48 protein-coding genes (2 of these 48 running past the window's edge) are annotated in these 57,671 nt (G+C 62.2%); 30 read left to right on the top strand and 18 right to left on the bottom strand.

Annotation, left to right across the window (positions count from 1 at the left end):
• A protein-coding gene (locus tag CQ020_RS09240) for an MBL fold metallo-hydrolase (RefSeq protein WP_105691576.1) crosses the window boundary here: on the bottom strand, window positions 1-911 show its 5' portion. 118 nt of this gene lie to the left of the window's left edge; 911 of the gene's 1,029 nt are visible here — the first part of the coding sequence; the start codon lies at window positions 909-911; its stop codon lies off the left edge, out of view.
• 94 nt (window positions 912-1,005) lie between these two features.
• Here CQ020_RS09240 and CQ020_RS09245 point away from each other — a divergent pair, with 94 nt between their 5' ends.
• From CQ020_RS09245 to CQ020_RS09315, 15 genes are all read left to right on the top strand, one after another.
• Complete coding sequence (locus CQ020_RS09245) at window positions 1,006-1,905, top strand: LysR family transcriptional regulator (protein WP_105691577.1); 900 nt, start codon at window positions 1,006-1,008, stop codon at window positions 1,903-1,905.
• Between the two features lie 173 nt (window positions 1,906-2,078).
• Window positions 2,079-2,561, top strand: coding sequence for a MarR family winged helix-turn-helix transcriptional regulator (locus tag CQ020_RS09250; protein WP_105691578.1), 483 nt, complete (start codon window positions 2,079-2,081; stop codon window positions 2,559-2,561).
• Window positions 2,562-2,569: 8 nt separating this feature from the next.
• Complete coding sequence (locus tag CQ020_RS09255) at window positions 2,570-4,672, top strand: MFS transporter (protein ID WP_105691579.1); 2,103 nt, start codon at window positions 2,570-2,572, stop codon at window positions 4,670-4,672.
• Window positions 4,673-4,938: 266 nt separating this feature from the next.
• A complete protein-coding gene (locus CQ020_RS09260) occupies window positions 4,939-6,672 on the top strand; it encodes an ABC transporter ATP-binding protein (protein WP_105691580.1) in 1,734 nt (577 codons plus the stop codon).
• Window positions 6,669-8,747 (top strand): ABC transporter ATP-binding protein, encoded by a 2,079-nt coding sequence (locus tag CQ020_RS09265; RefSeq protein WP_105691581.1) that lies wholly within the window; start codon window positions 6,669-6,671, stop codon window positions 8,745-8,747. Before CQ020_RS09260 ends, CQ020_RS09265 begins: the two co-directional genes overlap by 4 nt.
• A gap of 74 nt (window positions 8,748-8,821) precedes the next feature.
• Window positions 8,822-9,238, top strand: coding sequence for a thioesterase family protein (locus CQ020_RS09270; protein WP_105691582.1), 417 nt, complete (start codon window positions 8,822-8,824; stop codon window positions 9,236-9,238).
• An 80-nt stretch (window positions 9,239-9,318) separates the two neighbouring features.
• The gene (locus CQ020_RS09275; RefSeq protein ID WP_105691583.1) at window positions 9,319-10,083 is read left to right on the top strand and encodes a copper homeostasis protein CutC; all 765 of its coding nucleotides are present in this window, start codon (window positions 9,319-9,321) and stop codon (window positions 10,081-10,083) included.
• A 145-nt stretch (window positions 10,084-10,228) separates the two neighbouring features.
• On the top strand, window positions 10,229-13,303 hold the full coding sequence (locus tag CQ020_RS09280) for a glycoside hydrolase domain-containing protein (RefSeq protein ID WP_105691584.1): 3,075 nt from the start codon (window positions 10,229-10,231) through the stop codon (window positions 13,301-13,303).
• Between the two features lies 1 nt (window position 13,304).
• The gene (locus CQ020_RS09285; RefSeq protein WP_258141795.1) at window positions 13,305-15,242 is read left to right on the top strand and encodes a DUF5107 domain-containing protein; all 1,938 of its coding nucleotides are present in this window, start codon (window positions 13,305-13,307) and stop codon (window positions 15,240-15,242) included.
• Window positions 15,243-15,427: 185 nt separating this feature from the next.
• On the top strand, window positions 15,428-19,720 hold the full coding sequence (locus CQ020_RS09290) for a family 43 glycosylhydrolase (protein ID WP_105691585.1): 4,293 nt from the start codon (window positions 15,428-15,430) through the stop codon (window positions 19,718-19,720).
• Window positions 19,721-19,818: 98 nt separating this feature from the next.
• Entirely contained in the window at window positions 19,819-20,442 is a 624-nt protein-coding gene (locus tag CQ020_RS09295) for a hypothetical protein (protein ID WP_105691586.1), read from the top strand.
• 93 nt (window positions 20,443-20,535) lie between these two features.
• Window positions 20,536-21,540 (top strand): DUF916 domain-containing protein, encoded by a 1,005-nt coding sequence (locus tag CQ020_RS09300; RefSeq protein ID WP_181151826.1) that lies wholly within the window; start codon window positions 20,536-20,538, stop codon window positions 21,538-21,540.
• A 234-nt stretch (window positions 21,541-21,774) separates the two neighbouring features.
• A complete protein-coding gene (locus tag CQ020_RS09305) occupies window positions 21,775-23,091 on the top strand; it encodes an ABC transporter substrate-binding protein (protein ID WP_105691588.1) in 1,317 nt (438 codons plus the stop codon).
• Between the two features lie 116 nt (window positions 23,092-23,207).
• Window positions 23,208-24,218 (top strand): carbohydrate ABC transporter permease, encoded by a 1,011-nt coding sequence (locus CQ020_RS09310; RefSeq protein ID WP_105691589.1) that lies wholly within the window; start codon window positions 23,208-23,210, stop codon window positions 24,216-24,218.
• Window positions 24,215-25,117 carry a carbohydrate ABC transporter permease gene (locus tag CQ020_RS09315; RefSeq protein ID WP_026543159.1) on the top strand — a complete coding sequence of 301 codons (903 nt, stop codon included), beginning with the start codon at window positions 24,215-24,217 and terminating at the stop codon, window positions 25,115-25,117. The genes CQ020_RS09310 and CQ020_RS09315 overlap by 4 nt, the downstream gene beginning before the upstream one ends.
• Before the next feature lie 32 nt (window positions 25,118-25,149).
• Here CQ020_RS09315 and CQ020_RS09320 read toward each other — a convergent pair whose 3' ends face one another.
• Both CQ020_RS09320 and CQ020_RS09325 read right to left on the bottom strand, forming a co-directional pair.
• On the bottom strand, window positions 25,150-26,280 hold the full coding sequence (locus CQ020_RS09320) for a LacI family DNA-binding transcriptional regulator (RefSeq protein WP_105691590.1): 1,131 nt from the start codon (window positions 26,278-26,280) through the stop codon (window positions 25,150-25,152).
• Between the two features lie 90 nt (window positions 26,281-26,370).
• Window positions 26,371-27,462: a LacI family DNA-binding transcriptional regulator gene (locus tag CQ020_RS09325; protein WP_258141796.1), complete on the bottom strand. Its 1,092-nt coding sequence runs from the start codon at window positions 27,460-27,462 to the stop codon at window positions 26,371-26,373.
• A 64-nt stretch (window positions 27,463-27,526) separates the two neighbouring features.
• Here CQ020_RS09325 and CQ020_RS09330 point away from each other — a divergent pair, with 64 nt between their 5' ends.
• From CQ020_RS09330 to CQ020_RS09390, 12 genes are all read left to right on the top strand, one after another.
• Window positions 27,527-28,444: a carbohydrate ABC transporter permease gene (locus CQ020_RS09330; RefSeq protein ID WP_105691591.1), complete on the top strand. Its 918-nt coding sequence runs from the start codon at window positions 27,527-27,529 to the stop codon at window positions 28,442-28,444.
• 153 nt (window positions 28,445-28,597) lie between these two features.
• Window positions 28,598-29,404 (top strand): carbohydrate ABC transporter permease, encoded by an 807-nt coding sequence (locus CQ020_RS09335; protein ID WP_223945426.1) that lies wholly within the window; start codon window positions 28,598-28,600, stop codon window positions 29,402-29,404.
• Between the two features lie 70 nt (window positions 29,405-29,474).
• Window positions 29,475-30,830, top strand: coding sequence for an ABC transporter substrate-binding protein (locus CQ020_RS09340; protein WP_105691593.1), 1,356 nt, complete (start codon window positions 29,475-29,477; stop codon window positions 30,828-30,830).
• A 72-nt stretch (window positions 30,831-30,902) separates the two neighbouring features.
• A complete protein-coding gene (locus CQ020_RS09345) occupies window positions 30,903-32,672 on the top strand; it encodes a beta-galactosidase (protein WP_105691594.1) in 1,770 nt (589 codons plus the stop codon).
• 2 nt (window positions 32,673-32,674) lie between these two features.
• Window positions 32,675-33,670 (top strand): aldose 1-epimerase family protein, encoded by a 996-nt coding sequence (locus CQ020_RS09350; protein WP_105691595.1) that lies wholly within the window; start codon window positions 32,675-32,677, stop codon window positions 33,668-33,670.
• Between the two features lie 2 nt (window positions 33,671-33,672).
• A complete protein-coding gene (galE, locus tag CQ020_RS09355) occupies window positions 33,673-34,647 on the top strand; it encodes a UDP-glucose 4-epimerase GalE (protein WP_105691596.1) in 975 nt (324 codons plus the stop codon).
• 30 nt (window positions 34,648-34,677) lie between these two features.
• The gene (locus CQ020_RS09360) at window positions 34,678-34,893 is read left to right on the top strand and encodes a hypothetical protein (RefSeq protein WP_105691597.1); all 216 of its coding nucleotides are present in this window, start codon (window positions 34,678-34,680) and stop codon (window positions 34,891-34,893) included.
• A gap of 453 nt (window positions 34,894-35,346) precedes the next feature.
• The gene (locus CQ020_RS09370) at window positions 35,347-35,970 is read left to right on the top strand and encodes a hypothetical protein (RefSeq protein ID WP_105691599.1); all 624 of its coding nucleotides are present in this window, start codon (window positions 35,347-35,349) and stop codon (window positions 35,968-35,970) included.
• A 102-nt stretch (window positions 35,971-36,072) separates the two neighbouring features.
• Entirely contained in the window at window positions 36,073-36,675 is a 603-nt protein-coding gene (locus CQ020_RS09375) for a DUF1349 domain-containing protein (RefSeq protein WP_105691600.1), read from the top strand.
• Window positions 36,676-36,771: 96 nt separating this feature from the next.
• The gene (locus CQ020_RS09380; RefSeq protein WP_105691601.1) at window positions 36,772-39,006 is read left to right on the top strand and encodes an McrB family protein; all 2,235 of its coding nucleotides are present in this window, start codon (window positions 36,772-36,774) and stop codon (window positions 39,004-39,006) included.
• A 97-nt stretch (window positions 39,007-39,103) separates the two neighbouring features.
• On the top strand, window positions 39,104-40,312 hold the full coding sequence (locus tag CQ020_RS09385; RefSeq protein WP_105691654.1) for a restriction endonuclease: 1,209 nt from the start codon (window positions 39,104-39,106) through the stop codon (window positions 40,310-40,312).
• Between the two features lie 33 nt (window positions 40,313-40,345).
• Entirely contained in the window at window positions 40,346-40,609 is a 264-nt protein-coding gene (locus tag CQ020_RS09390; protein WP_105691602.1) for a PLDc N-terminal domain-containing protein, read from the top strand.
• Between the two features lie 3 nt (window positions 40,610-40,612).
• On the opposite strand, the gene CQ020_RS09395 is transcribed toward CQ020_RS09390, so the two are convergent.
• Window positions 40,613-42,283: a cell wall metabolism sensor histidine kinase WalK gene (locus tag CQ020_RS09395; RefSeq protein ID WP_105691603.1), complete on the bottom strand. Its 1,671-nt coding sequence runs from the start codon at window positions 42,281-42,283 to the stop codon at window positions 40,613-40,615.
• Between the two features lie 99 nt (window positions 42,284-42,382).
• Here CQ020_RS09395 and CQ020_RS09400 point away from each other — a divergent pair, with 99 nt between their 5' ends.
• Complete coding sequence (locus tag CQ020_RS09400; protein WP_024819882.1) at window positions 42,383-43,123, top strand: response regulator transcription factor; 741 nt, start codon at window positions 42,383-42,385, stop codon at window positions 43,121-43,123.
• A gap of 71 nt (window positions 43,124-43,194) precedes the next feature.
• Here CQ020_RS09400 and fdxA read toward each other — a convergent pair whose 3' ends face one another.
• From fdxA to CQ020_RS09460, 11 genes are all read right to left on the bottom strand, one after another.
• On the bottom strand, window positions 43,195-43,515 hold the full coding sequence (gene fdxA / locus CQ020_RS09405; protein WP_105691604.1) for a ferredoxin: 321 nt from the start codon (window positions 43,513-43,515) through the stop codon (window positions 43,195-43,197).
• 4 nt (window positions 43,516-43,519) lie between these two features.
• Window positions 43,520-45,028: an aldehyde dehydrogenase family protein gene (locus tag CQ020_RS09410; RefSeq protein WP_181151827.1), complete on the bottom strand. Its 1,509-nt coding sequence runs from the start codon at window positions 45,026-45,028 to the stop codon at window positions 43,520-43,522.
• A gap of 26 nt (window positions 45,029-45,054) precedes the next feature.
• A complete protein-coding gene (locus CQ020_RS09415; RefSeq protein WP_105691605.1) occupies window positions 45,055-45,867 on the bottom strand; it encodes an SDR family oxidoreductase in 813 nt (270 codons plus the stop codon).
• Window positions 45,867-46,811, bottom strand: coding sequence for a dihydrodipicolinate synthase family protein (locus CQ020_RS09420; protein WP_105691606.1), 945 nt, complete (start codon window positions 46,809-46,811; stop codon window positions 45,867-45,869). The genes CQ020_RS09415 and CQ020_RS09420 overlap by 1 nt, the downstream gene beginning before the upstream one ends.
• 94 nt (window positions 46,812-46,905) lie before the next feature.
• Entirely contained in the window at window positions 46,906-47,712 is an 807-nt protein-coding gene (locus CQ020_RS09425; RefSeq protein WP_105691607.1) for an enoyl-CoA hydratase-related protein, read from the bottom strand.
• Window positions 47,709-48,974 (bottom strand): CaiB/BaiF CoA-transferase family protein, encoded by a 1,266-nt coding sequence (locus CQ020_RS09430; RefSeq protein ID WP_105691608.1) that lies wholly within the window; start codon window positions 48,972-48,974, stop codon window positions 47,709-47,711. The genes CQ020_RS09425 and CQ020_RS09430 overlap by 4 nt, the downstream gene beginning before the upstream one ends.
• Window positions 48,971-50,353, bottom strand: coding sequence for an FAD-dependent oxidoreductase (locus CQ020_RS09435; protein WP_105691609.1), 1,383 nt, complete (start codon window positions 50,351-50,353; stop codon window positions 48,971-48,973). The genes CQ020_RS09430 and CQ020_RS09435 overlap by 4 nt, the downstream gene beginning before the upstream one ends.
• A 9-nt stretch (window positions 50,354-50,362) precedes the next feature.
• Window positions 50,363-51,703, bottom strand: coding sequence for an MFS transporter (locus CQ020_RS09440; protein WP_105691610.1), 1,341 nt, complete (start codon window positions 51,701-51,703; stop codon window positions 50,363-50,365).
• Between the two features lie 164 nt (window positions 51,704-51,867).
• Window positions 51,868-52,467, bottom strand: coding sequence for a helix-turn-helix domain-containing protein (locus CQ020_RS09445; protein WP_024819891.1), 600 nt, complete (start codon window positions 52,465-52,467; stop codon window positions 51,868-51,870).
• 90 nt (window positions 52,468-52,557) lie between these two features.
• A complete protein-coding gene (locus CQ020_RS09450) occupies window positions 52,558-52,971 on the bottom strand; it encodes an Hpt domain-containing protein (RefSeq protein ID WP_258141799.1) in 414 nt (137 codons plus the stop codon).
• A 366-nt stretch (window positions 52,972-53,337) separates the two neighbouring features.
• Complete coding sequence (locus tag CQ020_RS09460; protein ID WP_105691612.1) at window positions 53,338-53,778, bottom strand: very short patch repair endonuclease; 441 nt, start codon at window positions 53,776-53,778, stop codon at window positions 53,338-53,340.
• Between the two features lie 89 nt (window positions 53,779-53,867).
• Between CQ020_RS09460 and CQ020_RS24135 the strand changes: the two genes are divergently transcribed.
• Window positions 53,868-54,074, top strand: a complete 207-nt coding sequence (locus CQ020_RS24135) for a hypothetical protein (protein WP_181151828.1) — start codon at window positions 53,868-53,870, stop codon at window positions 54,072-54,074.
• Between the two features lie 11 nt (window positions 54,075-54,085).
• On the opposite strand, the gene bioB is transcribed toward CQ020_RS24135, so the two are convergent.
• Window positions 54,086-55,120 (bottom strand): biotin synthase BioB, encoded by a 1,035-nt coding sequence (bioB, locus tag CQ020_RS09470; RefSeq protein WP_105691614.1) that lies wholly within the window; start codon window positions 55,118-55,120, stop codon window positions 54,086-54,088.
• A gap of 195 nt (window positions 55,121-55,315) precedes the next feature.
• Here bioB and CQ020_RS09475 point away from each other — a divergent pair, with 195 nt between their 5' ends.
• Entirely contained in the window at window positions 55,316-57,043 is a 1,728-nt protein-coding gene (locus CQ020_RS09475; RefSeq protein ID WP_105691615.1) for a cytosine permease, read from the top strand.
• Between the two features lie 154 nt (window positions 57,044-57,197).
• On the opposite strand, the gene CQ020_RS09480 is transcribed toward CQ020_RS09475, so the two are convergent.
• Both CQ020_RS09480 and CQ020_RS09485 read right to left on the bottom strand, forming a co-directional pair.
• Window positions 57,198-57,383 (bottom strand): CsbD family protein, encoded by a 186-nt coding sequence (locus tag CQ020_RS09480; RefSeq protein WP_018777112.1) that lies wholly within the window; start codon window positions 57,381-57,383, stop codon window positions 57,198-57,200.
• A gap of 124 nt (window positions 57,384-57,507) precedes the next feature.
• A protein-coding gene (locus CQ020_RS09485; RefSeq protein ID WP_105691616.1) for a zinc-dependent alcohol dehydrogenase crosses the window boundary here: on the bottom strand, window positions 57,508-57,671 show its 3' portion. It continues 1,012 nt past the right edge of the window; the window shows 164 of its 1,176 coding nt (coding positions 1,013-1,176); its start codon lies beyond the right edge, outside the window; it ends in the stop codon at window positions 57,508-57,510.

A 57,671-nucleotide genomic window follows, 5' to 3' on the forward strand; every position in this document is an offset into this window, starting at 1 on the left:
TGCAGGGCAAGGTGTTTGGCGCCGGCGGCATCTGCCAGCTTCGCTGCTTCGCGGACGCTGGTGTGGGACTTGTAATGGTGGTCGCGGGCGGCCCGGCTGCCGTCGTCGGTCTTATCGGCGTACAGCGATTCCACCCAGTCGAAGTCGATGGCCTCGTGCAGCAACAGGTCCGTGCCGTGGGCCAGGGTGATCATGTTTTCCGTGTAGGCAGTATCGCCGGAGATGGTCACGGAACCTTCTGCGGTATCGAAGCGGAAGGCGAAGGCTGGCGCCACTGGAGGATGTTCCACCAGGATGGCGGTCACTGTGACCAGCTCGTCGCGGTAGATCTCGAACGGTTCCATGTCCGGCGTCGGGTTGTTGTTGGGGTGGTAGCCGGTTTGTGCAGGGATCCGGATGTCTTCGGCTTTGAAGATGTCCAGGGGGCTGGGCCGCAGGCTGTCCAGGATGCGGTCGTTGAGGTCCGTGGCGTGAGCGGCCATCAGTTGCTCGAACATCTGGCGGGTGCCCGGCGTCGGATTCTCCGGCGCCAAAGGCAGAGGATCGACGACGGCGCGTGGCGACACCGGGGGCAGCTCACCGCGGTTTCCGGGTCCAATGATTCTTACCGGGTTGTGGGTGCGGTCTGCGAGGGCGTACAGGCCAAAGATGCCCAGGCCGGCCAGATCATAGACGTGGTCCGAGTGGAGGTGGGTGATGAAGAGCGCCCTCAAATCCTTGAGTTCCAGGCCTGACTGGCTGAGCCTGCGTCCGGCGCCTTGGCCGAAATCCACCAGGTAGAAGGCCTCTCCCACCACCACGGCGGTGGCTATTCCGGTGCGCTCACCGGAATCTGCTGCCGCCCACCATCTGGGGCCGCCGGCGGTCCCCAGGGTGACGATGTGCGGTTTCAGGGATGACGTCAGTGTCACGGGTGTCTCCTTCGACGTTGGCTTTTCTCCAGTGTGGCCCGGCTCACTGCGCTTGTATAATCAATCAATTCAAAGAAGTTCATAAGGAGAACTGATGGCTGAGTTCACCCTGCGCCAGCTCGAGTATTTTGTGGCGGTGCTCGATCATGGCTCCCTCACCAAAGCTGCGAGCGAAAGCAACATCTCCCAGGCCGCTGCCTCAATGGCGATCGCCCAGTTGGAAAAAAGCCTCGGCCTGGACCTGCTCATCCGGACCCGCGCGAAGAGGGTGGAGCCCACGCCGGCGGGACTTGAACTCGGCATCCGTGCCCGGCGAATCCTCGGGGAAACGGCGGATCTGCAGGCCGGGGTGCTGATGCGGTCCCATGAAGAGATGCGCGGCCGGGTGTCTATCGGCTGCATGGTGGCCATTTCGCCCCGGGTGATCCCGGAACTCATCGGCTATTTCGCGGAGAAATGGCCCGAGGTGGAGCTCGACTTTGTGGAGGGCGCTGCCGAAGACCTGCAGAAGGCGGTGGGGGAGGGTGAGCTGGACCTCGCGTTTGTCTACTCCCTTCAGGTGGTGCCGGGCGTGGATGTGGTCAAGGTAGTGGAATCGCGTCCGCAGTTCATGCTCGCTGCAAGCCACCCTTTGGCAGGAAGGGCGTCGCTACGCTTCGCCGACCTTGCCAGCGAGGATGTCATTCTCTTCGACGTGCCGCCCAGTGCCGAGCGCGTCACAGCCATGTTCCTCTCGGCGGGTGTAGAGCCGAAGGTTCGTTGGAAAAGCGTGGTGGCACAGACCATCCGCGGCGTGGTGGCCAGTGGAAGGGCTATCTCCGTGACTCACGCGTGGCCGGGGGTCGCGCCTGTTTACGCGGACGCCAAAGTTGCCCTGGTGCCCATTGAGGACGATCTCCCTGAGAGTTGGCTCGTCGCTGCCGTGCCCCCGGGGATCACGCGGCCACGCAGGGTGGATGAGGTCATTGAGGCGGCGATTCACCTGGCCGGATAAGGCTGGATCTGCACCGGGTTCGCGGGAAACCGTCGAATTCGCCGGAGTTCTCCGGCGGTCTGACACTCTTCCCGCGTTTTCGCGGCGGACGCCTGCACACTCATCTTTAGTTTCCCAAAGCAATCAATCTGAGTTATAGTTGCTTTAGGCAAACAAAAAGAGGGGTGTCTTCCATGTCCGTTGGTTCTGCCACGGCAACCGATCTTGTGCATCAAATCTTCGATCTCCAGCGCACGCTGCGCTGTGTGGTGACCGCCCACATGTCCCGCGTTCCCGACGTCGGGATGGCTGTGCAAGGGGTGATGCGCTTCATCGGCGAGGGGGAGACCCGCGCTACGCACCTGGCCACGCGCCTCGGTGTCAGCGCACCGGTCCTCAGCCGGCACATCACCGAACTCGAGGATCTTGGCTTTGTGGTCAGGCGGCCCGATCCCGCGGACGGTCGGGCCCAGCTCCTTGCCCTTACTGAGGAGGGCGCAGCGAAACTGCGCGAATTTGAAGAACAACGCAGCGTGAGACTGCGCGATTACCTGGCGGATTGGAGCGAGGCTGACGCCCTCGAGGCCTCCCAGGTCATCAACAAACTCACCGCGTCCCTCAAGGACTCAATCCGGGCAACGGCGGCCGGCTCCATCACAACACACCAGACAGCTTAGGAGCCACCATGGCCACACCAGCAGTTCAGAACACCAAGGCGGCGGACGCCTCAGTCAGCTCCGCGGCCAACAAAGCCGCAGCACCTATGACGCACCGGCAGATCATGGAAGCCCTCACGGGGCTCCTTGCAGCCTTCTTCACAGCGATCCTGAGCAGCACGATTGTTGCCAACGCGCTGCCCACCATCATGTCCGAGCTCAAGGGTACGCAAACCGACTTCGCGTGGGTCATCACGGCCGCATTGCTGGCGAACGCCGCCACCACCCCCATCTGGGGCAAGCTCGCGGACCTCTTCGACAAGAAGCTCCTCGTCCAGCTGAGCATCATCATCTTCGTGGCCGGCTCGGTCATGGCGGGTCTTTCTGAAACCATTCCGCTGCTGCTGACCGCCCGCGTCATCCAAGGCGTGGCCATGGGCGGCCTCACCGCCCTCGCGCAAGCGATCATCGGCTCCATGATTCCGCCGCGTGACCGCGGCAAGTACTCCGGTTACATGGGCGCCGTCATGGCCGTAGGTACTGCCGGCGGCCCGCTGCTGGGCGGCTTCATCGTTGACAGCCCGCTGGGCTGGCGTTGGACGTTCTTCGTCTGCGTGCCCCTCGCCGTCGTCGCGCTCATCCTGCTCCAGGTGACCCTGAAGATCGAGCACATCAAGCGCCCTGCCAAGATCGACTGGCTCGGTTCCATCCTCCTGACGTCCGGCGTGAGCCTGCTCCTCATCTGGGTTTCCTTCGCTGGCAACCCTGACTACTACGACTGGTTCTCCTGGCAGTCCGCCCTCATGGTGGGTGGCGGCGTGGCGCTGCTTGCAGTGCTGGTCTTCGTGGAAACCAAGGTCGCCCAGCCCATCATTCCGCTCAAGATCATCTCCGAGCGCACCACGGCCCTGGCCATTGTTGCCTCCGTTGCAGTCGGCATCGCCATGTTCGGCTCGTCCACCTTCCTGGGTCAGTACTTCCAGGTTGCCCGCGGTGCCACACCCACCGAGGCCGGCCTGCTGACGCTGCCCATGATCGCCGGCAACCTGATCGGCTCCGTCGCGTCCGGCATCCTGATCAGCCGCTTCGGCAAGTGGAAGAGGTTCCTGATTGCAGGCTCCGTCCTGCTCATTGGCGGCCTCGCGTTCGCCGGAACCATGGATCACACCACTGAACTGTGGATCGTGGCCATCTACACCGGAGTGTTCGGCCTGGGACTGGGCATGCTGATGCAGAACCTGGTGCTGGCTGTGCAGAACACCGTCCAGGCCAAGGACATTGGAACCGCCAGTGCCTCGGTGGCGTTCTTCCGCTCGGTGGGTGGCGCGATTGGTGTCTCCGTGCTCGGTGCCATCATGTCCACCCATGTGAAGGACCTCGCCGTTGAAGGCATGGCCGCCGCCGGAATTCCCGTCCAGGGCGGCGCCTCCGGAGCCAGTATGGACCTTGCCGATATGCCCGCTCCCGTCGCCGAGATCATGCGTGCTGCCTACGGCGACGCAACTGCCCAGATCTTCCTGATCTCCGCGATCATCAGCGTGGTGGCCCTCTTGTCAGTGCTGTTCATCAAGGAACGTCCGCTGCGCCGCACGGTTGATGCTGCTCCCGAAAAGGAACTCATAGCCACCGCCTCGGGAGACGCCGGAATGTCGCTGGACACCTCGTCCCTGGACGCAGTAAAAGCGGACGACGACGGCGCACACCGCCTGGGTGCCCACCCTTCCGTTCCGGTGGGCGGCCGGCAGGGATCGGCTGGGGATCGCCAGATTCCGATGGGAGATCGTCAGGTTCCGAACCCGGAGTCCGGATCCGATCTTGACCTCGAGTTTGCACGGATCCTCACCCAGGAACGGCCGCACGGGACGTCTGATGTGAAGGAAGTCCAGGAGCAGTTGTCCCGTACCCAGTACGTTCTGGCAGAACAGCAGTTGCAGCTCAGCCGCGCCAACGTGGAACTGCAGGCCCGCTTGCGGGAGCAGCAAACCATCGCGGAGCAACAAGCCAAAACCGCCGAGGAACTCGCCGCTGTCCGCAAGGAACTCAAGCGCGAACGCAGGCAGCAGGAACGCATGGCGCTGTTGCTGCTCCAAGGTGTTGAGGCCCGCTCCGAGCACGGGAAGCACGCAGGCTAAGTCCACGCAATGTGAAGCGCCGGTTGGGAAACCAGCCGGCGCTCTGCTGTGTCGCCTTGTCTTCGGGGCGCTGCGTTCCTGCAGGCCAGCGTCCTTGCCCCAGCGGGAGCATCCACGGCACATGAACTACTCCGCTGGGATGATCTTTTGCGTAAGTTGTTTCGCCGGGGCAACGGATTTCGTAGAGTAGGGAGGCTAATACTGTCAGCCCCGGCTGCGACACTTCTCTTATCTCATTCACGCACTCTTTCTAAGGACCCGTGGGCATGCTTGTCACCCTTATACGGCGCTATTCCAAGCCGTATTTGCCGCAGATTGTGGCCGTGCTGATTTTTCAGCTGGCGTCCACCATCGCCACGCTCTACCTCCCCAGCCTCAACGCCAGGATTATTGATGAGGGAGTTTCCCGTGGAGACACTGACTTCATCTGGCAGACCGGTGCGCTCATGCTCGCTGTCGCCCTTGGACAGGTGCTCACTGCCATCATCGCCGTGTACTTCGGCTCCCGCGTGGCCATGGCCATCGGTCGGGACCTTCGCCGCAGCGTTTTCAGGCAGGTCAGCAGCTTTTCCGCTCAGGATGTCAACACTTTCGGTGCTCCCACGCTGATCACCCGCGGCACCAATGACGTCCAGCAGGTACAGATGCTGGTACTCATGGGCCTGAACTTCATGGTTTCAACTCCCATTATGTGTGTTGGCGGCATCATCATGGCGCTCCGTGAGGACCTCAGCCTTTCCTGGCTGGTCTGGGTCTCAGTCCCTGTCCTGGTGGCCGTTGTGGGCTACCTCGTAGTCCGTCTCATGCCTCTGTTCCGGTCCATGCAGACCAAGATCGACGCCATCAACGGTGTGCTGCGCGAGCAGATCATCGGTATCCGCGTGGTCCGTGCTTTTGTGCGTGAACCCCACGAGGCCAGGCGCTTCGGGGATGCCAATGAAGATCTCACCGCTGTGTCGGTAAAGATCGGCAACCTGTTTGTCCTGATGTTCCCTGCAATCGGCATGATCCTGCACCTGTCCACTGCAGCCGTCCTGTGGTTCGGCGGCCAGCGGGTGGACTCCGGCGACATGCAGGTGGGTGCGCTCACTGCCTTCCTCCAGTACCTGCTGCAGATCCTGATGGCCGTCATGATGGGCACGTTCATGGCCATGATGATTCCCCGTGCGTCCGTCTGTGCAGACCGCATCGGCGAGGTTCTGGACGTGGAGCCTTCCATCCACAACCCCACCTCACCGGTGGTGCCGGCCGAGAAGAAGGGACGCGTGGAGTTCCGCGATGTCACCTTCAAGTACCCCGGTGCCGAGGCGCCGGTGCTGAGTAACATCTCCTTCACCGCCGAGCCCGGCAAGACCCTGGCCATCATTGGCTCCACCGGCGCCGGCAAGACCACCTTGGTCTCGCTGCTGCCGCGGCTTTACGACGTCGCCTCCGGTGACGTCCTGCTCGACGGCGTACCCGTCACCAAGATGGACGCCTCGGAGATCACCAGCCGGGTATCAGCGGTGCCGCAGAAGCCGTACTTGTTCTCCGGGACCATCGAGCACAATCTGCGCTTCGGCAAGCCCGACGCCACGGACGAAGAACTGTGGGATGCGTTGGAGACGGCGCAGGCCAAGGGATTCGTGGAAGAAAAGTCATCCGGCTTGAGCCGGCGCATCGCCCAGGGCGGTACCAACGTCTCCGGCGGCCAGCGCCAGAGGCTGTCCATTGCCAGGGCGTTGGTGACCAAACCGAACGTGTACTTGTTTGATGACTCCTTCTCCGCGTTGGATGTCGCTACCGATGCCAGGTTGCGCAAGGCCTTGAAGGCCAAGACCCGGGACGCCACGGTCATCATCGTTGCCCAGCGCGTCTCAACCATCGCGGACGCGGACGAGATCCTTGTGCTGGATAACGGCAGGATCGTTGACCGCGGAACGCACGAGGAACTGCTGGAGACGTCACCCACCTACCAGGAAATCGTTGAATCCCAGCTGAGCGTGGAGGAAGTGGCATGAGCGAGCAGAACCAGCAGAAGAAGCGTGGCTGGGCTGCGAAGGCTCAAGCCGCGAAGGACGCCAAGGCAACAGCCGAGGCTGAGGTGGCAACTGAAATGCTCGACGATGAGGACTTCGTCGAAGAGGAATACGTCCCCTCCGAAGCTGACGGCGGCATGTTCGGTGACGTCCCGGCAAAGAAGGCCAAGGAGTTCTGGCCGTCCGCCAAGCGACTCATGGGCTTGCTGAAGCCCGAGGCTGTGGGCGTGTACATCGTGATCGGCCTCGTCATCGTCTCGGTGGTCCTCAACGTGATCGCCCCCAAGGTCCTGGGTAACGCCATGGACGTCATTTTCGGTGGCGTCATGGGCCGGCAGATCCCTGAAGGGGTCTCCCAGGAGCAGTTCGTGGAACTCATGCGTCAGCAGGGCCAGGGCAACTTCGCGGACATGGTCTCCAAGATGGAACTCACCAACGGGATTGACTTCCCCAAGCTGACGTTCCTGATTTCAATCGTGCTCCTCATGTACTTTGTGGCCAACATCTTCCTGTGGGCCCAGGGTTGGTTGCTCAACAGGATCGTCATGCGGGTTATCAAGAAGCTCCGTAATGACGTCCAAGCCAAGCTCAACAGGCTCCCGTTGAACTACTTCGACACCCGCCAGCGTGGCGACATCCTGTCCCGCGTGACCAACGACGTCGACAACGTCCAGCAAGGCCTCCAGCAGGCGTTTTCCCAACTGGTCAGCTCAGTACTCACTGTCCTGGGCATCACGGTCATGATGTTCATCGTGTCTTGGGAATTGGCGCTGATTGCTTTGATCGCCCTGCCGTTGTCCGGCATTGTGGCGGGCGTCATTGGTGCCCGTAGCCAGAAGCTCTTCGCGGCACAGTGGAAGAACACCGGCGCACTGAACGGCCAGATCGAGGAATCGTTCTCCGGCCACGACCTCGTGAAGGTCTTCGGGCGCGATGCTGACATGCTGGAGCGTTTCGACGAGAAGAACGAGGAACTCTACAAGGCCTCCTTCGGTGCACAGTTCGTGTCCGGCGTGATCTTCCCGGCCATGAACTTCGTGTCCTACCTTGCGTACGTCGGCATTGCCGTGGTGGGTGGCCTGCGTGTTGCCTCGGGCTCCATGAGCCTGGGCGATGCCACAGCCTTCATCCAGTACTCGCGTGAATTCACCCAACCGCTGGGTCAGATTGCCGGCATGGCCAACATGCTGCAGTCCGGTGTTGCTTCCGCAGAGCGCGTCTTCGAGTTCCTGGACGCCGATGAAGAAGTTGAAGAGAACGGTACGCGCCACCTGCCCTCCAAGACCGACGGCCACGTGGAGTTTGAGCACGTTTCGTTCAGTTATGTGGAGGACAAGCCGCTTATTGAGGACCTTTCCTTTGCTGCACAACCTGGTCACACCGTCGCGATTGTTGGCCCCACCGGTGCCGGTAAGACCACGCTGGTGAACCTCGTGATGCGTTTCTACGAGCTCAACGCCGGCCGGATCACCTTGGACGGCGTGGACATCAAGGACCTCAGCCGCGCAGAACTGCGGTCCAAGGTGGGCATGGTGTTGCAGGATGCCTGGCTGTTTGGCGGGACCATCTACGACAACATCAAGTACGGCAACCTGGACGCCACCGAGGATCAGATCATGGAGGCGGCCAAGGCCACCTACGTGGACCGCTTTGTGCGGGCGCTCCCGGACGGTTACCAGACCATCATCGACGAAGAAGGCAACAACGTCAGCGCCGGTGAAAAGCAGCTCATCACCATCGCCCGTGCCTTCGTGTCAGATCCGTCGCTGCTGATCCTGGACGAAGCTACGAGCTCCGTGGACACCCGTACCGAGCTGTTGCTGCAGAAGGCCATGGCCGCGCTCCGCACGGACCGGACGAGCTTCGTGATTGCCCACCGCCTGTCCACCATTCGCGACGCCGACACCATTTTGGTGATGGAGAACGGCAAGATCGTGGAACAGGGCAACCATGCCCACCTGCTCACGCTGCAGGGTGCGTACTACCGGTTGTACATGTCCCAGTTCGCTGGTGAGGAAGACGCCGCAGTGGATGACTCGACGGCGGTGCACAGCTGAGCACGGATTCACTGAGCACTGGAGTGACGACCCCGGAGTCCGTATCGCCCCGGCGCATTGAGGTACTCGTGCCCATGCGCTGGGGTGACATGGACGCCTACGGACACATCAACAATGTGCAGATAGTCCGCATGCTTGAGGAAGCCCGCATCGCAGCCTTCGGGCCACCACGCGGTGCGGGCCTTCCCGGCTTGGAACCACCGGCTGCCCTGTTCAACGATGTTGAAGAGGGCACCATGACCCTCGTAGTGGAGCATAAGGTCCGCTACGTCCGGACGCTGGAATACCGCAACATTCCGGCCGTCGTGCAGATTTGGGTCGGTGCCATCAAGGGCGCCAGCTTTGATCTCCACTACGTCATCAAGGACCCGGTCACCCGGGAGGACTGCGTCAAAGCCAGCACGCACCTGGCCTTCGTCGCCGAGGCCACGGGCCGGGTCCTAAGGCTCACACCGGAGCAAAAGGAAAAGCTGGAGAAGTACCAAGCCTGACGAGTTTTTGTACAGCTGATGCCCTCAAAGGGCCGTCTTAAGGGCCTCAGCTGTACAAAAACTCCGCGTAGAGTTTCACCATGAAACTTGAAATTGCCGTGGTCAGCGCTGCGGGTGCAGGTACGGCCGCTGCCGAGGGAGCCCACCGGATCGAACTCTGCAGCAGCCTTGAACTGGGAGGTATTACACCCAGCCAAGGTCTCATGGAGGCCAGCATGGAGCATGCGGACGGGCGCTTGGAGATTCATCCGCTGATCCGTTCCAGGCCCGGTGATTTCCGGTACTCGGCATCTGATGTGGACACCATGGTGCATGAAATCCGGCACCTGTTGGTCCAGGGAGCCCACGGGGTGGTAGTCGGGGCTCTCACTCCGTCCGGAGACGTAGACGTGCACGCGATCCAGCGCCTGGTGGATTCGGCCAGGGAAGCCAACCCGGAAGCCGAGCTCACCTTCCACAGAGCCATTGACCAGTCACGGGACCCTTTGGAATCCCTGGAGCGGCTGCTGGATCTGGGCTTCACCAGGGTCCTCACCTCGGGCCACGCAGCCACGGCGGGAGCCGGACTGTCCACGTTGACCACCATGGCAGCACGTGCCGGGAACGGCCTGCAGATCATGGCCGGTGGAGGACTGACCCTGGATGACATCCCCGCGATGCACAGGGCCGGTTTGTCAGCCGTTCACCTCTCCGCCAAGAAGACCGTCTCCACCCTTGGGGAGGGCACCATCTCCCTCGGTGCCCAGGACGGCAACGATCCCACGGCGTACACCGTCACCGATCGCGAAGTTGTCCGGGCAGCCAAGGCGATAGTGAACGCACTCAATCTCGCAATGCCCAAGTAGCCCCTGCCGTCCAGCTTCTGGACGGGCAAATTCCAGTGATCGCGCATCGTAATGACCCTTTACGATTCCGCGGAACGCCGGGATGATGTAAGGATTCACCACCTCGGTGGAAAAGCCCCGGAAGCTACCTTCAGGAGTCCCAGCGATGCCGCTGCCCTCGCCGGTTTCACCGGCCGTCATGTCCCGTCCCACGCCTAGCGCAACCAGCACCCCAACCAAGGGCCACCCGGAGGTGGAATGTGGCGTAGGAGCATGGGACAAACTGCTTTACGGAAATCACCGGTTCGTCATTAACGTCCAGGCGGAGCAAGGGCAAGGCCAGCCTGCGGGAGCAGCCCAAGCCCACAAGGTGGTCCTTCCATGGCGCCGGCAGGACGAGGACCCGGCAACCGTGGAGGTCATCGTCGTCTCGGAGAAGACCGGTACCAGGGTCCGCAACGTGATCGTTGAAGAGGCCACGAGGGAGTCCGGATCCCTCGTCTTCGAAGCGATCGACGGCCCGGGCATCTACTTCGTCTACTACCTGCCGTACGCCATGCTGGGCAAACCCCACTATCCCCAAGCGCAGTACCTCCCGAGTCGTCCGTCCGCCGGGCCTGCCTGGGCCGCCGCCGTCGGGCGTTCAGCCTGGGCAAGTGGAGCGGACGCCGGGCTGCCCACCGCAAGAGTCCTCCGCTACGAGGCAGCAAGTGAGCGCGACTCCTTCGCTCCGATGAACTTCACCGCTCGCGCAGACGAGTTGGAGCACTTCCGTTCGCTTCACGTCGGAGAGGCGTTCCTGGTGTTCCCTGAGGACCGGCTGAACCCTGTCTCCATGCACTCGGATCTGCCGGCGCACTGGGTGATGGACGGCCCCTCGGACACCTTCCACGGGACTGCACAGGCTGGCGAGGACTATGTGGTCCAGCTGGGGCTCTACGCGCAGGAGGACATCAAGAGCCTCTCCGTCGATGTGGTCTCACCGACGGGCGGGCACTGCATTAACACTGATGGCGTGGATCGCCTGGGTAAGCCTTGGAACAGGGCACTGAACGTTCCCGCAGGCATGGTGCGGGCTTTGTTTGTGGTCCTTCCCATACCTGCGGACACTGCGGGGACCACGCACTCTGCGGTGGTCACCATCCATGCGGCGGGGGAGCCGCCGCGGAAGATCGAGGTCACCCTGGAGGTGTCTGCGGAAACGGATCAGGCACTCCTTGCGGGCGGTTTCGGCGATCCACGATTCCTTCGGCGCCTGGCATGGTTGGATTCGGACGTGGCCCAGAACGCGGAGCTCGTGGCCCCCTACACCGCCGTCTCACTGGATGAATCGAGCATGACGCTGGGGATATTGGGCAGATCCCTGCGGCTCGCGGAATCGGGACTTCCGGCGCAGGTGACGTCCACATTCACCGCCGCCGTGACCGCAACTGATGGCCCCGCCGTCGAGCTTCTGGACGTTCCTGTGCGCCTGGACATCGATGGCATCCACTGGCAGTACTCACCGGTGGTCTTCACGGTTCACGGTCCGGCACGGGTGCAGTGGCATTGTCACTGGACGGGCACGAGGGACGGAAGGGCGGCGCTGTCCCTGGACCTGAACGGTGTGCTCGACGCCGATGGAACAGTGAGCTACCAGCTGCGGCTGAGTCCGGAGCAAACTCTGGAGGTGCCCGACGTCGGCCTTCACCTTGGGTACCGCAAGGCTGCTGTTCCGTTGGCCATGGGTTTGGGCGTTCCGGGTGGGCGGCGGCCGGAAACCGTGGACTGGACCTGGGACGTTGCCACCAAGAACCAGGATGCGCTGTGGCTCGGTGGGGTGAACGCAGGGATGCAGCTGTCCTTGCGGGATGAACGGTACCAGAGGCCACTGAATACCAACTTCTACCGGGAAAAGCCGCTGGTGGAACCGGGATCGTGGGCTAACCGCCAGGAGGCCGGCGGCGAAAGCACCGTCCGGGGCGGCGTTGCGCTGCGGACAAAGGAGGACACGGTCACGCTGCATGCCTTCAGCGGTGCCCGCACCCTCACCGCGGGCGAGCCGCTCGACTTCACTGTGCGATTCCTGCTGACGCCTTTCAAGCCGATTGAACCCGGGAAGCACCTGTCCAAGCGCTACTTCCATGAGCCGGCTGACCCGGAAAGCATCGCCGCCATGGGAGCCACCGTGGTCAACGTTCACCACGCAACAGCGCCCGCGCCATACATCAACGATCCCCTTCTCACGGAAGGCTCCTTGAGGGAGTACGTAGCAGGGTGCCATCGAAGCGGACTCAAAGCCAAGATCTACAACACCGTCCGGGAGCTCACCTTCCATAGTCCGGAGTTGCTGCCGCTGCTGCAACTGGACCACGAGATTTTCAGTGACGGTCCTGGGGCGGGGCACATCTGGCTGCAGGAGCATGCCGGGAGAGGCTACGTGTCCGCGTGGTTCGCGCCGAACGTTGAGGACATCGCGGTGGTGACAACAGGCGAGTCGAGGTGGGAGAACTTCTACGTGCGCAGCCTGCAGGAGCTGGCCAGGGGCGAGGACGGTGTCGATGGCATCTATCTGGACGACATCGCTTATGACCGGCATGCCATGGTGCGGGTCCGCAAGGTTCTTGAGCGGGCTTGTGCGGCGCGCGGAGTGGACGGCCCTGAGATCGACCTTCACTCGGCAAACCAGTTCACTGCCCACGACGGGTACGCGTCATCGGCCAATTTGTACATGGAGCAGCTGCCCTATGTGGACAGGCTGTGGCTGGGGGAGTACTTCGATTACGACACCACCGATCCCGACTATTGGCTGGTGGAGTTGTCCGGCATCCCGTTCGGACTGATGGGCGAAATGCTGGAAGGCGGAGGCAACCCTTGGCGCGGCATGGTGTTCGGCATGACCGGCAGGGCACCCGCCGTGGACAACCGCCCACTCTGGGAATTCTGGGCAGCCAATGGCCTGGAGCATGCACGGATGCAAGGGTTTTGGGACCCGCAGGCACCCGTGCGGACCAGCCACCCGGATGTCCTGGCAACCACATGGCTCACAGAGCACGGAATGGTTGTAGCGCTGGCATCATGGGCCGAGCACACTGAGGAAGTGACGTTGATCTTCGATCCTGCTGCCGCCACCGGCGCCCCCAAGGACGCCTCAATAACAGCCCCTGCTATCCGAGGCTTCCAATCAGCTGAGAGCCATGCGCCGGGCGCCCCACTAACCATCGAGCCGCAGCGCGGCCTCCTTCTTGTGATCGGAAACTGACGTGGCAGACACAGCAACCTCCAACCTCACCGTCACCACCATCTCCCTGACCATGGCGGAGCTCGGCCCCTTGAACCCCCTGCCGGTAGTCGCGGCCGAGCTCGACCAGCCCTACACGGTGGGCGAAGGCGTCCCGGACGAACTCCAGGCATCGGCCCGGTACGGGGTGGTTCCCAATGTCTACCCGTATCTGATGCAGGACGGCTACAGCCGCGAGGCGGCACCCAGGGAACTTCCCGCCGTCGTGCTTGAAAACAGCAAACTCAGGGTGACGGTCATCCCGTCGCTGGGCGGCCGCATCTGGGAACTGTTCGATAAAGCGACGGGCAAGCAGCTCCTCCACACCCACGATTCCCCCCAACTGGCCAACATCGCGCTGCGCAAGGCGTGGTTCGCGGGCGGGCTGGAGTGGAACATCGGAACCCGCGGGCACTCGCCCACCAGTTGCGATCCACTGCACACGGCCATCGTGCATACGCCGGACGGCAAGCACATCCTGCGTATGTGGGAATTTGAAAGGCTGCGCGAGGTGGTGTTCCAGGTGGACATGTGGCTGCCTGAGGACTCGCCTGTGGTGTTCGCGGCGGTGCGGATCCGCAACCCCAACCATCACGACGTCCCCATGTATTGGTGGAGCAACGCGGCCATCCCGGAGACCGAGCGGACCCGGGTGATCGCCCCGGCAGAGGAGGCCTTTGGCAGCGACTACGCCACGGACATCACCCGCGTCACACCCACCCGGCATGAAGGCTACGACGGCACCTGGCCGGTCAACAGCCCGCACGCGGCCGACTTCTTCTTCGACATCGACCCCTCCGAACGCCGGTGGGTTGTAGCAGCGGACGACGACGGCGACGGGCTGGCGATGCTGTCCACGGGACTCCTGCGGGGAAAGAAGCTCTTCGTGTGGGGCCAAGGCCAGGGCGGTAAACGCTGGCAGGAATGGCTGAGTCCCGGAGCTGGACCGTACGCGGAGATTCAGGCCGGCCTTGCGCAAACGCAGTTTGAACACCTGGTGATGCCCGCGGGTGCAGAGTGGGCGTGGGTTGAGGCCTACGGCAATGGGCACCTGGACCGGGACAACTCGCACGGGACCGACTGGGACGCCGCTGTAGCCCACGCCGGTGAGCGCCTGGAGCAACTCTTGCCGCACGAGGAACTGGAGGCCATGCTGCCTGGAGCCATCCGCGATGCTGACATCCCGCCGTCGAAAATCCTCGTCCAAGGCAGCGGCTGGGGTGCTCTTGAGCGGGCCCGGCGGCACAAAAACGGGAAGGCCTGGGTGGATGAGAGCGGAACCCCGTTCGGGGACGGGAGCGTCACCGCGGAACAGGCGCCATGGCTCGCGCTGCTGCAGGGAACAGCGTTCGACGGCGCGTCCAGTTTCGTAGCAGGGGCGGACTGGGAGGACGTGCTGGCAGGACAGGAAAGCCCGGAGGGTCAATTCCATCTGGCCACGATGAAGCATGCCCGGCAGGACCTGGAGGGCGCGACGTCCGGATACCGGCACGTGCTGGCCGCGGCGGATGCCAGGCCGGGAACAAAGGCCTTGGCACATCGCGGCTTGGGCCTTGCCTTGCTCGCGGCCGGGCAGGACGCCAAAGGACTCGCTCAGCTCCGGGCAGGCGTGGAAGCTGACCCCTGCAACGCAGCCTTGCTCATGGAGGCCATCACACTGAGCATCCGGCACGGGGACCCGGGCATGGCGCTGGAACTGAACCACGCGGCACCCAGGGAGGGCGCCGGCGTCGGACGTCTGACGTTCCTCAGGGCGCTGGCGCTCGCAAGGACCGGGAACTCCGCCGCAGCGGCCGCGATCCTGCGCGGGGGCGTGGAAATTCCGGACCTCCGCGAGGGGGAGGACGCGATATCCGCGCTGTGGCAGGAAGTGTGCCCGGGAGAGCCGGTGCCGGCGGCGTACCAATTCGGGATGCATTAGTCCGTTCGAGGGATAAAAAACCCCGGGATAGTGCGTTTCGGAGGGGAATGCGCTATCCCCGGGTGTCATCTGTTGGACATCTGAAGGTCAATAAAAATCAACCCTTGACGGGTGATGTGTGTCACTGTATGTTTACGTAAACCTCTTCTATGTTCACGTAAACATGAACGGATTGGATTTAGACAATGTTGTCGAGCTCGCACGCATCGTCGCGTCATCGTTTAGTCGCGGCCCTAGCTGCTTCAACCCTCGCCCTGGGCACCCTGCCACTACTAGCCTCGCCAGCCTCCGCTGCTGAGGATCTTGTCCTGACCCCCAACCCCGCACAGGCCGGGCCGTCGTTCAAAGGCTGGGGCACCAGCCTGGTCTGGATGGCCAACGCCACAGGCCAGTACCCGGAAGCCATCCGGAACGATCTGATTGACAAGGTCTTCGGTGACGACGGCCTGAACCTGAACATCGCCCGCTACAACGTGGGTGGCGGCAACGCCACTGACATCCCCGACTACCTCCGTCCGGGTGGCGCCGTTCCCGGCTGGTGGAACCCGAATACGGGCCTCTCTGACCAGGCCGGGCCGATCACCACCAACTATGCTGACCGGGACCGTTTCCTGGCCGCCTGGACCGGCGAGAACGACTCCGACTACAACCTCGACGCCGATGCCTCCCAGCGAGCCTGGATCGCGGCCATCAAGGACAAAGTCACCACGTGGGAGGCCTTCAGCAACTCCCCGCCCTACTTCATGACCGAAAGCGGCTACGTCAGTGGCGGTACGGACCCCAACGCCGACCAGATCAAGCCCGCCGCCATCGATAAGTTCGTCAATTACGTCAAGAAGGTAGCTGAGCACGTCGAAGAAACTGAGGGCATCAGTTTCGACACGATCAACCCCCTCAACGAACCCAACACGAACTACTGGAAGACCACCTTCGGTGGCAACGGACTGCCCAACGGGGGAGGCCAAGAGGGTGCTCACGCAGGCCCCGCCCTGCAGTCCCAAGTGCTGACCGCCATGGCTGCCGAGCTCGCCGAGCCCGGCACCACCACTGAGGCCAAGGTCTCCGGTCCGGATGAGACGTCGCCGAGCCGCTTCCTGGAAGATTGGAACGGCTGGACTCCGGAAACCAAAGAGGCTGTCAGCCAGCTGAACGTCCACACCTACTCCACTGGCGACCGCCTCGCGGTTCGCGACATCGCCAAGGCAACAGACAAGCCGCTGTCCATGAGCGAAGTGGAAGGCAACTGGGGCGGTGACTCCTGGAATCCGGAAAGCATCGAAAACGGTCTGGGCATGGCCACCCGCATTACCGATGACCTCCGTGAGCTCGATCCTGAGTCCTGGGTGCTGTGGCAGCCGGTCGAAGACCTCTACAACATGGAACTGGGCGAGAAGAAGAACTGGGGATCCGTCTTCATCGACTTCGACTGCAACGCCGACGGCGACTCCGTGCGGCGTTTGGCTGCAGGCGCCGCAGATCCTTCGTGCCGCACCGCGGTGAACTCGAAGTACAACACCATCCGCAACTTCACCCACTACATCGCACCGGGTGACCGGATCATTCCCACCAGCGACGGCAAGACCACATCTGCGCTGAAGGCTGATGGTTCCGGCCTGTCGATGGTGCACACCAACGATTCCGATCAGGCCAAGACCATCAAGGTGGACTTGTCCAAGTTCGCAACGATCGCCGCCGGTGCAACGGTTACCCCGGTGGTGACCACCCAGTCTCCGTCCGGCGACCCAACGGCCAACGCACTTGTCAGTGGCACCGCCGTGGCAGTCGACGCCGGAACGCGCTCGGCGACGCTGACTGTTCCTGCCAAGTCCGTCACCACCTTCGTGGTGAACGGAGCATCCGGCATCGCAGCCGATGCGCCGGCGGTACAGGATGGACAGTCCTACAGCTTCGTTGGAGTTCAGAGTGGCCGCGCAGTTTCGGCTTCGGACGGATCTCCCAAGACGGTGCTCTCTGATTCGGTGGCTGGCGGCAACCAGGTGTGGAAGGCAACCCTCATCGCTGATGAAGACGGCACCACCCGTGACCGTTTTGTCCTGAGGCTCGCCGATGGCCGTGCTTTGGCCGCAGATTCCAATGGCACCACGCTGCGCACCATCACCGATGAGGAAGCCCGCACGGATAGCTCGGCGCAGTGGTTGTTCAGCACCACGGACGGTACCTCGTTCAGCCTCCTGAATGCTGGCGTTCACCAGGTCCTGGACGTCTCGAACCAGTCCACGCATGAAGGTGCTTGGATTGGGTTGTGGACCTCCAACGGTGGGGCCAACCAGGCCTTCACCCTCCGGAACGCCAGTGAGGGCACCGGCTACAACAGCTTCCGGCCCGGCCAGGACTGGCGGGATAACAACGGAAACCTCATCCAAGCCCACGGTGGTCAGGTGGTCACGTCCAAGGATTCCGCCGGCAAGACCATCTACTACCTGTACGGCGAAGACCGTACCAACGGCTACCACTCGGCACCGGGCGTGCATGGTTACAGCTCCTACGATCTCTACAACTGGAAGGACGAGGGAGTTGCGCTGAAGACGTTGTCCTCACGCGGGCAAATCGACTCGGATCCGTACTTCCAGAACCTGTACTCGGGCTACACCACGGAGCAGAAGGACGCCGTCTACCGTGACCTCGGTACGGTTCCTGTAAATGGCCAGACCCCGCCGATCCTTGAGCGGCCCAAGGTCATCTACAACGCTGCCACCAACAAGTGGGTCATGTGGGTGCACGCTGACGGACCGTCGTCGTGGTCTACCGCTCAGTACGCCAAAGCCAACGCAGGCGTAGCAATCTCCGATTCGCCCTTCGGGCCGTTCCGGTACATCGACAGCTACCGCCTTCACAAGGCAGCGGCCGGCGATCCCACCAACAAGGCTCCGAATAACCCGGGCATGGCCAGGGACATGAACCTCTTCGTGGATGACGACGGCACGGGCTACATCATCTACTCCAGCGAAGAAAACGCCACCATGTTCATCTCCAAGCTCAACGCTGACTACACCTACTTGTCCGCCTCGCCGGACACCGCGGTGGAGGGTGTGGACTTCCGGCGGGCCTTCGTCAACCAGTCCCGCGAATCACCGGCCATCATGAAATACAACGGCCGCTACTTCATCATCTCTTCGGGAACCACTGGTTGGTCGCCCAACCCGTCACGGTACGGCACGGCCACCAGCATTCTGGGGGAGTGGACCGACAAGGGAGATCCGTTCAGCAGTGACGTGTCCTGGAACTCCAACAACTCCCAGCCGTCCTCGGTGATCCCCGTAGACCCGGCTAACGGCAAGTTCATCTACATGGGTGACCGCTGGAACGGCGGATCGGACCAGGCCCTGGCCACCGCACCCATGGTGTGGATGCCTATCCAGATGGGCGAAGGCGGCAAGACCCTGGCAGTGAAGGCACCGTCCGAGTGGAAACTTGAGGACCTTGACGCGAACGCTGCATGGGACGTCGCCGGTGTTCCTGCCAGCCTGGCTGTGGGCTCAACCTTCAGTGTGAACTCCGTGACGGTCACCCAGAACGGGCAGAGCTCCACCCAGCCGGTGACCTGGCAGGTCAGTGGCAACACGAACACCGTGGGCGTCATTACTGCCACGGGCACGCTTCCCGGCTTCGGGAACCGGACGTTCACCCGGACCATCCCGGTGGTTCCGGAGGGTGTTCAGTACGCAGTGAACGCCGGTGGGCAGCAGACCGCTGACTGGACCGCCTTGATGGCAGCGGCAGCCCAGGACGGTCCTGTCCTGAACAGCGCAGCGGACCAGCCGTTCGGTGCTGACCCGGTCACGGGCAAGAGCTGGGGTTATGAAAGTGAAGGCAGCGGCGTGACAGGCACCGCTGATGACAACATATTCACCACCCTCCGTTATGCAGCAGCTGGCCGGGACCTGAGCTACAAGTTCAATAATCTGGCTCCGGGTACCTACACGGTTTACGCCGGATACTACGATCCGTGGGCCCAGTGGGATGACCGCGGAGCGAAGGTCACCGTCAACGGTGCCGTGGTTGAGGCTGATCACGACTACAGCGGCGACTACCAGTCCGCGGCCTACCAGAACGTCACGGTAGGAACGGACGGGAAGCTGACCTTCTCACTGAGCCCCACCCGGGGCCCGGATGTGCAGTTGAGCTGGCTGATGATCGCCAACCCGGTGCTCACCGAGACCGCACCGCAGTTGAAGGTCACCGCAGTGGCAAGCACCAAGTGTGTTGCCGGCAAGGTCACCGTGACTGCGCAGCTGACGAACAACGACACGAAGTCGGTTCAGGCCACCTTCACCTCGGCATACGGAACCAAGACCTTCGCTGAGGTCAAGCCGGGCAAGAACGCGCTCCACGCCTTCAGCACCCGTGCTGCTTCGGTACCAGCAGGCACCGTGGCCGTTGAAGCCAAGGCCACAGTGAACGGACAAGCCGTGACAGTGACAGCGAACGCCGCCTACAACGCAGCATCCTGCAACTAATCTGACGCTGGTGGCCCGCCTGATTGGCGGGCCACCAGCCTCTCTTACCCCCAACCTTCCGGCTGAATCGCCGGACCTTCGTGAAAGAAGCATGAAAAGTGAACCGACATAAATTCCTGGCCCGAGGCGCAGCCATTTCGACTGCAACGGCGTTGTTGCTGGGTGTCGCCGGAATGGCGATGGCAGACCAGAACCACGGCGATCAGGATGTCGATGTCAACGTCGGCATTACCGAAATCGTCGACGGCGGTGTGTTGGCCATGAGCGTGGCGGGCACCGCCACAGCCCTGACTGAGGATGGCTCCACACCCACGGTGCGGCAGTTCAAGGGCACCCTGCCTACCGTGACGGTGACAGATACCCGGTCCCCGGATGAGATCCCTGCCGGTGCCGGCTGGTACGTGCTGGGCACCTCAACCGATTTCGCCGGCGGCGCGGGACAGCCGGCCATCGGCGCCTCCCACCTGGGGTGGGCACCGAAAGTCATCGACGGCGGCGCGTCCGGTCAGGTAGCCGAAGGCGACCAGGTGAACACCTCGATGGATTCCGGCGCCAACGCAGTAGGCCTGGTGGATCAGGAACTGCTCGCGCTGGCTTTGGATTCGGGAGCAATTGCCTCTGAAGGGCAGTGGACAGCCAACGCTGACCTGTTCATGAAGACGCCTGCCACCGTGGCGCCGGGCAACTACACCGCGAAGCTCACTCTGTCCCTGTTTGAATAGATGCGCCGGAGGTATCTTCATCCTATGAGGCTCCCAATGCTGGGGCAGGCCGGTTGTGCTGCCCCAAGGCGGCTTGTCGTAGCCATGTACCTAGTGGCATCAGTAATCTTTGCCAGCATCGCTTTTGCGCCGGCCGGCTTTGCCACCACCGGTGATCCCACGGCAAGTCCGGTCACGTGGGCCGTGACTCCCGCGGACGCCACGGGCCCTGACGGCCGCTCGTGGGTGGAACTGGAAGTCGATTCCGGGGTGAGCGTGGATGAATATTTGGCGGTCAGAAACCTCAGCGACAGGGACGTCACTTTCTCTCTCACTGCGGCTGATGGGTACTTCACTCCGACCGGCCGCTTCAACATGCTCCCTGGCGACAAACAGTCGGTAGCTGCAGGTACCTGGATCTCCATGGACAAGACGGTCACCGTAGCCGCGGGAGGTACCGCCGTCGTGCCGTTCACGGTGACGGTCCCGGACAACGCGACACCAGGCGATCATGCAGCGGGTATAGCTGCCTCGATCTATTCACAAGGCGGCGCGGACGGGACTCAACTGGGCGTGGAGAGCCGCGTCGGGTTCCGGGTCATGACCCGGGTAAAAGGAGAGGTCAAACCCGCGCTGAGTATGAAGGCAACCGCTAGTTACGATACGTCGTGGAATCCCTTGGAACCCGGATCCGCGGACCTCACGGTTGACCTCGAGAACACGGGCAACGTCCGTTTATCCGTGGACCCCTCCGCTATGATGAACGACGCCCGGTGGCCGGCCGCTGGGACTGACGAAGCGCGAACTCTCGAATTGCTGCCCGGAGATCGTCGAACCGTCAGCATCCACGTCCCTCAGGTGTGGCCGCTGGGCATGATGACCTTGCCAGTGACGGTCTCGCAAGGGGTGATTGCCCCTGACGGTGCCACCCAGGTGCTGGACCCGGTGCGGGAAAGTGTGACGCTCTGGGCGATTCCGTGGCCGCAGCTCGCCGTTCTTATTGCTTTGTTGCTTCTGTTTGCGGGTCTCTTCCGGGGGCGCAAGCGGCGGAAGAAGGAGCTGGTCCGGCTGGTGGAAGAGGCCCGCGAGGCCGGGCGTCGGGAAGCGGGAACCCCCTGATTTTGGGGTGCTTGCCGCGCTCCCGTAAAAGAACCGGAATGTAGCAAAAATCCCTTGTAAAACCAATGATGTTTACGTAAACTTCTTGCAACTCAATGTTTACGTGAACATCCACAAGAATGTTGATTAGATCCGGCGACTTTCTGCTTCCACAGGCCCACACTTGAGCTATCTCACGGTGCGCATGCGGATGTTGGACAGTCTCACGAAGAACCACGATCCAAAGGAGTAATCATGGCTGTAAATCTTGGCCCGTTCCAGGCGGCGGAAGGCGCCGGTCCAGGACGGCGAACCTTCCTCAAGACACTTGGAATTGGCGCCGTCGCCGCCTCCGGCATCCCCTTGCTGTCAGCATGCACGGGTGGTTCCGGCCCCGCCCCTGGTGCTTCATCAAAAAGCCTCACCTTCGGCTCGGGTTCATCGGACGAAGTTCCCCGCGCTGCCTACAAGGCAGTAACGGACGCCTTCACCAAAAAGTCGGGCTTCGACGTGGTGACCAACGTGGTTCCCCACAACGACTTTCAGAACAAGATCAACTCCTACTTGCAGGGCAGCCCGGATGACTCCTTCACCTGGTTCGCCGGTTACCGCATGCAGTATTACGCCGAGAAGGGCCTGCTGGCTCCCGTCGACGACGTCTGGGAGAAGATCGGCGGAAACTTCTCCGACGCCATCAAGAAGGCTTCCACCGGTCCTGACGGAAAAATGTACCTGGTTCCGAACTACAACTACCCGTGGGGCTTCTTCTACCGGAAGAGTCTCTGGGCCGAAAAGGGCTATGCAGTTCCGGCCACTTTCGATGAGCTGACAACCCTGGCGGCCAAGATGAAGGCAGATGGCATCATCCCGATCGGCTTCGCCGACAAGGACGGCTGGCCGGCTATGGGCACCTTCGACTACATCAACATGCGGCTCAACGGATACCAGTTCCACGTAGACCTTACTGCGCACAAGGAAAGCTGGGATCAGAAGAAGGTCAGCGACGTCTTCGATACCTGGAAAGCACTCCTGCCGTTCCAGGACCCCGCAGCACTGGGGCAGACATGGCAGGACGCAGCCAAAGCCCTCGAGGCCAAGAAGACCGGCATGTATCTCCTGGGCTCATTCGTGACACAGCAATTCACGGATCCGGCAGTACTGGCGGACATCGACTTCTTCCCGTTCCCCGAGATCGCCATGGAAGGCACTGATGCCGTTGAGGCTCCGATCGATGGCCTGCTGCTGTCGAAAAAGGGTGGCGAGAATCAGGCAGCCCGCGACTACCTTGCCTTCATGGGAACTCCTGAGGGCCAGGACGCCTATGCGGCCGTGGATACCTCCAACATCGCAACGGTGAAGGGCGCTGACGCGTCCAAATACTCTGCTTTGAACAAGAAGTGTGCGGACACCATTGCCAACGCGAAGTACATCAGCCAGTTCCTGGACCGCGATGCGTTGCCGGCCATGGCCAACAACGTCATGATTCCGGCTCTTCAATCCTTCATTAAGGATGGAAGTGTTGACGTGAAGAATCTGGAAGCGCAGGCAAAGTCGCTCTACGCGGCCCAATAGCGTAGGCCCGCCCTGGCCATACGGTTGCTGGTCAACCGGCCAGGCGTCCCGAGCAAGGGTCGGCCGCGGATTACACCGTGGCCGGCCCGTGCGCGACGAATACCAAAGGAATTCCCATGAGTACCACAGCCGCAAAACCGGCCTCCCCGAACAGCGGGCCCACCACAGGCGGCGCCCAACCCGGGCCAGCACACGCCCCGTCGGCAACTACCGGACGAAAGCGCAAGAAGTCCGGGCGGGTTCGTCGCCTAAGCCGCCGGGACAAAATCGTCCTCGGCGTGATGGTGGGCCTCCCAACGCTTATCCAACTGCTGTTTGTCTGGTTGCCCACCCTGGCCTCGATTGGGCTGAGCTTCACCCGATGGAACGGGCTGGACTTGGCCGACATCAAGTCTGCCGGGACGGAAAACTATGAGTTCATCAGCCAGAACTACCCACCGTTCTGGCCGGCCATGCAGCACAACGTGCTGTGGCTGGCTTTCCTGGCCCTGATTGCAACGCCGCTGGGCCTTCTGCTCGCTGTGCTCCTGGACCAGAAGATCCGGGGAAGCAAGATCTACCAAAGCATCTTCTTCACGCCCGTCATGCTCTCCCTGGCATTGATCGGTATCATCTGGCAGCTCTTCTACAACCGCGACAGCGGTCTGCTGAACTTCCTGCTCGGGACGGCCGGCACGCCCCAGGCCGTGGACTGGTTCGGTGACTCGAACGTCAACATCTGGGCCGCCATGATCGCAGCTACGTGGCGCCACGCAGGCTACGTCATGATCCTTTACTTGGCTGGCCTGAAGGGTGTGGACCCCGCCCTCAGGGAAGCAGCGTCGATTGACGGCGCCAATGCTGTTCAGACCTTCTTCCGCGTAGTCTTCCCTGCCATGCGCCCGGTCAACATCGTTATTGTGGTCATCACCATCATTGAGTCCCTCCGCGCTTTTGACATTGTCTATGTCATCAACCGCGGCACCAACGGGCTTGAACTGCTCAGCGCCCTGGTGATCCAAAACCTGATCGGTGAAGGACAGGTGATCGGCGTCGGTTCAGCATTGGCCGTGGTACTGCTGGTGATTTCCTTGGTACCGATTGTCTTCTACCTCATCCGCACCTTCGGCAAGGAGAAAGAGGCATGAGCACCATCGCCCGTACCCTTCCAGTCCAGAACGGCAGGACCGGCAAGACCGGCAAACGCCACTATGGCACTCACATCTTCCTCATCGTCATGGCCGCCATCTGGCTTGTGCCGCTGCTCTGGTCGCTCTATACGGCACTCCGTCCCAAAGAGGACACCGACAAATACGGCTACTTCAGCTTCGGCGGCAGCTTCGGCTTCGAGAACTTCGTCCAGGCGTGGAACCAGGGAGGTTTCTCGAAGTACTTCCTGAACTCAGTCCTGATCACCGTTCCCACCGTCCTGCTGACGCTTCTCTTCGCGTCCATGATGGCTTTTGCAGTATCGCGGGTGAGCTGGAAGTTCAACATCACGCTGCTGATCATGTTCACCGCCGGCAACCTTCTGCCACCGCAGGTCCTTGCAGCACCGCTGTTTGAGATGTTCAAACACGTTTCCCTGCCGTACTCCATCAGCGATTCCGGTAACCTGCTCAATACCTACATAGCCGTCATCATCGTGGACACTGCTTTCCAGATCGGCTTCTGCACCTTTGTGCTCTCCAATTACATGAAAGCCCTGCCGCAAGACCTGACGGAAGCTGCGTTGGTGGATGGCGCTGGAATCTGGCGGCAGTACTGGAACATCATCATGCCACTCTGCCGTCCGGCCCTCGCGGCCCTGGGCACGTTGCAGGTCATCTTCATCTACAACGACTTCTTCTGGCCGCTGTTGTTCATCCAAAGCGGTGACAGGCTGCCGATTACCACTGCAATCAACAACCTTCAGGGCCAGTTCCTGAGCAATTACAACCTGATCGCGGCTGGTGCCATGATCACCCTTATTCCAACCATGATCATTTACTTGGTCCTGCAGCGACAATTTGTGGCCGGACTGACGTTGGGCGCAAGCAAGGGGTAAGCAGTATTGAAAGGTGTAGCTGCGGAGGAGGGTTAACCCTTGTCCGCAGCTACGCGCTTTTTCCGGGCAGGTGGCCTTGCGCTGGCAGGGGGAGCGGCAGTGCTCTTGCGCACCACCATGCTGGTAGGCACGGTGGTGAAATCGTCCACTGATCCGGTGCCGGCGATCTGCTGAAGCAGGTTTTCGATGCTCAGGCGGCCCACGGCGTAGAAATCCTGGTGGATGGTTGTCAGAGGCGGCCAGAAGGATGTGGACTCGTCCAGGTCGTCGAATCCCACAATGCTGACATCGTCCGGAATGCTCCGTCCTTGTTCGTGCAGAGCACGCATTGCCCCCAGGGCCATTTGGTCATTGGCGGCAAAGATGGCCGTGACATCCGGGTTGCGTGCGAGTTCCAGTCCGATTTGGTAGCCGGACTCGGTGGACCAGTCGCCGTGGAGGACGGGCGGCGGATCAATCCCGGCCTCCTCCAACGTCCGCTTCCAGGACTCTTCCCGGTGCGTCGCCGAGAAGGAGCTGGTGGGTCCACCAATATGCCACACCTGCCGGTGGCCAAGGTCCAGGAGGTGCTGAGTGGCGAACCTTGCACCCTGGGCCTGGTCCGTATCCACCATGGGATAGCCGAAACCGGCGTTGGAATCGATCACCACGGCCGGGAGGTCCTCAGGAAGCGTTATGTCAGCGTCATCCAAAAGGTGGGCTTCGAAGATGACCACCACACCGTCGACTTGCTGCTCCCGCAGTCTTTCGTAAGCCCCGGACACGGTTCCGGTGGTGGGGTCCTGCACGGGGATGAGCGTCACTGAATAGCCCGCCTGCGAGGCAGCCGTGGCGATGGCGTCCAGGGTTCGCATATTGCCGAAGCTGGAGAGTGTGAACATGATGACGCCGATGGATTTGAACTGGCCGCTCTTGAGCGCACGTGCGGCCCTGTTGGGCCTGTAGCCGAGCTGCTTCATGGCGTCGAGCACGCGGTTCTTCGTGGTTTCTTCAACGTTGGTGAGTCCATTGGAAACCCGGGAAACCGTCTGTGCGGAGACGCCCGCGGCCTTTGCCACGTCCCCGATGGACGGGCCTCGAGTGGCGCGCTTCTTGGGCGCGGGCTTCGCGGACTCCTTGGGCGGGACCGCCGGAGCCTTGGTGGTGGTGTTCTCCTGATCCATGTTCACCTCAACAGGTTACTTGCAATCGCTGCCTATTTGCCTGAGAACCAAGCCGTGCGCCGGAAGTATCCACAGGTCGTCAGCTGGTGATTACCCGGCCGGCGCGGCCGTGCTTTTGCGCACCATGAGGCGGGTCGGCACCGTGGTGACGACGCTGGCCGGGGTGTTTCCGGCGATCTGCTGAAGCAGCTTTTCAATGCTCAGCCGGCCAACTGCGAGGAAGTCTTGACGGATGGTGGTCAGCGGAGGCCAGAAGGACGTGGATTCCTCGAGGTCATCAAATCCCACAACGCTGACATCATCAGGGATGAGGCGCCCAAGTTCATGAAGGGCTCGCATTGCCCCGAGCGCCATCTGGTCGTTCGCGGCGAAGATTGCGGTGACTTCCCGATCGCGGCCGAGCTCCATCCCCACCTGATATCCGGATTCGGTGGACCAATCTCCATGAAGGACGGTGGGCGCTTCAATGCCTGCCTCGTCCAGCGTCCGTCTCCAGGACTCTTCCCGGTGCCTGGCTGAAAAGGAGGACACCGGGCCCCCTATGTGCCAAACCTGCTGGTGGCCTAGATCGAGGAGGTGCTCGGTAGCAAAGCGCGCACCCTCGGCTTGGTCTGTATCCACCATGGGATAGCCGTAACCGGGGCTTGAGTCGATAACCACAGCGGGGAGGTCCTCGGGCAACGTAATGTCCGCACGATCAAACAGGTGCGCCTCGAAGATGATGACCACCCCGTCCACGTCCTGTTCCTTCAGCCGGTTGTAGGCACCTGTCACGGTACCCGTAGTGGGATCGTGGAGGGGGATGAGGTTCACCGAGTAGCCGGCCTGTGACGCAGCCGTGGCGATTGCATCCAGGGTGCGTCTGTTGCCATAGGTCGAGAGATTGAACATGATGACGCCAATGGATTTGAACTGACCGCTCTTGAGTGCGCGGGCGGCCCTGTTGGGTCGATAGCCCAGTTGTTTCATGGCGTCCAGCACCCGCTGCTTGGTCTTTTCTTCAACATTCGTCAGGCCGTTGGATACGCGGGAGACGGTCTGGGCGGAAACTCCGGCTGCTCGTGCAACATCGCCGATTGAGGGGCCACGGGCAGCTCGGGCACTCCTGACCGAGGGTGAATCGCTGGTGTGCGACGTGCTGGCCAGGCTAACACCGTCTGCGGCATCCTCTTGTATGTTCACCTAAACATGCTAATCTTCTTTCAAGAATGTTTGCGTAAACATAGCGAGAAGAGAAGAATTAATCATGACAACGACGTCGCCCGTGGCCGACGCTCCACCCTTGGTCCAATCCCGCAAGCGCGCAGGTCGATGGATGGGGTGGGCATTTGTGGGCCCGTTCATGGCTGTCTTCCTGCTGGTATTCGTGGCTCCAGTCCTCTACGCGTTCTACCTGAGCCTCTTCCAGAACCAGATGGTGGGCGGGGACAAGTTCGTTGGGGGAGCCAACTATCTTCAGGCGCTTGGCGATCCCCAGTTCTGGGACTCCGTGATCAGGGTGGCCGTCTTCCTGGTGGTCCAGGTCCCCATCATGTTGTTCCTCGCCCTTTTCGCAGCCTTGGCACTGGACAGCGGACGTCTCCGCGCGTCGTCGTTCTTCCGTATTTCGGTGTTCCTCCCGTACGCGGTCCCCGCAGTGGTGGCGACGCTGATGTGGGGATTCATTTACGGCCCCAGGTTTGGCCTGTTCGGCAGCATCAACGACTTCTTCGGTTTGAACCTTGGGGAGCCCCTGTCTTCCAGCTGGATCCTCGCCTCAATCGGCAACATCAACACCTGGGAGTTCACCGGCTACAACATGCTGATCTTCTATTCGGCGCTGAAGGTCATCCCCGCCGAACTGTATGAAGCAGCAAATCTTGACGGAGCAGGCACGTTCCGGGTGATCCGGAGCATCAAGCTTCCCTCCATCCGCGGGGCTATCGGCATAGCGAGTATCTTCTCGGTCATTGGCAGCTTCCAGTTGTTCAACGAGCCGAACATCCTCAAGGCGTTGGCACCAAACTCCATCAGTTCCTACTTCACGCCGAACATGTACGCCTTCAACCTCTCGTTCGCGGGCCAGCAGTTCAATTACGCCGCAGCGATCTCCATCATCATGGGCGTCCTCACGGTGGTGGTCGCCTATGTCGTCCAAATTTCCGGCTCGCGAAAGGATGCCTAGCCCATGTCCGTCCGTTTGAGCCCAGCCCATTCCCGGGAGACTTCGCCCAAACCGTCACCGGCTGCGAAGACCCGGCGGTCACCTGCACCCACGTTCAACACCCGGCGCCGCGGCGTCACCCGGAAGCGCAGCTCCGTCCTGCTCACCATCCTGATGGGGGTTATGGCGGTGTACGCCCTGCTTCCCTTGTTCTGGCTGGTGGTCAATTCCACCAAGACCCAGACGTCCCTTTTCAGTTCGTTCGGCCTGTGGTTCTCCGGGGACTTCGCACTGTGGGACAACATTGTGGGCACCCTGACCTACAACGACGGCGAATTCCTGCGCTGGCTTGCCAACACCATGCTCTACGTCGTGGTGGGTGCCGGCGGGGCGACGTTCCTTGCCACCCTGGCCGGCTACGGACTGGCCAAGTTTGATTTTCCGGGCAAACGCGGCGTCTTCGCAGTTGTTCTCGGTGCCGTGGCTATTCCAGGTACGGCGTTGGCAGTCCCGACGTTCCTCATGTTCAGCCAGATGGGGCTCACCAACACCCCGTGGTCCGTCATCATTCCGTCCCTGATCAGTCCGTTCGGGCTCTACCTGGTGTGGATCTATGCCCTCGAGTCCGTGCCGACGGAAGTGCTGGAGGCAGCCCGCATGGACGGAGCAGGGGAGTTCCGGACCTTCTTCACCATCTCGCTGAGAATGCTGGCGCCAGGCTTCATCACCGTCCTCCTGTTCACCGTGGTGGCCACGTGGAACAACTACTTCCTCCCCCTGATCATGTTGAGCCAATCAACCTGGTACCCGCTCACCGTGGGGCTCAACAGCTGGAACGCCCAAGCGACCACGGCCGGAGGCGAGGCCATCTACAACCTCGTCATCACCGGATCACTGCTCACTATCGTGCCCATTGTGGGGGCGTTCCTCTTCCTCCAGCGCTTCTGGCAGTCGGGACTGTCTGCCGGAAGCGTCAAGTAACAAGCCCCGACGACGGCGACCTCCCGCCGTCGTGAATCTCCCAAACCGCATCTGAAAGGCACCACATTCAATGAAGAACAATCATCGCTTCCGGCGGGCAGCCGGCGCCGCTCTGGCGGCAAGCCTCCTGATGGGTGGCCTCGCCGCCTGCAGTAGCTCCGGAACCACCGCAAACGCCGGAGCCGAAGGCGCCAGTGCCGAGGACATCGCCAAGGCGCTGGACACGGAGACCACCCTCACGGTGTGGGGTTGGGCGCCGCAGCTCGAACCAATCGTGGAGGCCTTCGAAGCCAAGTACCCCAAGGTCCACGTCAACCTGGAGAACGTGGGAACGGGCAACGCCCACTACACCAAGCTGCAGAACGCTGTTAAGGCCGGAAGCGGGGCTCCGGACGTTGCACAGATCGAATACAACGCCCTGCCGCAGTTCGCCCTGTCCGATTCCTTGGTCAACCTGAAGGACTTCGGCGCGGAGGAGCTCAAGGACAATTACACTGCGTCAACTTGGGGATCGGTGAACCTCAACGGTGGCGTCTACGCCCTGCCGCAGGACTCAGGTCCCATGGCCATGTTCTACCGGGCCGACGTCTTCGAAAAGCACGGCATCAGCATCCCCACCACGTGGGATGAGTACGTTGAAGCCGGCAAGAAGCTCCACGCTGCCGACCCCAAGGCCTACATCACCAGTGACACCGGCGATGCCGGCTTCACCACAAGCATGATCTGGCAGGCCGGCGGCAAGCCTTACACACTGGACGGAAGCACCAAAGTAGCCGTTGATCTCCAGGATGAAGGCGCCAAGAAGTGGACCGGCACCTGGAACCAGCTGCTCAAGAACGATCTCCTCTCGCCCGTCACCAGCTGGAGCGACGAATGGTACAAGGGCCTCTCGGACGGCAGCATCGCCACCCTGATCATTGGCGCATGGATGCCCGCCAACCTCGAATCAGGCGCGGAGGCAGCCAGCGGCAAGTGGCGGGTAGCCCCGATGCCGACCTACGAGAAGGGCGCAGCCGCAACGGCTGAGAACGGTGGCGGTGGCGACGCCGTACTGAAGCAGAGCAAGAACAAGGCTGCAGCCTACGGCTTCCTCCAGTTCGCAAACGGCCCTGAAGGATCCAAGATCCACGCTGCAAACGGTGGCTTCCCCTCCACCACGGCCGATCTTGAGAGCGATTCGTTCCTGAACGCCGAGAACGCCTACTTCGGCGGCCAGAAAATCAACAAGGTCCTGGTGCAGGCGTCCAAGGACGTGGTGCCGGGCTGGAGCTACCTTCCCTTCCAGACCTACGCCAACAGCATCTACAGCGACACCGTTGGCCAGGCTTACGGCTCCAAGGGTGAACTGAACGACGGCTTGAAGGCTTGGCAGGACGCCACCGCCAAGTACGGACAGCAGCAGGGCTTCACCGTTACCACCAAGTAAGGCCGTGGCGCGGGTTCCAGGGCGTCCCCCGGTCCTGGACTCCGCTCCACCATTTCAGATTGGATTTCCCCTATGCCAACCTTCACCATCGGCGAGCAGGACTTCATGCTCGACGGTCAGCCCCATCGGATTCTCTCCGGCGCTTTGCACTACTTCCGCGTCCATCCGGATCAATGGGCGGACCGGATCCGGAAGGCCCGGCAAATGGGGCTCAACACCATCGAGACTTACATTCCGTGGAACGCCCACGCTCCGTCCCCGGAGGTCTTCGATACCTCAGGTGGCTTGGACCTTGGCCGTTTCCTGGACCTGATCGCCGCTGAAGGGATGCACGCCATCGTTCGCCCGGGGCCGTACATCTGTGCGGAGTGGGACAACGGCGGGCTCCCTGCCTGGCTGTTTGACCGTGGCGCTGCTGCCATCCGAGCCGATGATCCCGTGTATATGGCAGCCCTCACCGAGTATCTCGAGCAGCTCGCACCCATCCTGGTTCCCCGCCAGATAGATGCCGGCGGTCCCATCATCCTGATCCAGATTGAGAACGAGTACGGTGCCTACGGCGCCGACCGTTTCTACCTGGAAAAGCTCGTCAAGGTCAACCGGGAAATGGGGCTGACCGTGCCGTTCACCACGGTTGACCAGCCGCAGCATGACATGTTGGCTAACGGCAGCCTCCCGGAACTGCACAAGACGGGCTCGTTCGGTAGCCGCTCTGCGGAGCGCCTGGAAACACTTCGCCGCCATCAGCCCACCGGCCCCCTCATGTGTTCTGAATTCTGGGTGGGCTGGTTCGATCACTGGGGAGCGCACCACCACACCACAACCGTGGAGCAGTCCGCCAACGATCTGGAGGTGCTGCTGGAGCTTGGCGCGTCCGTGAATATCTATATGTTCCACGGCGGCACCAACTTTGGATTCACCAACGGCGCGAACGACAAGGGTGTTTACCAGCCGATCGTTACCAGCTACGACTACGACGCCCCTTTGGACGAAGCTGGAAACCCGACGCCGAAGTACTGGGCCTTCCGCGAGGTTATTTCCAAATACACAACCCTCGACGACGACGACGTTCCGGCCCCGCCTCAGCTTGGTTCGGCACTGTCCGTAAACCTGACGCAATCACTGCCGCTGTGGGATTGCCTGGACCGGCTCGGGAAGTGGACCTCGCACGAGGGAATCCGCTCCCACGACGAGCTGGGCCACTACTCCGGATTCACTCTCTACCGCAGAGGAATCGAAGTTTCCGGTCCCGCTGTGCTGGAGTTCGACGAAGTGCGTGACCGGGCCCAGGTATTCCTGGACAGGGTGCCGGTGGGAATTCTCTCCCGGGATCACCATGAAAAGTCCCTGGCGCTGCCCCATGACGCGGTGGGCACCCTGGAAATCCTGGTGGAGGACCAAGGGCGCGTGAACTATGGTCCCCGTTTGGGGGAGTCCAAGGGCCTGATCGGAAATGCCCGGATCAACGGAGAAACTCTCTGGAACTGGGACATCCTTCCCTTGGAACTCGACGACGCAGTTCCAGTCTCAGCGGCATTGGAGGAACAACCCTCCCTTCCTGACGTACCAGTGTCCGGGCCTGTCTTTGTCCATGGGACTTTTGACCTCCCCGGCGGTGGCGATACTTTCCTTTCCACCAAGGGCTGGACCAAAGGAGTGGTGTGGATCAACGGCTTCTGCCTGGGACGGTACTGGTCGCGAGGACCGCAGGCCACGCTTTACGTTCCAGGCTCCCTCCTGAGAAAGCACGGCAACACCATCACCGTGCTCGAACTCCAAGCAGCCACCCGCAGCTCCGTTTCCTTCGTGGCCAGCCACGATCTGGGCCATACGGAGTTCTGACCATGACACTGACTCAAGCAACAACGGCAGGAATTGCTGCTCCGACCGGCCGGCAGTTCCGGATTTCCGCGGAACCGGGGCCAGATGGCCACGTGGTCTCGGCAGTCATCACTGAGCTCGGCGGCACCATCCGCAGCCTCACCGTGGACGGCGAGCCGTTGATCGAGGAGTTTCCCGAGTTCGGTCTCCCCAAACATTGTGAGGGCGAGATCCTCATTCCTTGGCCCAACAGGGTCCGGGATGGGCGCTGGTCCTATGACGGGAAAGACCTCCAGCTGGCCATCAGCGAACCCGAGCGCGGCAACGCGATTCATGGTCTCGTCAAGCTCCGTCCCCACACGCTGGTCCACCGGTCCGGCAGCGAGCTGACGCTGCAGGTTCGGATCTATCCGAGCGAAGGCTATCCGTTCGCTGTGGACGTGCAGACCACGTATTCGGTATCCCCGCAGGGGCTCACGGTCACCCACGCGCTGACCAACAAGTCAGCCATGCCCGCCCCTGCGGCCATTGGTTCACACCCGTACATGCGGGTTGGAGCTACGCCCATGCAGGACGTTTCCCTGACCATCAACGCTGCCTCTTATGTGGTGGTGGATGAGCGTCTGAATCCCGTGGGCACGTCCCCTGTCTCCGGGACGCCCATGGATCTATCCGCAGGGCCCAAGGTGGGCTGGTTGCAACTGGACACAGCGTTCCTGGATCTCACTCCGGCGCCGGATGGAAGGTACAGGCACCTCCTGGAAGCACCCAACGGAGACGCCGTTGAGGTCTGGGGCGATGCCAACTATCAGTACGCGCAGGTGTACACCACCACGAGCTATCCAGCGGGAGGCCACCGGACCGCGGTAGCGGTGGAACCCATGACGGCGCTCCCCAACGCATTCAACTCCGGTGCCGGCCTGCGCTGGCTTGAACCAGGGGAGGAGTGGATCTCGACCTGGGGGATTTCACATCGGCTCGGCCCCGCACAGGGCAACCACCTTAGAGGAGAGAACTGACCATGGCATGGCTAGTAACTGGAGGTGCCGGGTACATCGGTTCCCATGTAGCCCAAGCGCTGATGGATGACGGTCACGACGTAGTGGTCATCGATGACCTGTCCAGCGGTAAGCGCGGATTTGTGCAGGAAGGTGCCGCTTTCGAGCAGGGATCACTGCTGGATACTGGTTTCCTCAAAGAGGTATTCGAGCGCCACGATGTAGCGGGCGTGATCCACCTGGCGGGATTCAAATACGCGGGGGTATCGGTTGAATGGCCCCTTCACACCTATTTCCAGAACGTCACCGGTACAGGAAACCTTTTGGCTGCCATGGAAGCAGCCTCTGTGCAGGCGATCGTCTTTTCCTCCAGTGCCGCCGTGTACGGGAACACCGACGTGGACTTGGTGACCGAATCCACGCCAACGAGGCCGGAATCTCCCTACGGCGAATCCAAGCTCATTGGTGAGTGGCTCATCGCAGACCAATCCCGGGCAACCGGGCTGCGGCATACATCCCTCCGGTATTTCAATGTGGTTGGATCCGGGATCCTTGACGTGGTGGATGTCAGCCCGCACAATCTCTTCCCCTTGGTCTTCCAAGCGTTGAAGGACGGCGCAACGCCAAAGATCTTTGGCACGGCATACGCCACGCCGGACGGTAGCTGCGTCAGGGACTACGTCCACGTTGCTGATGTGGCCGCGGCCCACGTGGAAGCCGCCCGGAAACTCCAAGAGGGCGTTGACCTAGAGCCGGTCTACAACCTGGGCAGCGGTACCGGGGTATCAGTTCGCCAGATCATGGCTGAAATGGCCTCTGTGACCGGGATTCAGTTCTCTCCACAGATTTGCGCAGCCCGGCCCGGCGATCCTGCCCGGATCGTCGCTTCCGGCGAACTGGCACGCCGCGACATCGCTTGGGAGCCGAGGCATACGCTCCGGGACATGATCTCCAGCGCCTGGGCGGCAGCCGGGAACCAGAAGTTATCCACTCACTAGCACTGCAACGCACTATCTCAAAGGAACATCATGATCGAGGCGCCTGAACTTTTGGCAACCATCACGGCTACCAGCAGGACCACCATGGAGAACAACCTCAACGCTGCCATCCAAGCTGCGGAGCAGCGTGCGCGCAATGAAGGCCGCCGAGGGATCCTGGTCACGCGGCTGGACTATGCGTCCTACACGGTGGAACTCTCACCGGACGTGCCCTACGGCTACACCTATGAGAAGCATGACGCCTGAGGGATCGCGGGGCACACCTCGCTCCGCCCGGCGGCGTTTCACTGTTCGAATTCGTTCAGCGGATTCTGCCAGGATCCTGTTGTCATGCGTGCTGGTCGGTTTCAGCCTGGTGCTGGGGCTTACGCCGGGTTGGGCGTCGGAGATCAACGGCTCCGACATCAAGATCAGTGTTGACATTGCGCCGCGCACACAATGTAGCGGCCAGTGTCTTCCGAACGGACTCCCCGCGACGGGCCTCGACCCCGTAGGGGCCCTCGTGGCTGCCGGGCTCTGCGGCGGGACCGGGTTGCTCCTCCTGTTCGTCGGGCGCGAGCAAGCCGCTACCCGGCAGAAGGGAGGGTGACGTTCCGCCGACTGGATTCTGTATACGAGCACAGAGTCCGTCCTGGCGCTTCCCTTACCGACACCTCTGGATATGAATCTCCCCTCGCATCGCAATGAAGGAGTAAGACGATGAGCAAAGCAAGCTTGATCGTAAGAATCTCAGCAGTTGCCGCTGGCACTGCCGTACTGGCCGGCGTGGCCGGAGCCGCAATGGCTGAAGAAAACCATGGCGACCAAGACGTCGACGTGAATGTGGCGATTGCGCAGATCGATGAGCCTGGAATTCTGGCCATGAGCGTGGCAGGAACCACGGCCACCCTGACGGAAGCCGGCTCGTCTCCCACCGTCCGCCAGTTCACAGGTTCGCTGCCCACGGTAATGGTGACTGATACGCGACTCCCGGACCAGATCCCGGCCGGCGCCGGCTGGTACGTCATTGGTACATCCACCGACTTCACGGGAACCACGGGCCAGCCGGCGATCGGGGCTGGACACCTGGGGTGGTCGCCGTCATTGATCGACGGCGGTGAATCTGGCCTGGTCGCTGAGGGTGACGTTGTGGAAACGGTCATGGACTCGGGCGCGGACGCAGTGGGCCTGGTCGACCAGGAATTGCTGGCCCTGGCCCTGGACTCAGCAGCAATTGCGCCTGAAGGGCAGTGGACCGCAACGGCCGGCTTGTTCCTCCGTACGCCGGCTACCGTCGCGCCCGGCGACTACACCGCGAACCTGACGTTGTCGTTGTTCGAGTAGACGCATTGGTGGTCCGGCACCTGGGGGAGCCGGACTATTTTTGTGACCAGTATGAAAAAGTTGCAGAGAAATGTCCTGACTGCCGAATACAAGGAGCGCCCATTGATTCCCGAAATAGCTGGACTTCCTTCCCTCGAATGGACGTCATCGCCCAGCCATGCCAGCTATGACCAGGCCGAGGGAACACTCACGCTCACGGCCGCGCCCGGCGTGGACTGGACCAACGATTCCCTGGGCGGAGAGCCGCAGCACGGTGCCACGGCGTTGGGCTTCAGGGCACCTGCGGCGTTCTCGTTGTCGGCCAGGGTCATGGTGGCCTCACCACGCACAACGTTCGACGCCGGTGTGCTGACTCTGTGGGCGGACAACGAGCACTGGGCCAAGCTCTGCTTCGAATATTCTCCGCAAGGGGAAGCCATGGTGGTCAGCGTAGTGACCAATACCTATTCCGACGACGCCAACGGGCCGCTGGTGAGCGCGCCGTGGGTTTATCTGCGCGTGAGCCGGGTGGGGCCGGCGTGGGCTTTCCACTGGTCATCGGACGGCAGCGAATGGTCCTTTGTCCGTCTGTTCCGGCTGGATACGGAGAAACCCGTGCACGTTGGTTTCATGTCGCAGGCCCCGATGGGTGAGAGTTGCGAGGCCCGCTTTGACGCCATCGAATTGAAGGAGGAACCTCCGGCTGACCTCCGCGACGGCAGTTAGCGCAGGTCAACCGTGCGCCAAGCGCCGCTCAGCCGGGGCGGTCAGCAAGCCTGTGGATATCCAGATGCTTGGATAAACCAAACAAGGTAGGTTGGCATGGTGATTTCCTCCGTAAAAACTGCCACTGACCGCGCCCCCGGAGTCTCCAAGGAGATCGAGGACGCGGCGTGGTTTGTGCTGGGTCCGGCGCTTCACGGAAGACCCTCGGCGCTGGACGGCAGGACGTTGACGTGGACCGCAGATGCGTCGGACGAGCTTCTGGAGAGGCTTGAACGCGGGGTTGAGGACTCAAAAGCTCCCATGATGACCAACCTGCGGCAGAACCTCGAAGGTGCGTCCCGGGAGGCCAAACTGCTGGCCGTTGAACTGCTGTTCCTACAGTCATTGCCGCTCGCGCATGAGGTCAAGTCACTCAGGGTCAAGCGCGCCCGCGTCGCCGAAGCGGCGTCATGGGTTGAGCCGCCCATCGAGCTGCCGGAAGAGCTATACCAGGGCATGACGGACCACGGCGTCATCCGTGACCGCACCGCCGAGTTCAACTGGACCATTTGGGATCACCTGAAGTGGCTGTGCCGCTTTGTGGCCCACGTGGACAGCCACAGCACAGCCACCATCAACGAAGCACTTGCGGACCCGCTGAAGTTCCATGAACTCGCGGCTGCCACGCCCGAGGATCAGCCTGCCCTGCGCCGCAGCATCGAATACCTGGTGTGGCCCAGCTACTTCGAGCCCGTGGTGGCGGACGTTGAACGCCAGGAAATACGGGATGCCTTCGCCTCACTGGTTGGAGGGGCCGGAGGTGACACGGATGAGGACATCACCGCGGACATCCACCGGATCCGCCTGCACTTGGACGAGCAAGCAGGACAGCGCATTGACTGGTACGCCCGTCAACTGGTCAGCCAGTGGCGCAAGGTGGGAGATCCGGGCCGCCGTTCATGGCTCCTTCGAACCCATCACGACAATGCGGACCTCCTTGCCGCCTGGGTGGGCGAAGAGAAGGCCACCTTGGACGTGGAACACCTGCGCGCGCTCACGGCCGGCGTCACGGCCGGCGTGGTTCAGCATGCCGTTGATGAGGATTACAAGCACCTTGGCTACGTGGAACGCGAAGACACCAAGACGGCTGTGTTCGCCTTCCTGACAGTCATGAAGCCGGGCGATCTCACGCTGTACCAGCATGCCGGCCGCGTCAGGGTTGGTGTGGTCCTTGGCGAGCCCGAACATCACGAGGACAACAGGCGGATCCGTCGCAAGGTCCGCTGGTTCGATGACAGCTACGCTATCCCCGAGCTTCCACGCCATGCCCAACGGCAACTTTCCACCCCGGGCATCATTGTGGATGTCACCAGGGTCATTCAGGCCTTGCAGGAACTGCTCCCGGTGGAAGCCGAAACCGATGGCGAGGACGATGCACCGCCCACCACCGTCGTCGAGGTTGTCCAGCAGGGTTTCCGGCCCCTCACGGAAGAGTTCGCGGCGTCCCTGCACATGGACCTTGAACCGCTCAAGGAGATCTCTGAACTGCTCGAGGAGAACCGCCAACTGGTTCTTTACGGTCCGCCGGGAACCGGCAAGACCTATCTGGCCAAGCACCTGGCCGCCGAGCTGGCCGGTGACCACACTGACGAACGGGTGAAGCTGGTGCAGTTCCACCCCTCGTACGCCTACGAGGACTTCTTCGAAGGCTACCGGCCGGACAAGACTGATGACGGCCAGGTGTCCTTCAAACTCGTGGCAGGACCGTTGCGGCGGCTCGCGGAGGAAGCGGCCAAGCCAGAGAATGCGCACAAACCGTACTTCCTGATCATCGACGAAATGAACCGCGCCAATCTGGCCAAGGTCTTCGGCGAGCTCTACTTCCTCCTGGAGTACCGGGATGACCGCATCTACCTCCAGTACAGCCCCAACGAGCCCTTCAGCTTGCCGGACAACCTCTACATCATCGGCACCATGAACACCGCGGACCGCTCCATTGCCATGATGGACGCAGCCATCCGCCGCCGATTCGCGTTCATCGAACTGCACCCCAAGGAAGAGCCAATCCGTGGCACCCTGCGTCGCTTCCTCGAAGCCCGTGGGTTGGACACCCTCAATGCAGATCTCCTGGACGCGCTCAACGACGCCATTGACGACTGGGACCGGGACTTGATGATCGGGCCGTCCTACTTCATGAAGAACGCAGCCCAGAACCCCACCGGATTGCGCCGCATCTGGAAGTACGAGCTCATGCCCTTGCTGGAGGAGCACTATCACGGGCAGCTGAACCGGGCACAGTTGGAGGAGCGCTTCGGCCTGGAACAGTTGCTGGAACGACTTGCAGCCCGCTAAAGCCATCCCGCCCAGGCCGGGTCGGGCGCCTGCCAGCGCGGGACCGCTTGCCAGGGCGGGCCGGGCCCCCGCACGCTCCGGCCCGCGGCACATTGTCATGGACGAGCTCTCCCGCGGAGTGGTGGACAAACTTGATCCAGCATCGGCCGCGTTCATCAACACCAGCGGCCTGGCCAAGGCCTCGCCCATGGGGATGGGCCTGTATCGGATTGAACCCGTGGGCAAGGTGGGCTCGGTGCGCACGGCCTCGGTGCAGCTGGAAGTCCGGCCCAAGGACCGTCTGGGTCTCAGCAGGCTCCTCTTCCTGCTCAGCTATGCCGGAGAGCAGGGCTTCCGTGAGCACTCGGTGGAGGCCGTGGAGCACCCGGATCTGTGGAGCGCGCTGGCAGAATCGCTCGCTCAGTTGGCAGATAAAGCCCTGAGCCGTGGTGTCTTGCAGGGCTACCTGACCGTGGAGGAATCCCTGCGGACCGTCAAGGGGCGCATTCGGATCTCGGACCAGATTTCCCGACGCCCGGGGATGATGGTGCCGCTGGAAGTCTCCTACGACGAATTCACGGAGGACATCGCTGAGAACCGCATCCTCCGGGCTGCCTTGGAGCGTATGGGCAAGGTTCCCGGCGTCCGGCCGGACGTCCTGAGCCGCTTGAGGCAGCTCAAGGGAAAGCTCGACGCCGTCACGCGGCTTCAGTCCGGAGCGCCCCTGCCGCCGTGGCGGGCCAGCCGGATGAACCTCAGGTACCACCCGGTGTTGCGTCTGGCGGAGGTGATCCTCCGCAACGCCTCCGCCGAGGCTGGCGAGGGCAAGCAGCAAACCGCGTCTTTTGTGGTGGACATGGGCCAGGTGTTCGAGGAATTCGTGGGGACTGCGCTGCGCAGCGCCATGAGTGCCCATCCGGGGGAGATGCGCCTCCAGTACGGGGCGCTCCTTAATGAAGCCGTCCGGGACTCGGACCGCATCACTGTTCGTCCGGATGCCGTGCATTTTCTGGGTGGGCGGCCCGTGGTGGTCTATGACTCCAAGTACCAAGCAGCCTCCGACGCCGGTGCCTCCTTGAGCGCCGACCATTACCAGCTGCTGGCGTACTGCACAGCGCTCAGGGTGCCCACCGCCTGGCTCGTCTACGCGGGTCCGGGGGAGATAAAGCTGCGGCGCATCCTCAACACCGACATCGACATTGTGGAGTACCCGCTGGACCTGTCCTTGCCGCCGTCGGAAATCCTTGCCGCGGTGGCTGACCTCGCCGAACAATCATGGGGCGAAGTAGTACGCCAGGCTGTGGCGGGTCGCCCGACGTCGGACTAGCCTGATAAGTAAATCTTCACTGGAGGGGGCACTATGGGCCGCAAGAAATCCTGGCGCGATATGACCACAGGCCAACGGATCATGCTGCTGGTCAGTGGAGCGTTGAACCTTGCCTTACTGGTGGCTGCGCAACGAAGCATCGGCAAGACCCCTGACGATCACATCAGGGGCAAGAAGGCAGTCTGGCGTGCTGTTTCCTTCATCAACTTCTTCGGGCCGGTGAGCTACTTCCTGTTCGGCCGCCGTCGGGACGCGGAATTGGGCGCAACGATCGGGGCAGGAGCAGCTAAGCGCTGATGTTCACGAGGGCATCTTCACGGTGAACGTGGTGCCCCGGCCTGGTTCGCTTTCCAACGTGATGGTTCCGCCGTGCGCTTCAACAATGGCTTTGCTGATGGGTAGCCCAAGCCCGACGCCGGGAATAGCGCTTTTGCGTACGCCGCCGGCGCGGAAGAACTTGGTGAAAGCCTCGCCCTGTTCTTCCTCGTTCATTCCCATGCCGGTATCGGTGACCCGGCAGAAAATGAAGTCCTGGTCCTCCCATGCCGCTACTTCCACGTCCCCGCCGTCGGGGGAGTACTTGATCGCGTTGGACACCAGATTGTCCAGCACCTGCGCAATCCGTGAGGAGTCGAGGTGGGCTTCCAGGGCGTCGGGAAGATTCACGGAGAGCCGGATGCCGGCCTTGGCCGCGCGCGGCTCCGCAGAGTTGACGCTGCCGCGCACCAGCTCGGCAACATCCACGGCATGCGGTTGGATCACGATCTGACCCGAGCGCACGGCCAGCAGGTCTGAGACGAGAGTCAGGAGCCGCTCCGCGTTGCGCCTGACGATATCCAGCTGTTTGTTCGCCTTGGCGTCGAGGGCGTTCGGATCATCCAGGATCAGTTCCACGTAGCCAAGGATGGACGTCAGCGGGGTACGGAATTCGTGGGAAACGTTGGCAACAAAGTCGTCTTTGGCAGCAAGTGCGTTCACCAGGTCAGTGACGTCACTGAAGACCACCACTGAGCCGGCGAACTTCCCGGCGTCGTCCACCATGGGGCGTGCGCTCGCGGTGAAGGCGCGTTGATCGCTTCCTGTGCCCAGCCACACCAGCTGGTCGGTGAACCTTTCGCCCAGGACTGCACGACGCACCGGCCTGCGGTCCGCAACCAGCGGCGTGGTCCTGTCGGTGTCGAAGATCAGCAACTGGGATTCGTTGGGGTCCTGGTTGTCCGGGGGAGTTGCCAAGGTATGTGTTTGGCGTTGGCGGCGGTTCATGAGGATGTCATGGCCGTCGCCATCAACAGCCACCACGCCCAGGGGAAGGGCTTCCATGACGGTGTTGAGGAGCCGTTCCTGCTTGGTGCTGACGCTCAGGGCTTCCTTGAGTGCCTCGTCTTTCTGCTCCAAGGCACGCTGCTGGCGCACCATGCTCAAGGTCAGCACACTGACGGAAACGCCGATGCCCAGCATGAGGATGGGGAAGAGGAGGGGCTTGGTGAAGTCTTGTTCGCTGAGTGTTCCCCTCACGAACAGGGGAACCCAGACGATCCCCAACGGTCCCAGGAAGGACATGGCAATGGCCAACTTTGGGTACAGCCCTGAAGCACAGAGCCAGATGACCGGCAGCACCACCAGAACGCTGAGGCCGGTGATGGACTCCACTGCACCTTCACGGGCGAAACCGATGGAGACCATGTCCAGTATGGGGATGATGAGGAAGGTGGCGAAGGGGAGCCGGTGCCAGGGCACCATGATGCACAGTGCCAGGAGGAAGGCCTGGCTCAGCAGGAAAATGAGGAACAGCGGATTTTCAAGGGTGGCGGGGAAATACAGCCAGACCAGGATGGCCGAAATGCAGACACACACAGATAACGGCAATTGGCTGAGGACAACGCGCATACGCAGGGTATGTTCGTGGAAAGAGCGCCTAAAAACCAACAATTGCTTCTTTTCGGCAATGTCCCACGTTGAAGGCTGGGTCATGGCACATCCAGCAAAGATGCGGAAGAAAGTCGGTTCATGAGATCAGCCTAACCATAATGGATATACTTCTGAGGTTATCGAAGGGGCTGAGGGGCAGCGATGAGTGAAGCACGTGTGGGGCTGGTCATTGAAGATGACCAGGATATCCGCGAATTGGTACGCGTAGTTCTATCCCAGGCGGGATTTGATGTGCATGTTGCGTCCACCGGATCCGCAGGTGTGACGTCGGCCCGTGAGCTGAATCCGGACGTTATTACTTTGGATCTGGGTCTTCCCGATATTGATGGTTTTGAGGTTGCACGCCAGATCCGGAAATCCTCGGATGCTTACATCATCATGTTGACGGCCCGCGCTGAAGAGCTGGACACCCTGATGGGTTTGGAAGCCGGCGGCGATGATTACCTCACCAAGCCTTTCCGTCCCCGGGAATTGCGCGCCCGTGTTGAAGCGATGATGCGGCGGCCGCGGGCGTCGTCGGAATCCAGGAGCGTGGCTGAAGAAGTTGACCCCGAGGTCAGCCACAATGGACTGGCCGTTTCTGCCGGGTCCCGCACCGCGGTCCTGAACGGCACCGAGCTCAAGCTCACCCGGACGGAGTTCGATCTCCTGCTCGCGCTGTTGGAAACCGGTCGGATTGTGCGGACCAAGGCAGATCTTGCGCGTCGGCTCCGCAACGAACCGTACGACGTCGGCAGTTACGTCAGCGACGCCGACGAACGCGCCGTTGAGGTACATATGGGAAATCTGCGCAAGAAGCTCGGCGACAGCATCCAGGCGCCGCGCTGGCTCGAGACGGTCCGAGGCGTGGGCTACCGGCTCGCGCCGGCCTCAAGCAACTAAGCCGATCCAACTGGGTAGCAGTTAAGGCCGTTCTGAGCGCTCAGAACGGCATGAACTGCTACCTACTTGGGCTAGGAGACGCGCAGGGGCTCAGCGGCTATGACGGGATGGTCGCGGCCCAGGTTGCCCAGCCCGCCCGCGCCCTGCGGCGACCCGAGTTCCTCAAAGAACTCCACGTTTGCCCTGACGTAGTCGGCCCACTCATCAGGGACGTCGTCCGCGTAGTAGATCGCTTCAACAGGGCACACGGGATCGCAGGCGCCGCAGTCCACACATTCGGACGGGTGGATGTAGAGCGAGCGCTCGCCCTCGTAGATGCAATCAACCGGACATTCCTGAATGCACGCCCTGTCCTTCACATCCACGCAGGGCTGGGCGATCACGTAGCTCATGGCGCTAAACGCCGGTGTAGACGGTTTTGCCCCAGGTGTAGAAGTCCAAGGCGGACCGGCCCTGCTCCCGGAAGGTGTTGGTGGAGGAATCCTTCACGCCACCGAAGGGAACGTTCAGGTCCAACCCGGCGGTGGGGCGGTTGACCTTGATCACGCCGGCCTGTGCCCGCGCCGCGAAGTCCGTAGCGAGGGCCAATGAGTCCGTGCAGATGCCGGCGGTGAGGCCGTAACGGGAATCGTTGATGGCTTCCAGGCCCGCTTCGTAGTCCGCCACTTCCAGCACGGCAACTACCGGACCGAAGATCTCCTCAGTGACCGCTGCGTCATCCATCGGCAGGTCCGTGAGAACTGCAGCGGGGAAGAACAGCGCGCCGCTGGGGTCGCCGTCGTAACTGCCGTGCAGGAGCGTGGCACCGCGTTCGACGGCGGTGCGCACCGCTGCCTGGTCCTGCTCGAACTGCTGCTTACTCACCACAGCGCCCATGCGGGCGTTGCCGTCGAGGCCATCTCCGGTGGTGTAGGCGGCAGCCTCTTCCGTGAGCGCTTCCAGGAACGCGGGGCGGATGCCCGGTGTCACGTAGACACGGGAGGTTGCGGTGCAGGCCTGTCCGGTCAGCCCAAAAGCGCCCGCGGCGACTACCTGAGCGGCCTTGCGGGGATCGGCGTCGTCCAGGACCAGGACACCGTTCTTGCCACCCATTTCCAGCTGGACCCGGGCGCGGCGGGCGTTCAGGATCTCCTGCAGGCCGAGGCCCACATTGGTGGAGCCGGTGAAAGACATTCCTGCGATGCGCGGATCGCGGGCCAGGGCATCACCCACCACGCGACCCTTGCCGTGGACCACGTTGAACACGCCTGCGGGCAGACCGGCGTCCTGCAGGGCACGGGCCAAGTGGGTGGCGGATAGTGGGGTGAGTTCGGCGGGCTTGATGACCACGGTGTTGCCGCTGATCAGGGCCGGCGCGGTCTTCCATGCAGGGATGGCGATGGGGAAGTTCCATGGGGTGATGAGGCCGATGACGCCCAGGGGCTCGCGGCGTGTGGTGATGGTGGTGTCCGGCAGGCCGCTGGGCAATACTTCGCCGGTGGCAGCCCAGCCGAGCGAGCCGAAGAAACGGAGTACGTCCGCGGCACGCTTGACCTCGCCCTTGGCCTCGGCCAGCGTTTTGCCTTCTTCGCGCACCAGGTCCTCGGCGATGGTTGCCTGGCGTTCGATCAGCAGGTTGCCGGCCGCGATGAGGATGGCGCCGCGGGACGGTGCGGGCAGCGCCGCCCACCCGGGTTGGGCAACTTTGGCTGCCGTGATGGCGGCGTCCACATCTCCGGCGGTGCCGCTGGGGGAGACCGCGGCGAGCTCCTCGGGACGGGCCGGGTTCATCCGTTGCGTGTCGGCTTCGCCGAGCCATTGGCCGTTGATGAGGTGCTGCGCAGTGAGGGCGTTCTGCGCGGTAATGGCGTTCTGGCCGGTGATGGTGTTCCGGTCGGGGGTGGTTTCCAAGGCTGTGGACGTCATGGTGTTTCCTTTGAAAGTAGTGGGGGCTAGAGGCTGCGGATCAGGCCGCCGTCGCACCTGAGCGCGACTCCCGTGATGTACGACGCCGGTGCGCTGCAGAGGAACGCTGCGGCGGCACCAAACTCGGCGGGTTCTCCGTAGCGGCGGGCCGGGATGGTCTTGCGGGATTCGAGCTGGATGTCTTCCAGCGTGGTGCCGCGGCGTTTCGCTGCGGCATGGTCCAGCTGGGTGACCCGGTCCGTGGCGATCCTGCCGGGCAGGAGCAGGTTCACGGTGACCTCGTCCAAGGCCACTTCGGCAGCGAGGGTCTTGAGGTACCCGGCCAGGGCTGCGCGTCCGGTGTTGGACACGGCCAGGTTGGGCAGGGGGGCTGTGACCCCGCTGGACCCGATGGCCAGGATGCGGCCCCAACGCCGTTCCCGCATCCCGGGAAGGACGTGGGAGACCAGCGCATGGTGGGGCTTGACCAGCAGATCGAAAGCGGCGGCGATGTCATCTGAGCTCAGCGTTGCAGCGGCACCCGGCTTGGGGCCGGGGCCATTGAGGACCAGGATGTCGATGGGGCCCAAATCCGCCACAGTTTGTTCCACGGCGGACTCGATGCCTTCGGGGGTGGTGAGGTCGGCTTCGATGGCTAGCGCGTCAAAACCGCGGGCACCCAGCGAGCCGCTTCCGTAGGCAGCCTGCAGTTCCGCGACGATCTCCTTGGCGCGGTCCCGACGACGGCCCACGATCGCCACCCGGACGCCTTCGGCAGCCAAGGCACGGGCAACGGCGAGGCCCAGCCCGCCGGTGGAGGCGGCAACCAGGGCGGTCTTTCCTGCGATTCCCAGATCCATCAGAAGCTCCTTGCCGGGGTCTTGGTATTCTCCAGGGCAGCAGCGGCCTCGCGAAGGTGCGTGCCCATGCTGGTGCGCAGGTCCTCCGGGAAACCAGCAGCGGGTGCTCGGACGCCGGAGTCCTTGATGAGGCCACGTTCCCGCAGGCATTCCTTGCGGATGGCCAACGCCACTTTGGCTTGCTGTTCGAAATTGATGAGGGGCAGGTACGGCAACAGCTCGCGCTGGGCGGCCTCGTAACCGTCCTCCTGCCACGCCCGCACACAGGCAATGAGGGCTTCGGGGTACGAGAAACCGGTCATGGCACCCGCCGCGCCGGACATCAGTTCATCCAGCAGCCCTTGTCCGCCCAGCCCGCCAAAGATTGAGACGCCGACGGCGGCACTCAACTCCGCGATGGCAACGCTGGTGGGCGGGGCTTCGGCCTTAACAGCCACAACGTAGCCGCAGGAGGTGACCACAGTGATCAGAGCCTTGGTGGGAATGCTGACGCCACTTGCCAGCGGATAATCCTGCAGGACAACGTTGGCCCCGGTTGCCCGATGGATGGCGTCCATGTGGGTAATAACCGCCTGGGGATTGGCCGAGTTGGCTTGCACCATCACTGCAGCGAGCCGTGTCCCGGCAATCCCTTGGGCCGCACGGACTTCCTCGATGGCGGGCCGGGTAGCCAAAGCGGTCACTCCCACTACCAAGGGAAGCGACGTGCACTCCACCACGGTTTCCAGTACCTGACTGCGCTCCTCCGCGGTCAGGGCGGCTGCTTCGCCAAAGACGCCCAGCACCGTGAGCCCGGTGGCACCAATGGATTCATAGTGCTCCACAAGCTCGGCCAAGCTGTCCAGGTCCACGTCCAGGGTGCTGCCTTGGAAGGGTGTGGCGACAACGCCCCACACGCCGGCCGGCAGGGATTCTCGATTTTTGGGCGCAGATGATTGCGTCATGGTTGGTTCCTTTCAGTGCGAACCGCAAAGTACGGGAAGACGGATTTCCAGCGGCCGGATTCCTAGCGACCGGATTTCCTAGCGGCCGGATTTCCTAGCAGCCGGGCCAGACGGGGGGCCGCTTTTCCTGGAAAGCAAGGACGCCTTCGGCTGAATCCTCGCTGTCCAGGGCCGCCATGAGCGCGGGTAGTCGAAGACCACGGGCTTCCTTGGCGGTGAGATGGGTGGTCTGGGTGACCATTTGCTTCACGGCCCGCACCGAGGTGGGGGCGCAGGCGAGGATCTGGTCCACCCAGCGCTGCACGGCGGCGTCGAGTTCTTCAGTGGGCACCACCTCGTTGACGAGCCCCATGGACTGCATTTCCGCGGCGCCTGCCTTGCGAGCGGTCAGCAGCATGCCCATGGCCTGCGTGTGCGGGATCCGCCGTACCAACTGGTGGATGCCGCCGTCGAGCGCCAACCGCCCAACCCGGGGTTCGGTCAAGCCGAACTTCGCGGTATCGGCCGCCACCACAATGTCTGCGCCGAGCACCATCTCCATGCCGCCGCCCAAGGCGTAGCCATTGACGCGGGCGATCACCGGGATGTCCAAGGTGGTCCGCAAGCTCAGGCCGCCGAAGCCGTTGGGATCAAGACCGGCCCAGTACTCCAGCCCGGTCTTGTCCACGGCCGAGGCAGACATGTCTGCACCTACCGAGAAGGCCCGTGAACCTGCGCCCGTGATCACCACAGCGCGTACAGAGGGATCGCTCTCCAGCTGTGCCCAGATCTCGTTAAGCCGGGCCTGAGCCTTGGCATCCACTGCGTTGAGCACGTGCTGGCGGTCGATCACTACCGTTGCCACGTGGTTCTCAATGGTCAAGGTCACGGTGTCGACAGGAGCCTCAACAACAGCTGTCATCGCAGAACTCCCAACTTTTGCAGGCGTTCAATGGTTTCCTCATCGAAGCCGTTCTCCAACAGGACCTCCACATTGTGCTCGCCAAGACGGGGTGCCGCACGGCGGATGGTGGGAGGGGTGGCTGAAAGCCGGATGGGCGCATTCAACATGCGGACCGTGCCCACGGTGGGATGCTCAGCTTCCACAATCATGCCGTTGGCTTCGGTCTGCGCATCAGCCAAGGCCTGTTCCAAGGTGTGCACCGGGGCGTTGAGCAGCCCTTGCTCCTCGAGCTGGTGCGTCCAATACTCGGTGGAGTTCGTGGCGATGCGCTCGCGGAAGATTGCCTGCAACGCCGGCTTGTTCTTGAACTGCTGCTCAAGGCTGGAGAACTCCGGACGCTGCGTCAGGTCCTCGTCCAAGTCCAGGGCGTCGGAGATTCGGGCCAGCGGGTCGGGGGTGAACCCACCCACCATGCACACGGCGCCGTCGGTTGTTTCGAAGACTCCGGAGAGGGGCATGGCGCCCCAGTTGACCTCGTAGCCGCGGTTGAGCTGCATGCACGCCTCCTGCATTTGCAAGTGCAGCATGGAGTCGTACATGGTCACCTCCACTTTTTGGCCGGTTCCCGAGGTTTCCCGGGTGCGCAGTGCCAGCAGGATGCCCTGCATGAGGTGCATGCCGGTGATGTAGTCGCACAGGGTGGTGGGGTAGATGGCCGGTTTGGTGTCCTCGGACTCACGCCGCCACATCACCCCGGAGTAGGCCTGTGCGATCGCGTCCTGGCCGCCCTTGTGGGAGTAGGGGCCAACGGGTCCGAAGCCGGTGCCGGAGGCCCAGATGATGCCCGGGTTGGTGGCCTTCAGTTCCTCATAGCCGAAGCCCATGCGTTCCATGACTCCGGAGCGGAAGTTGCTGACCACTACGTCGGCATCAGCCATGAGACGGTGCAGGACCTCGCGGCCTTCCTCGGTGCGGGTGTCCACGGAGACGCTGCGCTTGTTCCGGTTGATGGACAGGAAAATCGGGTTGTCCTGGCCGTCCTGGTCCGGGAATGAGTTGCGTGAAATGTCACCGGCGCCTGGGCGCTCCACCTTGATGATGTCCGCGCCGTAATCGCCCAGCAGTTGCGTGCAGGACGGGCCCATGAACACCTGGGTGAAGTCCACAATCTTGATGCCGTCCAGCGGGAGCGGCATAGTTGCGGGCGAGCCGGTGGCGAGTGCCGCCGTCGTGCTTTCTGTCGTTTCGCCTGCCGGCTGGTCCAAGGTCACGGTGCTCATGCCGGCGCCGCTGCGCTTGCGTCCACGGTGGCGTTCGACGACGGGACGTCGCCTGGGTCTGCACCGTGGCGGCGCATGCCCTGCTGGATGTCCAGCGCGGAGACGTCGCGGACCAGGAGGTTGTTCTCCACGGCGAGTGCTGCTGCGACGCCGACGGCCTGGCCCATGGCCATGCAGGGAGGAATTTCGCGGGACATTTTCTGTGCCTCCGGTGTTGCGGAGTAGTGGCGGCCGGCCACCAGGAGCTGGTCCACTTCCTTGGGCAGGAGGGAGCGGTACGGGTAGTAGTAGTCGCGGCCGCGGGCCACGGTGTCCTCGAAGTGGCGGCGCTGCGTGACGTCGTCCTTGGTCATGACGTACTCGCCCTGCAGGAGCCGGGTCTGGCGGACACCCATCTGGGAGGCGACGTCCAGCATGTAGCAGTTTTCGAATCCGGGGAGGTTGGCGCGGACGTAGTCCACGGCCTCGGAGATCCGGTCCCGGGCGGCGAACTCGGCGGCGGTCATGTCGGCGGGATCAACGCCGTCGAAGCCGGACATGTGCGGGGCGTTGCACCACACCACGCCGTCGATTGGCGTCTTGAGCCACCACAGTTCCCAGGCTCCACCGAGGAGGCGCTTGATCTTGCGGTTGATGGCGCGGGCTTCCTTGGGGTTGGCCTGCTCAAAGGCTTCGGCGGCCTTCGTATCCACGTTGCCCAGGCGGAACACCAAAGTGGTGAGGTAGTTGTCCTTGGCGTAGCTGGCGCCGGCTCGGGAAGCGACGTCAATGTCGCCGGTGGTGTCGATCACGACGTCGGCCATGAAGGCCTGCGGACCCAGTTTCGTCTCGCAGATGACACCCTTGATCACGCCGTTGTCCACGATGGGGCGGGAGAACCACGAGTGCAGGCGGAGGTCTACGCCTGCTTCACGGACGAGGTCGTTGGAGACACGCTTCCAGCCATCGGGATCGAAAGCAGCGGCGTAGCAGATGGGCTTCGGATTGGTGTGGGAGTGGAAGTCGAAGGTGCCGTAACGGCCCCACTTGTTCCAGAGTTCCTCGGACGTCCTGCGGTCATCAGCGGGCGGGACAATTGCCAGGCCCAACTTCTGGAGGCGTTCAACGTACTCGGAGACGATGCCCGCGACGGTGATTTCCTGGCCGTTGATCATGTCATCGAGCACCAGGACCATGCCGCCGGAGGCCAGGCCACCCAAGGATGAGTAGCGTTCCAACAACGTGACTTTGGCGCCGGAGCGGGCGGCGGTAACGGCGGCGGCGACGCCGGCGGGACCACCTCCAACTACCAGGACATCGGAACGGGAGATGATCGGGGCGGTGAGGTCCGCCGTCGTAGTGCTGAGTTCAAGGGACGAGCTGAGTTCAAGGGTGTTCATGAGGAGTCCTTACTTTCCGACGAAGATGCCGTTGGAGCGGCGTGCGGCGAGGTAGAAAACGATGCTGAGGATGGAGAGGACGGCCACGTAGACCGGGAAGACCCAGGTGATGTTCAGGGACTGGAACCAGACCAACAGGTAGGAAGCCGTGCCGCCGAAGAGAGCTACGCCGATCCCGTAGCCCAAGGCCACACCGGTTCCGCGGATGTTCTTGGGCATCAGGGACGAGCTGACCACGTTGTAGAGGGTCATGTTCAAGACCAGGACGATCGAACCGCCCAGGAGGACCGCCGCGAAGCCGCCGATACCGGGCTGGACGTACATCAGCATGAGGAACACGGACGGGATGGCGAGGATGCGGGTCACCAGGAACCACTTGGACATTGCCTTGCCGTCGGCCAGCTTGCCGATGACCCAACTGCCGATCACCAGGATGACGCCCAGGATGGTGGTGAGGGCGAAGACAGCGGTGGGATCTTCCTTGAACCCGCTGCGTGCTGCGCTGGGAAGACCTACGTTCCAGGCGTAGTTGTAAGCCTGTGCCGCGCCCACCACAAAGATGATGGCCAGGACGGAGAGCCAGTGCTTACGGACTCCGGACCACACTGCGCGGGGCGTGTTGTTGGCCATTTCTTCGGCCTTGAGGGTTTCAGGCAAAGAGCGGCGCAGGTAGAGGACCACGAAGCCGAAGAGTGCGCCGATGATGAAGGGGACGCGCCAGCCCCACTCGGCCATTGCGGCGCCGCCGAGGACCAGGCTGCACAGGAAACTGACCAGGGAGGCAAGCAGGATGCCGATGTTCACGTAGAAGGACATGATGCCTGCGACGTATCCTTCGCGGCCCTCCGGAGCCAGCTCCACAGCGTGCGAGGTGGACAGTGGGGCTTCGATGCCCGTCGAAATCCCCTGCAGCACTCGGCAGACAACCAGGATGATGCCGGCCGCGGGGCCGATGGTTGCGTAGCTTGGGGTGATCGCGATGATCAGCGTGGTGCCGGCCATCAGCATGATGGACAGCATCATCACCCGGCGTCGCCCGATGCGGTCGGCCAGGGTTCCGAGGAGGATGCCGCCCAGCGGGCGGAAGGCGAATCCGACGGCGAACACGGCCAAGGCGTTCAACGTGGCCGAGAGCGGATCGGTGTTAGGGAAGAAGTTCGGTCCGATGAAAGCAGACAGGAGTCCGAAGACCATCCAGTCGTACCATTCCAGGGCGTTGCCCAGCCCCAGCCCGAGGAGGCCTCTCCGGACTTCCGGGGTGAACTTCGCGTTCTTGGTGGTGTTTCGGGAGGACGAGGGACTGGATTTCGGTGACGGGACAACATTGTCCGTCATTTGGGTGTCGAGCATGGAAGTGTCCTTACGCTGACGCCCCGGAGGGCGTGGGAGGGTATGACGCAGGAACGCCTGGTGAAAAAGTCGTTTGATGCGAAAGTGGCAAGGATTGTCAGCGGCCACGGTTTCGTGTCCGGACAGTTAAGGGAAAACGCTGGCGCCGTGTGAGGGCGGCAGGGTTACCACGCGTGTGGTGCGTTGACCCAGATGGCTACGCATACCTCTTCGTAGCTGTTCTTGTACCAGTGGGGGATCTCTGAGGAGTAGGTGATGGAGTCGCCCTCTTCGAGGCTGTAGCAGACGCCGTCCAAATAGACGTCCTTACGGCCGGAGATGATGTAGCAGAACTCTTCACCGCTGTGGGTAAAAGGAGTGTCGCTGGTGTCGTGCCCTGGGGGCGTACTGATCCACTGCGCTTCGATGTTTCCGTCGCGGTTCGGGGTGAGCAGCTCGTGCACTGCTTCGCCTACGGATTCGCGAGTGACGTTCTTCAGGTTGCGTCGATCCGACTTGCGGACCACCGGAGATTTTGATTCGTTCTGACCAATGAAGAACCTCCCTACGGGGACGTCCAGGCCATGCGCCAGCTGAGCCAGCGTGGTGAAGGAGGGGTTGGCCATGCCTCGCTCGATTTGGCTGACGATCGCCTGGCTGAGCCCGGTGATGTCCGAGAGTTGGGCGAGGGTCATACCCTTTGCCTTGCGCATGGTGCGCACCTTGTTTCCCACGGTGGCCAGCAGTTCGCTGGTGGCTGGGGGAGCAGGAGTCTCGGTTGTCATTGCCGCATCCTTCGTTGGTGAGCTAACTCACACAACTATAGTGAAGATCTTTAGCGAGTCAATGGTTTCTCTTCATTATTGTGAACTTTTTTACTCAACCTTCGTTTCGAGCTCCTGGATGGTGCCGGACACGAAGCGGTCGATCTCCTGGACCTGCGCGGCCAGTTCGTCCAAATGGTCTGCGTTCGGCAGAAGCCTGATGCTGATCTCCAACTCCGTTGCCAGGCGGTTCATGCAGATGGCACCCACCATATGACTGGATGTCTTCAGGCTCAGGACAGCGTCCATGGCGTCGTCAATGTCCAGCTTTTCCAGCGCGCGGTGGAGCCGGCCCACCCGCCAAGGCAGAAGCTGTACGTAGTTGCGCACGAAGGCGCTGATAATGCCATGGTCGCCGCCAAGTTCGGCTTGGAGTTCGGTGAGGACGGTGCGATCCACCAGGGCATCGGTGCACTCGTCGTACTCGGACACCAAACCCCTCCCGCCTCCAAACAATAGATTCACGATTCAACAGTAGGACCCGTGGAACTGCCGCAACGCCATATATCCAAAGATTGATCCAATCTTGAGCGGACTCAGAGGCACTCTTGATCCAGCCCCCACAAAGTAGTTAAAAGCAGATCTGGGCGTGTCCAGGCTGAATCAGGGAACGGGGATCAACGTGGACAGTTCTGCTCGCCCGTCGCCGGGCCTCATGATCATCATCGTGGTCTGCATGACGGTCCTGTTGGGCATTGGGGGGTCGGCTGCGTTTTCATTGTGGCAGCAGAGTTCTCAGGCGACTGTCACAGACCAAGCAGTCAACTCCGCACCGACCACCACCGCGCCCTAGTCCACGGTTGATTCAGCCGAAGGCTTCAGTCCACGGTTTTAGTCCGCGGCGGATTCCAGAAACGCCGTCAGCCTCTCCTCAAGAACGGACTTGTCCTTGAGCTGGCACTCCCACACCGTGTGCACCTGCCAGCCGGCGGCTTTCAACTGCTCCCGCTGCAGTGCGTCCCTTTCGCGGGTTCGTGTTCTCTTGGCTTCCCAAAACTCTGCATTTGCTGCCGGAGCACGCTGCCCGGCTTTGCAGTCGTGGCTGTGCCAGAAACAGCCATTGACGAAAATGACCTTGCGCCGTCCCGCGAACACCAGATCCGGGCGGCCCGGCAGTTTCACGGCTCCTGATTGTCCGTGCAAGCGGTAGCGGTAGCCTTTCGCGTGCAGGAATTTGCGGACCACTAATTCAGGTTTGGTGTTCTTTCCGCGGATTTTTGACATGTTGCGGCTGCGTTGCTCCCGCGTCAGAAGGTCCCGGCTCTCGGCCATGTATCCAGCCTACCCAGGGAGTTTTTGTACAGATACCGCCCTTATGAGGTGCTGTTAGGGGCGGTATCTGTACACGAACTCGTCAGGCCGTGCCGGGAACACTCTGCGGTCCACCCCAACGGCGTGACCTGCACTTTCATGCGGCGGCGGCACTGCGGGCAAAAGCGCGGCGGCTCCATCGCCAGGCGCTGCTGGCAACCGTGGTGGGCGTCCGACGTCGGGCCCCCACCGCCGGTGCCGACAGTGCGGCCACCGGTGCCGAAAGTGCCGCCGCACTGACCGCAAAACTGCTGTGACACCGGTGCGTTCACAGCGACTTCTGGAATTCCTTGATGGGCATGTTCAGCTCCACCAGGAGGTTGAGGTCGGCGTTGGCGGGTCGGCCCAGGGTGGTGAGGTAGTTGCCCACAATCACGGCGTTGATTCCCCCGAGGAGGCCTTCGCGGGTACCGAGGTCGCCGAGGGTCAGTTCACGGCCGCCGGCGTACCGGAGGACGGTGCGCGGCATGGCGAGCCGGAACGCGGCGATGGCGCGGAGGGCGTCCTTGCCGTCCATGATTCCTTGGTTTTCCAAGGGCGTGCCAGGGCGGGGGTTGAGGAAGTTCAGCGGGACCTCGTGCGGTTCCAGGGAAGCGAGTTGGGCGGCCAGTTCTGCCCGCTGCGCCAGCGATTCGCCCATTCCGATCAGGGCACCACAGCACAGTTCCATGCCGGCGGCCTTGACCATGGCGCAGGTTTCCAGGCGCTCTTCGTAACTGTGGGTGGTCACTACCTCGGGGAAGTAGCTGCGCGCCGTTTCCAGGTTGTGGTTGTACCGGTGCACGCCCCACTCGGCCAGCTGGTCCACTTGGCGCTGCGTGAGCATGCCGAGCGAACAGGCGATGTTGATGTCCACTTCCTCATTGATGCGGTCGATCGCGAACTTGATCTGGTTCATGAGCTTGATGTCGGGCCCGCGCACGGCTGCGACGATGCAGAACTCCGTGGCTCCGGTGGCAGCAGTTTCCTTGGCCGCTTTGACGAGTTCGGGGATGTCCAGCCAGACGCCGCGGACGGGCGAGTCGAACAGTCCGGACTGGCTGCAGAAATGGCAGTCTTCGGGGCAGCCGCCGGTCTTGATGGAGATGATGCCTTCCACCTCCACGTCCTCACCGCAGTGCTCAAGGCGGACTTCATGAGCCAGCTGCAGTGCCGCGGGGATGGCGTCGTCGGGGAGCTCCAGGATGTCGATAAGTTGTGCCTCATTCAGGCCCTCCCCGCGTCCGAGGACTTGCTCACGGGCGGTGTCAAGGATGGCGTAGGTAGTGGTTTCCCGGGTTAGCCGGGGTGCTTGGGTGCTCATGTCCTTGACGGTATCGGTGCAGGTGGAGGTCGATTTTGTGGGGTGCGCACAAACCGTGGAGCTGGATTTTGGTGCTGGCCGCGCGGGGCAGCTGATACAGAAGTTACAGCTGTGAAACATGGACGTGACGGAATTGACGCGTCGCGTTACTAGCGTCAAGGGCGAGGCACCCTCCCCGGACGAAAGCGACCACGAATGAGTGACGACAAGACGAGTACCGCAACCTTGGAGCCGACGACGGCGGTTGGAACCGCCGTCGGAACCGCCGGCTCTGTTCCAGCGGCGCAAGGCAACGCAGATGCAATGAGTGCCGCCAAGGAGAGCCTGGAGGATTACACCCTCAGGTTCGCCCCGCGTTCCTACCGGAAGTGGAGCGCCGGTGTCGTGGCAACGAGTGCCCTGGGCGGCATCGCCTACCTGGCAGACTTCTCCATCGGCGCGAACATCGGCATCGCGTACGGAACGGTGAATGCGATTTTTGGCATCATCGTGGCAGCCGTCATCATCTTCGCCACGGGCTTCCCCTTGGCCTACTACGCAGCCCGCTACAACATTGATCTGGACCTGATCACGCGTGGCTCAGGATTCGGCTACTACGGCTCAGTGGTCACCAACATCATCTTTGCCACTTTCACGTTCATCTTCTTCGCCCTCGAAGGCTCCATCATGGCTCAGGGGCTGCAGCTGGGTCTGGGCATTCCGCAGTGGATCGGCTACGCGGTGTCCACCATCATCATCATTCCGCTGGTGATCTACGGAATGAAGACGCTGGCCACGTTGCAGGTGTGGACAACGCCGCTGTGGCTGCTGCTCATGGTGGTTCCGGTGGGATACCTGCTCCTGTCCCACCCGGAGAGCATTGATGCCTTCTTCGCTTTCACCGGCGCGTCCGGAGAAGGTGGCCCCAACCTGGCCTCCGTCATGCTGGCTGCGGGCGTCTGCCTGTCGCTGATGGCGCAGATCGCCGAGCAGATCGACTACCTCCGCTTCATGCCGCCCAAGACCGCCGAAAACAAGGGTGCCTGGTGGCGGGCAGTGATCCTCGCCGGGCCAGGCTGGGTCATCTTTGGGGCCATCAAGCAGATCATTGGCCTGTTCATCGCGATCTACCTCATCGCCAAGCTGGACCCCGCAGCTGCTGTCCACGCCAACGAGCCTGTCCACCAGTTCCTGGGTGTCTACGAAGAGATGATGCCCGCGTGGCTGGCCATGACCCTGGCGGTGGTGCTGGTGGTCATTTCGCAGATCAAGATCAACGTCACCAACGCGTACTCCGGCTCGCTGGCTTGGACCAACTCCTTCACCCGCATCACCAAGACTTACCCGGGTCGCATGGTGTTTGTGGTGGTCAACCTGGTGATCGCGCTGATCCTCATGGAGTCCAACATGTTCGAGTTCCTGAACACCATCCTTGGCTTCTACGCCAACTGCGCCATGGCATGGGTTGTTACGGTGGCCTCGGACATTGCCATCAACAAGTACCTGCTGAAGATCTCGCCGAAGGTTCCTGAGTTCCGGCGCGGGATGCTCTACGCCGTGAACCCGGTGGGCTTCGTGTCCATGCTGGTCTCTGCAGGGGTTTCCATCGCGGTGTTCTTCGGAGCGTTTGGTGCATCCGTCCAGCCGTTCTCACCCATTTTCGCGGTGGGCCTGGCCCTGGTGCTGCCGCCCGTGTTGGCCTTGGCCACCAAGGGCCGCTATTACCTCCGCCGTACCGACGACGGCATTGACCTGCCCATGTTCGACGCCGACGGCAACCCCAGCGACGCCAAGCTCCTCTGCCACGTCACCGGACTCGAGTTCGAACGCCCGGACATGCTCCGCTCCGGTCAGGACGGGCCCGACGGCGAACCCCGGTTCATCTCGTCCCTCGCCTTGTCCACGGACAAGTCGGGCGAGCTGGTGCTCCCGGCGCAGAAGTAACCACCCCTGCGGCCCAACTGAGTCGCAGATCAGGTCGTTCTGAGAGCTCACAACGACCTCATCTGCTACCTACTTGGGTTACGCAAACGCCCCGGCTTCCATATTCGGAGCCGGGGCGTTGTGCTGTGTGTTTTGTTCTGTGTTGCGGTGGGGCTTACTTGTCGAAGGCGTCCTTCGCGGCGTCCTTGACGTTCTCGCCAGCCTGCTTGGTCTTGGCAGCCGCTTGATCAGCGACGCCTTCTGCCTGCAGTTTCTCGTTATTGGTGGCGTCTCCCAAGGCTTCCTTCGCCTTGCCGGTGACTTCCTGGGCCTTGTTGCTGATCTTGTCTCCGAGTCCCATGCGATCTCCTTCGATGTAATCCAACACTGACAATTGCTAGGCTAACGAGCAATTCTGGGTACTTCCTGAACGCCTCGCGTCCTTACCTTGGGAGTTGTCTTTCCGGTCCCTTGACTGGGCCTGACTACGGCTTGAGGACCACCTTGATGCAGCCGTCCTGCTTCTTCTGGAACTTCTCATAAAGAGCCGGTGCCTCATCAAGGGAGCCGGTGTGGGTGACCAGGTGCATAACTCCCAGCGGATCGGCGTCGTCCTCTACCAAGGGGAGCAGCTGGTCAGTCCAGCTGC

It is taken from the genome of Arthrobacter sp. MYb23 (genome assembly GCF_002979775.1).
GTDB lineage: Bacteria > Actinomycetota > Actinomycetes > Actinomycetales > Micrococcaceae > Arthrobacter.

What these genes read in the sequence shown, in the direction of transcription:
- CQ020_RS09245 (WP_105691577.1), top strand. Translation starts at nt 1,006, where the DNA reads ATGGCTGAGTTCACCCTGCGCCAGCTCGAGTATTTTGTGGCGGTGCTC.
- CQ020_RS09250 (WP_105691578.1), top strand. Translation starts at nt 2,079, where the DNA reads ATGTCCGTTGGTTCTGCCACGGCAACCGATCTTGTGCATCAAATCTTC.
- CQ020_RS09255 (WP_105691579.1), top strand. Translation starts at nt 2,570, where the DNA reads ATGGCCACACCAGCAGTTCAGAACACCAAGGCGGCGGACGCCTCAGTC.
- CQ020_RS09260 (WP_105691580.1), top strand. Translation starts at nt 4,939, where the DNA reads ATGCTTGTCACCCTTATACGGCGCTATTCCAAGCCGTATTTGCCGCAG.
- CQ020_RS09265 (WP_105691581.1), top strand. Translation starts at nt 6,669, where the DNA reads ATGAGCGAGCAGAACCAGCAGAAGAAGCGTGGCTGGGCTGCGAAGGCT.
- CQ020_RS09270 (WP_105691582.1), top strand. Translation starts at nt 8,822, where the DNA reads ATGCGCTGGGGTGACATGGACGCCTACGGACACATCAACAATGTGCAG.
- CQ020_RS09275 (WP_105691583.1), top strand. Translation starts at nt 9,319, where the DNA reads ATGAAACTTGAAATTGCCGTGGTCAGCGCTGCGGGTGCAGGTACGGCC.
- CQ020_RS09280 (WP_105691584.1), top strand. Translation starts at nt 10,229, where the DNA reads ATGCCGCTGCCCTCGCCGGTTTCACCGGCCGTCATGTCCCGTCCCACG.
- CQ020_RS09290 (WP_105691585.1), top strand. Translation starts at nt 15,428, where the DNA reads ATGTTGTCGAGCTCGCACGCATCGTCGCGTCATCGTTTAGTCGCGGCC.
- CQ020_RS09305 (WP_105691588.1), top strand. Translation starts at nt 21,775, where the DNA reads ATGGCTGTAAATCTTGGCCCGTTCCAGGCGGCGGAAGGCGCCGGTCCA.
- CQ020_RS09310 (WP_105691589.1), top strand. Translation starts at nt 23,208, where the DNA reads ATGAGTACCACAGCCGCAAAACCGGCCTCCCCGAACAGCGGGCCCACC.
- CQ020_RS09315 (WP_026543159.1), top strand. Translation starts at nt 24,215, where the DNA reads ATGAGCACCATCGCCCGTACCCTTCCAGTCCAGAACGGCAGGACCGGC.
- CQ020_RS09320 (WP_105691590.1), bottom strand. Translation starts at nt 26,280, where the DNA reads ATGGATCAGGAGAACACCACCACCAAGGCTCCGGCGGTCCCGCCCAAG.
- CQ020_RS09330 (WP_105691591.1), top strand. Translation starts at nt 27,527, where the DNA reads ATGACAACGACGTCGCCCGTGGCCGACGCTCCACCCTTGGTCCAATCC.
- CQ020_RS09335 (WP_223945426.1), top strand. Translation starts at nt 28,598, where the DNA reads ATGGGGGTTATGGCGGTGTACGCCCTGCTTCCCTTGTTCTGGCTGGTG.
- CQ020_RS09340 (WP_105691593.1), top strand. Translation starts at nt 29,475, where the DNA reads ATGAAGAACAATCATCGCTTCCGGCGGGCAGCCGGCGCCGCTCTGGCG.
- CQ020_RS09345 (WP_105691594.1), top strand. Translation starts at nt 30,903, where the DNA reads ATGCCAACCTTCACCATCGGCGAGCAGGACTTCATGCTCGACGGTCAG.
- CQ020_RS09350 (WP_105691595.1), top strand. Translation starts at nt 32,675, where the DNA reads ATGACACTGACTCAAGCAACAACGGCAGGAATTGCTGCTCCGACCGGC.
- galE (WP_105691596.1), top strand. Translation starts at nt 33,673, where the DNA reads ATGGCATGGCTAGTAACTGGAGGTGCCGGGTACATCGGTTCCCATGTA.
- CQ020_RS09360 (WP_105691597.1), top strand. Translation starts at nt 34,678, where the DNA reads ATGATCGAGGCGCCTGAACTTTTGGCAACCATCACGGCTACCAGCAGG.
- CQ020_RS09370 (WP_105691599.1), top strand. Translation starts at nt 35,347, where the DNA reads ATGAGCAAAGCAAGCTTGATCGTAAGAATCTCAGCAGTTGCCGCTGGC.
- CQ020_RS09380 (WP_105691601.1), top strand. Translation starts at nt 36,772, where the DNA reads ATGGTGATTTCCTCCGTAAAAACTGCCACTGACCGCGCCCCCGGAGTC.
- CQ020_RS09385 (WP_105691654.1), top strand. Translation starts at nt 39,104, where the DNA reads ATGGACGAGCTCTCCCGCGGAGTGGTGGACAAACTTGATCCAGCATCG.
- CQ020_RS09390 (WP_105691602.1), top strand. Translation starts at nt 40,346, where the DNA reads ATGGGCCGCAAGAAATCCTGGCGCGATATGACCACAGGCCAACGGATC.
- CQ020_RS09395 (WP_105691603.1), bottom strand. Translation starts at nt 42,283, where the DNA reads ATGACCCAGCCTTCAACGTGGGACATTGCCGAAAAGAAGCAATTGTTG.
- CQ020_RS09400 (WP_024819882.1), top strand. Translation starts at nt 42,383, where the DNA reads ATGAGTGAAGCACGTGTGGGGCTGGTCATTGAAGATGACCAGGATATC.
- fdxA (WP_105691604.1), bottom strand. Translation starts at nt 43,515, where the DNA reads ATGAGCTACGTGATCGCCCAGCCCTGCGTGGATGTGAAGGACAGGGCG.
- CQ020_RS09410 (WP_181151827.1), bottom strand. Translation starts at nt 45,028, where the DNA reads ATGACGTCCACAGCCTTGGAAACCACCCCCGACCGGAACACCATCACC.
- CQ020_RS09415 (WP_105691605.1), bottom strand. Translation starts at nt 45,867, where the DNA reads ATGGATCTGGGAATCGCAGGAAAGACCGCCCTGGTTGCCGCCTCCACC.
- CQ020_RS09420 (WP_105691606.1), bottom strand. Translation starts at nt 46,811, where the DNA reads ATGACGCAATCATCTGCGCCCAAAAATCGAGAATCCCTGCCGGCCGGC.
- CQ020_RS09425 (WP_105691607.1), bottom strand. Translation starts at nt 47,712, where the DNA reads ATGACAGCTGTTGTTGAGGCTCCTGTCGACACCGTGACCTTGACCATT.
- CQ020_RS09430 (WP_105691608.1), bottom strand. Translation starts at nt 48,974, where the DNA reads ATGAGCACCGTGACCTTGGACCAGCCGGCAGGCGAAACGACAGAAAGC.
- CQ020_RS09435 (WP_105691609.1), bottom strand. Translation starts at nt 50,353, where the DNA reads ATGAACACCCTTGAACTCAGCTCGTCCCTTGAACTCAGCACTACGACG.
- CQ020_RS09440 (WP_105691610.1), bottom strand. Translation starts at nt 51,703, where the DNA reads ATGCTCGACACCCAAATGACGGACAATGTTGTCCCGTCACCGAAATCC.
- CQ020_RS09445 (WP_024819891.1), bottom strand. Translation starts at nt 52,467, where the DNA reads ATGACAACCGAGACTCCTGCTCCCCCAGCCACCAGCGAACTGCTGGCC.
- CQ020_RS09460 (WP_105691612.1), bottom strand. Translation starts at nt 53,778, where the DNA reads ATGGCCGAGAGCCGGGACCTTCTGACGCGGGAGCAACGCAGCCGCAAC.
- bioB (WP_105691614.1), bottom strand. Translation starts at nt 55,120, where the DNA reads ATGAGCACCCAAGCACCCCGGCTAACCCGGGAAACCACTACCTACGCC.
- CQ020_RS09475 (WP_105691615.1), top strand. Translation starts at nt 55,316, where the DNA reads ATGAGTGACGACAAGACGAGTACCGCAACCTTGGAGCCGACGACGGCG.
- CQ020_RS09480 (WP_018777112.1), bottom strand. Translation starts at nt 57,383, where the DNA reads ATGGGACTCGGAGACAAGATCAGCAACAAGGCCCAGGAAGTCACCGGC.